A 56,825-nucleotide genomic window follows, 5' to 3' on the forward strand; every position below is an offset into this window, starting at 1 on the left:
TTACGGTTAATGTGGGTGATCGCGTATTTTTTAGTCTCGATTCTTCTTCACTTGATGCTGATGCTGAACGTATTTTAATGCGCCAAGCGGAATGGTTGCTTCATTATCCTTATTATTCTATTATGATCGAAGGTCATGCTGATGAGAGGGGAACACGTGAATATAACTTGGCACTTGGACAGCGCCGTGCTGTTGCTGTGCGAAACTATTTGGTATCTCTAGGTGTGTCTGAACAACGGATTCAAACAATTTCTTACGGAAAAGAAAGACCTGTAGCAGTATGTGATGATATTTCCTGTTGGAATCAAAATCGACGTGCTGTGACAACGTTGAGTGACATGAATAGTCATTAAAAAGAAGATTGTTTGTTTCAACTATTCAATGAGCTCTTAAGGGGAAAAAAGAATGTATCGTAAAATCAATTGGAAAACTATCTTTTATATGGCGGTTTTCATGGCTTGTTCTACTTCACTTGTTCAAAGTGCGGCACGAAGGGCTTCCGAATATCCTGCACATGATACGGATAAAGTTGATGAAGTTGATAAGGCATCTAGCGCGGAGGAAAAAGCCACTGACACTGCTGATAAGGCTATTGATGCAGTGAAGAAAGCACCTGAAGCAGCTGATAAAGCAGCATCTAGCGCGGAGGAAAAAGCCACTGACACTGCTGATAAGGCTGTCGATGCAGTGAAGAAAGCACCTGAAGCAGCTGATAAGGCAGCATCTAGCGCGGTGGAAAAAGCCACTGACACTGTTAATAAGGCTATCGATGCAGTGAAGAAAGCACCTGAAGCAGCTGATAAAGCAGCGTCTAGCGCGGTGGAAAAAGCCACTGACACTGTTAATAAGGCTATTGATGCAGTGAAGAAAGCACCTGAAGCAGCTGATAAAGCAGCGTCTAGCGCGGTGGAAAAAGCCACTGACACTGTTAATAAGGCTATTGATGCAGTGAAGAAAGCACCTGAAGCAGCTGATAAAGCAGCATCTAGCGCGGTGGAAAAAGCCACTGACACTGTTAATAAGGCTATTGATGCAGTGAAGAAAGCACCTGAAGCAGCTGATAAGGCAGCATCTAGCGTGGAGGAAAAAGCCACTGACACTGTTAATAAGGCTATCGATGCAGTGAAGAAAGCACCTGAAGCAGCTGATAAAGCAGCATCTAGCGTGGAGGAAAAAGCCACTGACACTGTTAATAAGGCTATTGATGCAGTGAAGAAAGCACCTGAAGCAGCTGATAAAGCAGCATCTAGCGCGGTGGAAAAAGCCACTGACACTGTTAATAAGGCTATTGATGCAGTGAAGAAAGCACCTGATGCAGCTGATAAAGCAGCATCTAGCGCGGTGGAAAAAGCCGCTAGTGTTGTGGAGCACCAAGGGATTATTTTAGAGAATCAACAGGCTTTATTTAAAGATTATGATTTAGATAAGCTTTTGCATAAGATACGAATGGTGCTTGAGCATAACAATCTAAAAAATGTTAACAAGCAATTTCATGGGCTTTTTGATAAAAAATCCCCGTCCGTTTATTCTTGTTCTTTTGAAAAGTCCGCTGTGGATGAAAAATCTCAGACTGTAAAAGAAGAGATGGAGCAGGAGCATAGTACAGGTGATCAGACAAAGGTTGCTGCTGTGGAAGCTAAGGTAGAGAGTCATGATCATGAAAACAGTCAGCATTTTGACAAAGCGCATGAAGTAAGTGCTCAAATTGAAGCACATCAGAGTGACAATCTTTCTTCTTCTAAAGCTTTGTATAAGGAAGGGTATGATTTTATTCGTTCTGCCAACTATGTTGATGCTGAAAAAAGCTTTTGCGCTTTTCAAAATCGTTACAAAAAAGATTCTTTGAGTGATGATGCTTTATTTTGGTTGGCTGAATCTTTGTTGGGACAAAAACGCTATCATGAAGCAGCACAAGTTTATCTTACCGCATGGTATGCAGATAAAAAGAAGCTCTATACCTCCGAGATTTTGCTGAAATTAGCAAGAAGTATGATCGCTCTTGAGCCAAATAAAAACGATTGTGCTCATTTTGTGAAAAAATCAAAACATCAAAAAACATTAGAGTCTATTTTTTGTAAACCTGCAAAATAAATAGCGAGGTCGTTTTCGGTGTGCGTTAGACTGGCAAGAAATCTCTTTAAAACATCGGATTTTATTCAGTGTCAAAAGTTGATTCTTGCCGTCTCAGGGGGAAGTGATTCTTTGGCTTTGATGTTTTTGGTCAAAGAGCATTTGGAAACTCTCTCAGTTCCTCCAGAAATGATTGTTGTCACGGTTGATCATCAATTGCGTAAAGAATCAACGCGTGAAGTAGAAACTGTTGCGAAAATTTGTCGAGTCCATCACATTAAACATATTGCTGTGCGGTGGGAAGGTGAAAAACCAAAGACGCATATTGCTTCCAGTGCTCGTGTTGCACGCTATGATCTCTTGGTTAAAGAAGCACAAAAACAAGGCGCATCAGTTATTATGACGGGCCATACACTCAATGATCAGGTTGAAACCTATCAAATGCGGTATCAACGTCTCCAAAAAAATAGAGGTGCGTTGCACGGTGAATTTGGTGCCGTGCGTGATGAGGTTTATTCCAATGGTTTTGCCGGTGTTTTGCGCGGTGAAGCCGAGGGTATATATGATGAGGATCATGCCAGAGAAACGGGAAAAAATATTGCCGAAAAAAACTATGGTCCCCTATATGAGCGTGGTTTATCCTGTATTCCGCGTGAGGCGTTGTTGCATAGAAAAGTGCGTTTGATTCGGCCGCTCCTTGGTGTAAAACGCCAAACATTACGGAATTATTTACGCTTACAAGGACAAACATGGATTGATGATCCAACCAATGAAGATCGCAATTTTGAACGTGTGCGCGTGCGTCAATCTCTTCATCCTGAAAAATTGGCTTATATTGCTCAAAAAATAAATGAAGCCGCATTGCAGCGTCGTCAACAAGCGAAAAATATTGCTGATTTGATCTTAGCGCTGGATATTACTGTTAAACATGGGCGTTGTTTCATAGCAAAGCCTGCGCTATTTTTACAGAAACATTCCAGTTTTCCTTTTGTGGTGGGGCTCTTTGCGGTGCTGATGGGAGGGGGATTTTATTTGCTTCCCAATCAAAAATTAAGCATGCTTGTTCAAAAACTTTGTCTCGATTCTCCAGAAAAGAAGCGTTTTACTTATGCGGGCTCTGTTATTGAATATAACAAGCACGGAATTTCTTTTTGGCGTGAAGGGAGAAATATGAAAGAGGCTATTGTTGAGCCAGATAAAACTTTTATATGGGATGGGCGCTATCAGATCACAAATCATGGATCTGAGGCTATAAAGATTGGAGCTGCAAATTTAGAACAGCTGAAATTTTTATTGAAAAATAGCGATTTTGAGCTTGAAAAGCCTCATTTTCCCTCTTTACAATCGCTGCTGATGATCTCAAATCACAAAGGGTATGATATTCCAGAGTTGATTTCTCAAGCAGTTGTTCATAAACATGTTATAATCAAGCGGATTATGGCACCTTTCGATTGGCTTTCTTCACGAGAAGATGCTGCTGTGGTAAATGTTGTGGAACCTTTTTTTAATATTGAGGTGAAAAGATAAAGGAAAATTACGCTAAAAGAAAATAAACAGCTTCTCATCCCTTGGCAAGGGGCTGACAAGGTTATATGTTAAGGGGAACTGTTTGAAATCTATATTTGATTAAGTGGGCTGAATATGAATTCCAATTACCGCTCTCTCCTCATTTGGGGAGTTATTGCCTTAATTTTGATTGTGTCGTTTTCTCTCTTTAATGGAGATAGTCAGCGTTCTGGTGGTGGAGAAGTCTCCTATTCTGAATTTTTGCAAAAAGTTGAGAATAATGAGTTGAAATCTGTGACCATTCAAGGTCAAAAATTAACAGGACAAACCATTGAACATAGAGCTATTTCAACCTATGCTCCTCGCGATCCAGGTTTGATACAAAAATTGGAAAGCAAAAACGTTAATGTTAAAGCTATTCCTGAAAGCTCTGGAAATAGCATTTTCCTCAATCTCCTCTTTTCCTTATTGCCTGTTATTATTATCGTGGGGGCGTGGATCTTTTTTATGCGGCAAATGCAAAATGGATCACGCGGTGCAATGGGATTTGGGAAATCAAAAGCGAGATTGCTTAATGAAGCGCAAGGACGTGTTACCTTTAAAGATGTTGCTGGCGTTGAAGAAGCAAAGCAAGATCTTCAAGAAATTGTTGAATTTTTACGTGAACCACAAAAATTTCAACGCTTAGGGGGGCGTATTCCACGCGGTGTTTTGCTTGTTGGTCCTCCAGGAACCGGTAAAACTTTGCTAGCACGTTCTGTGGCAGGTGAAGCCAATGTGCCATTCTTTACCATTTCAGGGTCTGATTTTGTTGAAATGTTTGTTGGTGTTGGGGCGAGCCGTGTGCGCGATATGTTCGAACAGGCTAAAAAAAATGCACCTTGTATTATCTTTATCGATGAAATCGATGCTGTTGGACGTCATCGGGGGGCTGGACTTGGTGGTGGAAACGATGAACGTGAACAGACCTTAAATCAGTTGCTTGTCGAAATGGATGGGTTTGAGCCTAATGAAAGTATTATTCTTATTGCCGCAACAAACCGTCCCGATGTGCTTGATCCCGCTTTGTTAAGACCAGGGCGTTTCGACCGACAAGTTGTTGTGCCAAACCCTGATGTTTCTGGGCGTGAACAAATCTTGAAAGTGCATGTGCGCAACGTGCCTTTAGCGCCTAACGTTGACTTAAAAATTTTGGCAAGGGGAACACCAGGATTTTCCGGTGCGGACCTGATGAATTTGGTAAATGAAGCTGCTCTTATGGCTGCGAGCCGTAATAAAAGAGTTGTCACGATGCAAGAATTCGAAGATGCCAAAGATAAGGTGATGATGGGGGCTGAACGTCGTTCAACCGCTATGACACAAGAGGAAAAAGAACTCACTGCTTATCACGAAGCAGGACATGCTATTGTGGCTCTTAATGTGCCGGTTGCTGATCCTGTCCACAAAGCAACAATCGTTCCAAGGGGTAGAGCATTGGGAATGGTGATGCAATTGCCTGAAGGCGACCGCTATTCCATGAGTTATCGGTGGATGATTTCTCGTTTGGCCATTATGATGGGTGGACGTGTGGCTGAAGAATTAAAGTTTGGAAAGGAAAATATCACATCCGGTGCTTCTTCTGATATTGAGCAAGCAACTAAATTGGCACGCGCAATGATCACACGGTGGGGATTTTCTGATCTGCTTGGAAATGTAGCTTATGGCGATAACCAAGATGAAGTCTTTTTGGGTCATTCTGTTGCGCGAACACAAAATGTCTCTGAAGAAACAGCGCGCATGATTGATATGGAAGTGCGTAAGCTTATTGATGATGCCTATAAAAATGCGACTAACATTTTGAAAACAAAAAGAAAAGAATGGTTTGCTTTGGCACAAGGTTTGTTGGAATATGAGACTTTAACGGGAGCTGAAATTAACGAAGTTATTGCAGGAAAGCCTCCTTCACGCACACAGAAAGATGAGAATGCTGCGCCACGGGGGTCTTCTGTTCCAAAAACTGGAAAAATGAAGACAGAGATAACAGTGGAAGATGAAAAAAACGCTGAAGCAATCTCTAAAACAGCGCCTCATAAAGCAGAGATCGATAAACTAGAGGCAGACAAAGCAGAGGAAGCTGTTAGGAAAAAAACAGCAAAATCCGGTAATGTTGAGCCTAAGGAGGCTCCGTCTAAAGAACGGCAGTCGGGTGAGACTGAGAAAAAAGCACAAAGCACAAAAGGTACCGCAAAATCAGTCAACCGCTCTAAAAGTAATGCTGAAAAGAAGCCCAGTACTGCGGGAGATGATAAAGAAAAATAAGAACTGTTTAATAACGCTTGAGTAACGATGTTTTAGGAAAACTTCTAAATTCTTTGAGAAAGGCGCAAGCAAAGCTTGCGCCTTTAATGTAGTATTTGCAAAAATATGGAAGCAAAAAATTAAGCAAAGCTGTTGTATGATGATAGTTTTAGCAGGCTACAAGGCGAGGTGGTATTTTCTTTACGGATTTAGCAAGGTTTGAGGCTGGGCGATAGATTTCCTTGCGGATTTGGTAAGGTTTGAGGTTAGGTGCTGGGGTTTTTTACGGATTTAGCAAATGTGTGAGATTATCCTTTGGTTGTGTTCAGGAGATGTGTAAAGCATTTTGAGGAGATAATATTGCTTTTATGTATGAGGGTGTGAACATAATTGGTTGAGAGGGGTTTAGATGTGTAGATGATGAATAGGATTTTTGATTGTCTAAATGCATGAAGGTTTAGATCAATGATCTGATGTTATATGGGGAGGGGGACTATTGTACCAAGGGGGCTTGTTAGGGTTTTAAAGAAAAGCCAAGGGAAGAATTATATATTAAAGGAAAGAGGCATGGTGCAAAAATATTTTGGTACAGATGGAATTCGGGGGAAAGCCAATTCATTTCCTATGACACCCGATTTTGCCATGAAGGTGGGGATGGCTGTAGGGGTTTTATTCCGCTCACAACATCAATCACGTCGTGTGGTGATTGGCAAGGATACACGATTATCTGGCTATATGTTGGAGAATGCTTTGGTTTCAGGGTTGACTGCTGCGGGGATGGAAGCTTTTTTATTGGGGCCAGTGCCAACACCTGCTGTTGCAATGCTTTGCCGCTCTTTGCGAGCGGATCTTGGGGTGATGATTTCTGCTTCTCATAATCCGTTCTATGATAATGGAATTAAACTTTTTGGTCCTGATGGTTTTAAACTTTCAGATGATATGGAAGCGAAAATTGAACAATTGATCGATACAGATCTTTCAAAGTCTTTAGCAAGTTCTGCCGAAATTGGTTATGCAAAACGGGTTGAGGGGGATATTTATCGTTATATTGAATATGCCAAACGAACTTTGCCGCGTGATGTTCGCTTAGATGCTTTGCGTATTGTTGTGGATTGTGCCAATGGGGCTGCTTATAAAGCTGCTCCCCGTGCTTTATGGGAATTGGGGGCTGAGGTTTTTGCTATTCATGATGAGCCCAATGGTACCAATATTAATCAAAAATGTGGATCAACCGATTTAAGCTCTTTAAAACGAAAAGTGCATGAAGTGCGTGCTGATGTGGGGATTGCTCTTGATGGAGATGGAGATCGTGTTCTCATTGTTGATGAAAAAGCACAAACGGTTGATGGAGATCAGTTGATTGCTGTAATTGCTGAAAATTGGCATAAAATGGGACGATTACGGTGCAATGGTGTTGTCACAACGATTATGTCAAATCTTGGACTGGAGCGTTTCTTGAACAGTAAAGGGTTGCACCTTGTAAGGACAAATGTTGGAGATCGTTATGTTGTCGATGCCATGCGCCAAAAGGGATATAATGTTGGTGGTGAGGCTTCTGGGCATATTGTGCTTAGTGATTTTGGTACAACGGGTGATGGCTTGGTGGCTGCATTGCAGATTTTAGCCTGTATGAAGGAAAGTCAAAGCCCTATGAGCCAATTGTGTAAACGGTTTGAACCTGTACCGCAAATTTTAAAAAATGTAACGATTAAAAATAAAAATGTACTGAAAAAAAATCCAGTCAAAGCGGCCATTGATCAAGCAGAGAAGCGGTTGGGAAAAGAGGCTCGGCTGGTGATCCGCGCTTCTGGAACTGAGCCGGTTATCCGCCTTATGGCTGAAGGCGATGCACGAGAAGTATTGGACACGGTCGTGACAGAGTTGGTGGATGTTATTATTCATCATGATGTACGCATGGGTACTGCACTTGAGGAATCTTGAATTTTTTGAGAAAATTATCAGATCATCTTTTGATAAAGGTCTTATTGTAATGCGGGATGTTGGCAATTACAAAAGGTATGGTAGCTATGTTAGTGATGTAATAACGGTAATTGATACTCTATTTACTAATCAATTAAATAAAAAAGAGAAAAATAGAGTTCTCATAAATATAACGCGTAGAGTGTTCTATAGTTCGTAAGATATTTAAAATATACCTTTTTTTGATTTTCCTTTTTCTTTTGCTTATTCGTAAACTAGTTATTATTTTAACAGAGTTTATAGCAGGGGGGAGTTTATTAGTGTTATTCATTCTTTTTGCTGGATATACAGCGGGGGCAGATCCTTATGAACATCAAACAGCAATGGGCCATTGGTTATATCGTCGTTATGTTTCTAAGTTCAGCTGCCAATTGGGGATATGATGCGCTCCTATTACGTTTAGCTCCCCTAATTATAAACTTATACTTTTCCGATAATGAGTAGAATAATTAGAAAGAAATGAGAATGATCAATTTTTTTCACGACAGTTCTAATATTTATAAAGTAAAAAAAGCCCTGTGATGTAAAAATTATGAACATTTTTTGTATCTTGGAGGGTTACACTCTATATTAATTTATGCTTTTAAGATTTAAACATAAAAGGATTGAAGCCTGCTATAATACTGGTACGACTAAAGGGTTTAGCACCGCCCATGCTCAAAAATTGAAGCGTATTCTGGGTGTCTTTGAAGTTGCTATATCGCTAAATGATTTAAATTTTTCGTCTTTTTGACTACCTTTACTAAAGGGCGGTCTCGAAGGTTATTGGTCAATTACTGTAAATGGAAACTGTCGTGTAATATTTCGCTTCGATAGCATAGATGTCGAAATGGTCGATTATCTAGATTATCATTAAAAAGGAGATCCAAACAATGATGAAGAATCTTTCATATCTCGATGAATTATTGTGTGAAGATGTGATCAAAGAGCTTGGTTTATCCGTTAATGAAGCAGCAGAGCGGCTTGGTATTCTCGAGTGGCACTTTCTCTAGAGTTTTAAATGGAAAAGCCGCTATGAGTGCTAATCTTGCTATTAGGCTTGAAATGTCTGGTGTAAGCACAGCACGTGCTTGGCTTGCTATGCAAACAAATTATGATCTATCAAAAAAAATCCTTAACAACAGTCTCATGATCAAGATTGCATAAAAGAGTTTCAAATGGCAGTTAAGTTTTTGCAACAGAGACGTATACAAGAGCTAAATCATGCGTATGAGCGTACAAAATCAAAAGATGTGAACACGGTAAGATAAGGATAAAATCTTGTTTCTGTAGTCTGTTTGGCTATAATAAATATAAGCAAAGGAGGGTTTTATATGTTGAGTGAAGAGGAAATTAAGCTGCGTCGCCTCGATGCTGAAAATGCATTGGCAAGCCAACGTTTAGAGGGATTAGAGCCAGATCCGCTGGTTGTTGCTCAAGTAGAGCGTTATATTATAGGTGAGCTTGAAATAAGTGATATCATCAAAGATTATATGGAGCGGGTAAAACGTGGGGAAGTATAAGGGAAGCGGTGATCCTTATACTGATCTTGAAACTGGTGTGATGTATAATCGGCTTGGTATTAAAGACAAAGCCACACTGCAACGTGTAGAATCTACGATTTCTTATGTAAAATCTTTCGAATTTGTACATACTCCTATTCGTGGTGAGTTTGATCTGAATTACATGAAAGAGATCCATAGAAGACTGTTTGGTGACATATATGAATGGGCGGGACAAGTTCGTTTAGTGGATATTGCCAAAGGCAATAGTATGTTTGCTAGTTATAATCAGATTGAAAGTTATGCACCGAAGATTACACAAAAGCTTGCAAAAGAACAGTATTTGTGTGGTCTTGGCGCTTATGACTTTAGCCAAAGGGCTGGGTATTACATGGGCGAGTTGAATGCGTTGCATCCGTTTCGAGAGGGGAATGGGCGTACTCAGCGTGAATTTATGGTGCAACTGGCTCGTGAAGCTGGTTATCATATCAACTGGAAGGGTATTGAGCGACAAGAAATGACACGTGCGTCAATTGAAGCACATTTTGGTAATTCAGAATATCTGTCTGCACTCATCTATAAGAACCTTACCAAGTTTACAGAAAATAAAAGGGATGATGTTTCTCAAGGTATTGGCAAAAATATTGCTTTTGGCGTTGATCTTAATAAAGAGTGCTTGGAACAACAAAAAGAGAAGATTGAAACTCCTTGGGATAGAGAAAAGACAAGTTTTGCTAAACGTCAAAAAGAAGAACTTGAACAATTACAAAATGATTTGAATGTTGTTGCAAAAGCAACAGAACGAGAGCCATACCTTGCGGCTTATATAGATAACTCTAATCTAGAACAGAAAGCGCTAAGCGCTCTTAGGAATGAAAAATCTTATGTTAATATGTTTAAGGAGTTAAACAGTCGTTTAGCATTTATTTATAGAGATCCACAAGAGGCTGCGCTTAGGATTGAGCAAACAATTTTAGCAGGTAAAGGCGATAAACTCTCTGATATTTTGGATAGGGCACCTGATAGAGCAGGCGAACTGCGTGGATCAGATCGTTTTATCGATAAATTGAAGGCTACAGGAAAAGAACGAAAAGAAGCGCTTTATCATGTTCCTCTTGCTGTTTCTACTATGAGAGCGCTTCAATCCTTTTATAAGAATTCTTATGAGACACATATGGATAGGGTTACACGGGAGCGTGAACAGTTAAAAGTAGAGGTTCCGTCGCTTTCACAAGAAGCAGTGACTTTTATGAAAAATGTTGAAGCTGGTTGTGATAGTTATTTAAAGATACCAGAGCAGGTTAATAAAGAGTTTTTAAAGCTACAAAGTGCTTTAGATAAACGTTTTGGACATGATGCCATTCATAAATATGGTTTTGATTTATCAAAAGCAATCCCCAAAGAACAGTCTTATAATAAAGAACGCATAAAAGAGTTTCAAATGGCGGTTAAATTTTTGCAACAGAGACAACAGGAGAAAATCAACGCAATAGCGCGTGCAAGATCAAGAGATGTGATACGGTGAGGGCAAGGATAAGCCTTATGCTGTATAAGCCCTATTAAGCCATACGGTAAAAGAGAGGTAATCAAAGGAGGTTTAATGTGGGGGTGACAAAAGATGTTATACGATCCCGCATAGATAAGACGTTAAAAAAATCCGGTGAAATATTAGCAAGCTTAGGACTTACGGTGTCTGATTTTATCCGTATTGTTTTGACAAAAGTTGTTTATGAAAAGGGATTGCCGTTTGATATGTATATTCCTAATGCGGAAACGCTTAAAACTTTTGAGAAAAGTGATAAGGGTTAAGAGATATGTATTGCTAAAGATAAGTAAGATTTGTTTCGTCATTTGGATATTTGATATTTTTGATCATTCACTTCAAATTAGCTTTTAATTTACATCATTATCGTTATGGGGTTCATATATTGAATGATGTACGCAAACAGTGATTGAAATGGCAGCTTATTGAATTTCTGCAAAAGAAGAAAGCCTATCGCCTGAAAAATTATTTGATATTGTTTCTTTTATTGCTACTCATTCAGATGCTGGTGATCTTGTGGAAGGTACGAGAGGAAGCTAGGGAATGTCAGGTTTAAAAGCATAAGGGTAAAAGAGGGGGGATATAGGGTTATATCCTTTTGGGGTGGTCAAAATATTCCGGTGTTGATCGAAGATGTGTACAGTCAATCATCTTGAGGCAATTTGGCAAAATCAGAGAGGAATGCATTGAAGAAAAATTTAACTGCGCTTCTCGATGAATATCGAAAAAAATAATAATGGATAAGGCAAATAAAGCAGGACCTCGTATATTAAAAGGTGTTTGTGAAGCTTTTGTCTGAAGCTAAAGGTGAAACTGATACTAAATTTTGTATCGATATTCCTGCAAATATTGATGTCAAAAAAAATCAGAAAAGATATTGGGTTATAGATATCATTTTCGGCACGTTGTGGTTTTTCTGTGGGGCGCATTCGTGATTGGGAATGGAGGTGATATTTTTACTTCTTTTTGCTTTTTGCTTTCGATTATTGAAAATGAATCTGAAGCTATGGTGGTAATTTAGCACGCGATGATATCCGCGGCTTATAATCGTGTTTTTAAGAAAGCTCTATTGGTATAAAAGGGGTGTGAGGGTTGCGTTTTTTAAAAAGCATCACGGCGTTTGAAAGGATCGTAATAGATTTCTGTTACACGAAATTTTCCTTCGAGGCGTTTGCATTGGATGATGACATCAATCATCGAGATTAATAAGCCGCGGATATCATCGCGTGCTAAATTACCACCACCGTCACTTTCTTTGACTAAAAGGGTCATTTGTTCGAAGGCTGCAAGTGCTGTTGAGGCGTGGACGGTGGTAATGGAGCCGGGGTGACCAGAGTTGACATTACGGATGTAGTAAAAGGCTGTACCATCACGCAGCTCTTGTAGAAGGATTCTGTCGGGGCGCATGCGTAAGCCAGATTCAAGCAGTTCTTTTGCACCTGCTTTTGCTAAGCCTTGGTTATCTTTTGAATAAAAGAGCTGCACTTTGTTGGCGTGCGGAACGACAAGTTCTGGGGTGTCTTCAATGGTGAGAATTCGTTCATAGTCAGGGATTTTTGCAATCAAAGCTTTGGAGAGGGTTGTTTTCCCGGAACCGGTTTTGCCCGATATTAAGATATTTTGTTGTGTAATAACGGCTTTTTCTAAAAAGGTGCAAAAGTCTTTGGCGATAAAGAGATCTGTTAGCTCTTTGTCTGTATCAGAGAGTTCGGATAACCGTTCTGTCATTTGTTGCGTGGGTGTGAAACTGGTGTTTTGAGCGACAGAAAACAGATTGTTTTCATGTAAACTTTCAAGAGAAAAAGTGCGTGATGAAGGTTTACGAATGGTCATGCTAATGGTATTGGCTGCAACAGCTGGAGGCATAACAATTTGTATGCGTTCGTTGTTTGGCAGTGTTGCGGAGAGAACGGGGTTTTCTACACTGATTTTTTGTGTTGTGTAGGCAGCAACAACTTTCGCAATCCCTTCTAGTTCGCTGTAGGTTAGTTCTTTTAAGATGTGGGTTTGCCAACCGTTGGGACCCTCAACGATTACTTCGCCGGGGCGATTGACAACAATTTCAAATAAATTTTCATCATTGAGGAAATCATCTAAGATCTTTAATTTTGTTAAGACGATGGAGGCGCGTTCTGCATTTTTTGCTGATGGCATAATGTGACTTTATTGAACTTGAGAATGAAAAAAGGAATAGCCGGGAGTAGAGCGGTTTCTTTTGCTCTTTACGACTAGTTTATAGACAGAGGAAAAATCGAGATCTTTTGCTACGAAAATGTTGACCAGTTCGCCTTGAAATTTTTCTAAGGTAGGAGGGATATTGATTTGATTTTCAAGGGCAATACTGGCGGCATCTTTTCCAGTGTTGTTTGCGCCTTCAAAACCGCCGCCTCCAGAGTTGTTTGAACCTTCTTTATTGGAATTGCCTACTATTTTATTTGTTAAAACTGTTGTGGCACCATCAATAACGGTCAACAAAAGGGAAGAGCCAAAGCGTTCCCACCAATGGGTGTTGATGTTGCCATCAAACCCGGCTCTGCCTAAACTGTCGGTTGCGGGTGAGGCAAGGTCGATGATGACACCGGTTGGGGTTTTTGCTCTTGTCCAGAGTACAAAGAGGCGAGATTGACCTTGTTTTATCCCTCCGCGGTATTCGCCAATCACTTGGGTTCCTTTATCAAGCAAAACAACGCGCCCATTGTCAGAGAGGATATCACGGTTGATGATGCAGCTTGCAAAGCCTGGTTGCTCACTGTTTAATGCGGTTTCTAAGATACAGGGGATAGAGGTTCCCATGGCGATGATAAAGTTTCTATTGCCGATGAGTTTTGCTTTTGCTTTTGCTTCTTCTGTTTTGGTAGGCTTTAATAGGGTCGCAAAATTTTGTGTGTCTTGAAGGGCAGGAGAATTTTGCGCATTTGCGAGATTTTCAAGGGCATGGAGTTTGTCAAAGGGGTTGAGAGTCGTGTTGACAATGTCTTTTAATTGAGATTGAGAACCTTTGGCAAAAGCTAAAACAGGGGCGCGTCTTGCGGCATCAAGTAATGGGTCATCTTTTTTGGGTTCTTGTGCGAGTGGTTGTGGGGGTGGTAAGGTTATTGGTGCTATGTTTGCACGCGGGTCAGAGGGCGCGAGCTCTAAAGGGGCGAGGGAATTGTGAAAGTTTTGTGCTTGTTTTTTATGAGCTTTTGCGGTGTCTTTTTGTTCTGTGGGGGTGGATAAGATGTTCCAGAGCACATAGCCGCAGATTCCTATACAGGCAATTGCGACAACTATTTTTTTGCCGGCGGTTTTGGCGCTATTGTTTTTGCCATCCCCAATAGATCCTCGATCTTCGATGATTGGTTTATCACTCATGTGTTGTCCCCTTCAATTCCCGCTTATTTAAAGATCTGATGCAATTTTACGTTCAACAGATGGTGAGGTTGTTCCGGTATTTGGATTTGTGCCTTTTGGTTGATAGGCTTCGTTAAAGACGCATAGGACGTTTTTTCCCTGTCTTAGGGTGAAGCGTGCGCTAATGGCATGGACAATCACCATGTTGCCTCTTGTGGTTTTGGGAACCAGCGATTCTGTACCGTCATTGCTGACAATGTAAATGGCAGGGATTTCTTGGTTGTCGGGAAATGTAAATGTTGTTGTTTTGCCATTGTCATAAACGGAGGCGGGTTCGAGCGTGCTTGATCCTTGAGCGGTGTAAGCCCAATTGCGTGGTCCGTAGGTTTCAGAAGCGTTGAAGACATTATCAATACGCTGGGCTTGTTGTTTTTCTTGTCGCATAAGGGCTGCGAGTCTTCTTTGTTCTGCTTCTTCTTGTGGGTAGCGAAATTTCACAAGGAAATATGTTTCTTGTCCAGATGAAATTTCCCCATCTTTGACCATGAGTTCAAATTGATAGGAGCGCTTTGAGCCATCAAGCTTTGTGGTGACGACTTGGAGATTGGTAATGGGTTGGACTTCTCGGGCTTTAAGGAAAAGAATATTGCCAGCGGGAGCGACTTCCCATGCAACGCTGTTGCCAATTGCCACATGGGCAATTTCTTCATTGGGAGAAAATTCTATTTGTACCGATGAGCGTATAGAGCCAATAATTTTTGTGACATTATAGGCATCATAGTTGATAAAGCGAATGCGGCTATCGCTTGGCGCACGGGTGGGAAAAATACTGGCATGGCTCAAGGCTATAGGAGAAAGGGTAATAGCGATGTTAAGAATGAGAAAAAGAATTTTTTTTGTCATGATCAGTTGACCACTTCCGGATCGGTTCTATATTCACTAACAATAAACCCTAGAGGATTTATCAAACGGTTTTGGACAGAGATAGGGGCATTGATGTATTCAAAGGTGAGTGTTGCAACCCAGTGGGTGATGAATTCTCTGTTGTTTTCATTGTTATGAATGGTTCTGTAGTAACGCACTTGGGCAACATCGTCATTGATAAAGGAGATTGATTTTATTGTTATTGTAACAGCGGCGTTTTTATAGAGAATTTGAGGACTTTGGGGATTTCTTGCTCCATACCAGCTGGCAAATCTTTCCTGTTCTTCAGAAGAAGAGAGGAGGGATACTGTTTGGAAGTTGTGTTGTGTTTCTTCTGTGGTGAAGCCTTCACGGGAGCGGACATATTTTGCAGCAAAGTAGCGTGTGATTGCTTCGTCGACATTGGTGGGACCTTCTTTTAAGGCTTCCACAACTTCAACAATGCCGGTTGAATTGTCCACACGGATGACAAAAGGTTCCACGGTTTTAAGGGGTGTGAGGGTGATGACCGCGAGAGAAGACATTATTGCAACAGCAACCGCGATGCCGGCAATGGCAAGCGAGACGCGGGTGGTGCGGCGTGAGGCGAGCATGCGATCTTGATCAAACGAGCGCGCTTCAGCAATGTATTGTTCTATGTCTTTTTCTTTCATGCTTTTTGCCCGCAATTTTTGTAAGATTTGATTTCTTCATCCGTTAATTTTTGTGCCAGAAGCGTTTCCAGCTTCCCTTCTTTTAGGGGTGAAGGGGTGTTGTTACTGATGATAATGGGCGTGGGCGTGGGTTTTTTCCCTTCCCAATTCCACATTGATCTGTTGAGTGGACGTTTAGAATATCCATCACACTTTGGGAGTGACTTCAGTGTGTTTGGTGAGGATACACAGCCACTGAGAAAGAGAAATGGTAAGATGACCCCAATTTTTTTTAACACTATCCTAGTGTCCTTTCCTAAACTTTTTATTCAATATTTGTTTGAAAAAATTTTCTAACTGGTTACTGCCTTTCATAATCGTTTTTATTACGTCTGCTCCTAATTTTGTTGCTCCTGTAAGGGAGGCTCCCCCAGAGGCTAAAGCGGAAGCAATGCCAGGTAAATGGAAGAAAAGGTAAATACCACAGATGCCGACAACTAAGAATTGAATTAAAGAAATCATGATATCGTCGAGACCTCTTGAAAAAATGTTTATCGAAATATTGACATACAAACCACCAAGCAACACGACTAATACCTGAAGTATGATGAAGTTTACTGTTTGATTTAACCATGCTTCTGTAAACCTTCTTGTTGATGAAAACATATAGAGGCTTATGAAAAGAGGCCCTATTGATATGACAAGAAATAAACCCAGTTTCGCCACTAATGAGACGATAAAACCAATGATACAAAAAAAGGCAGCAATTCCTAAGCAGATAAGACCAGCAATCCATGCGGCAAGAAATTTACCCATTGACAATATTCCAGCTTTGTCTGCTGCATCAAAAACGTGTGCAGCAGCTTGGTTCATCATACTGTCCCATACATTTTTATCCGAGTGTGCTGCACCTTGTGTGACATTTGAAATGGCATTCGGCAGATCATTGAAAAATATATCCCTGACCCACGTATTGTAGTAAGCGGCATTTGTGGCGAGTGCAACAATGATGCCAAGTTTGAAAGTTGTCGCTATAAACTCCCACAGAGGCATGGAAGAACGCCCATAGATGATATTGTATCCCATAAATATAATGTAGATTGTACAAGATAGCTTAAGCGGAGCACCTAAACTTGATGAAAGACTTTTAATGGAGTTATCCATTACCTCTGCAAGGGGATCCATCAACATATTGTCTATTTCGGTAAATACACCGTTGGTTTCTATTGCCATTTAGATGCTCCGCTATTTGTTGTGTATTTTATAATTTAATTGTTATTTTGTTGTTGTTCAGCGCGCTCTTTTGCTTCTTGTTCGGCTTTTGCGCGTTCTTTTGCTTCTAGTTCAGCTCTTCTTCTTGCAAGTTTAGCCTTCATTTCAGCTCTAGTTTTTTCAAATGCTTCATGAAGGCTTTCTTGAGCTTTACGAGCTCTTTCTTCAGCTTTTGCTTCATATTCCTTTTCAAGTTCAAGTTGTGCTAATCTTAGGGTTTCACAATTTTTTGCAGTTCCTGCTAATCCACATTTAGCAATCCACTCTTCCATCAACGTTGGATTTTTTTTAAATTCTGCGACGCTATAAGTTTTTTCACAACCAGCTGTGATGAGCCCTGTGCAAAGTAGCAATGTTGTTATGAGAACTTTATTCATCAATATTTCCCCTTTTTCCTTTCAGTTTTACAAGTTTTGAGCACATTTTTTAAATTCTGCTATGTTCTGGTTTTTTATAACCAGTGATGATAAATCTAGGGCAGCGACATAATCTTGCCATAAATATATTATAAAGTGCACAAAGCTCTTTAAGTTGAGCAGCTAAAGCGCAATAGCGATGTGTAATGGTGCTATCCATTGTCTTTGTAATGGGATTCATCAACATATCATCTATGTCAGTAAATACGCCTTTGGTTACTATTGCCATTTAGATGCTCCGTTATTTATCGTGTCTTAATGGTTATTTTGTTGTTGTTCAGCTTCTCTTTTAGCGCGTTCTCTTGCTTCTCGTTTAGCTCTCATTTTTTCAATCCAAGCGTCTTGTTCAGCTTTCAATTTTTCCATTGATTTGCGATTTTCTTCTTCAATTTTACGACTTCTTTCTGCTGCTTTTGCTTCATACTCTTTCTGAAGTTCTAAAAATGCTAACCGCATGTTTTCACAATTTTTTGAAGTTCCTGCAAATCCACATTTCGCATCCCATTCTAGGCGTAAATTTTTATCTTTTTTAAATTCTGCGACGCTGTAAGTTTTTTCACATCCAGCTGTGATGAGCCCTGTGCAAAGCAGCAATGTTGTTATGAGAACTTTATTCATCAATATTTCCCCTTTTTCCTTTCAGTTTTACAAGTTTTGAGCACAATTTTTAAATTATGCTAGGTTATCGGTTTTTTATAACCAGTGATGATAAATCTAGGGCACAGACATAATGTTGCCATAAATCTATTGTATAGCCTGTAAGGTTCTTTAAGTTGAGCAGCTAAAGCGCAATAGATGCTATCCATTGTTTTTGTAAGGGGCTCCATCAACATATTGTCGATATAAGAAAATATGCCTTTGCTTTCTACTGCCATTGAGATGCTCCGCTATTCGTTGTGTATTTTTATAATTTAATTGTTATTTTGTTGTTGTTCAGCGCGCTCTTTCGCTCTTTGTTCTTCTAGTATTTTTTTAGTCTCAGCCTCCATTTTTTCAAGTTTAGCCTTCATTTTAGCTTTAAATTCTTCATCTCTTTTGCGATTTTCTTCTTCAACTTTTGCCTGACGTTCTTTCTCAAGTTCAGCGCCTGCTACTCTTAGGTTTTCACAATTTTTTGAAGTTCCTATCCCTCCACATCTCGTGACCCATTCATCAAATAATTTTGGATTTTTTTTAAATTCTGCGACGCTATAGGTTTTTTCACAACCAGCAGCCATAAGCCCTGTGCAAAGTAGCAATGTTGTTATGAGAACTTTATTCATCAATATTTCCCCTTTTTCCTTTCAGTTTTACAAGTTTTGAGCACAATCTTTAAATTCTGCTTGTGTTATCGGTTTTTTATAACCAGTGATGATAAATCTAGGGCAGCGACATAATCTCGCCATAAATCTATTGTATAGCCTGTAAGGTTCTTTAAGTTGAGCAGCTAAAGCGCAATAGCGATGTGTAATGGCTTTATCCATTGTTCCTGTAGGGGGCTCCATCAATCCGTTGTCTATCTTGGTAAATATATCATACGCTGCCATTGTCTTTCCTCCGCTCCTTATCATATGGGGTTCGTGTTCCATACGGAGTCAAATTTTTATGATTTAATTACTGTCCTCTTTCTTTTCAGATTGTTCTTTCATTTTTTGTTTATCGTCATTTTTACGATATTTATTTAGATAGTTATCAAAATTTTCTTGACGTACTTCTTCTATTGCTTTTTCTAAATTTTTACAATTTTGTGAATCTCCTGTCCATCCACACTTACGTCTCCATTCATCGCGTAAATTTTTATCTTTTTTAAATTCAGCGACGCTATGGGTTTTTTCACATCCAGCTGTGATGAGCCCTGTGCAAAGTAGCAATGTTGTTATGAGAACTTTATTCATGATTAATGACTGTCCTGTTGTTGTTTAGCTTTAGCGCGCTCTTCTGCTTTACGTTCTTCTTCAGCGCGCTCTTTTGCTTTTTGTTCAGCTCGGAATTTTTCATTCTCAGCTCTCATTTTTTCAATCCAAGCTTTTTGTTCAGCTTTAAATTTTTCATCTAGTTTACGGTTTTCTTCTTCAGCTTTTTTCCGACGTTCCTTTTCAAGTTCTAAAGCTGCTACTCTTAGGTTTTCACAATTTTTTGAAGTTCCTGACCATCCACATCTTGCTCCCCATTCTTCCATCAATTTTTCATTTTTTTTAAATTCTGCGACGCTATAGGTTTTTTCACATCCAGCTGTGATGAGCCCTGTGCAAAGTAGCAATGTTGTTATGAGAACTTTATTCATTATTTATTGTCCTGTTTCTTTTCAGATTCTTGTTTATCGTCATTTGTCGAGCCAAAGCCTCTCCATTTTTTACGGGTTTCAAATTCAGCTTGCTCTGCATTTTTACAATTTTTCGAATTCAAATCCCCTGACGTCAAACATTTCACTAATACTTCTTCCATCAGTTTTTTATTTTTTTTAAGTTCTTCTACGCTGTAGGTTTTTTCACAACCAGCCGTGATCAGCCCTGTGCAAAGTAGCAATGTTGTTATGATGATCTTGTTCATATTCAAGCCCCTCTTTTTTCTCGTTTATTGACCACGCAGTTTTTTGGCCAAAGCTCTGTATCGTGCACTAAATTCTTCCGCTTCACGTTTTTCTGCCGCTTTTTCTTCCGCTTGTTGAATCATCATGGCAGCTTGCATTTGGAGTATTTTTGTTTGGAGGTCTGCTTGTACCGCTGCTAATTGTGCTTGAATGCCTTGAATTTTACCCGCATCTTTAGTACTTCCAAGTTCGTCAAGGAGCTTGGTAATGTTTTTTTGTGTTTCACTGGCTTCTTCGTAGACGTCTTGGCCTTTTGCCGCTTCTCCTACTATGCGCTGTTCGGCTTTTTTCACTTCTTGTGCGTAAAAAGCATCTACTGCTTCTTTTGATCCTGCACCCCCCGCGGGCTCTTTGTATAAGAGTTCTTCTTGCCATTTTTGCGTGTTTTTGCTGCCGCCACCGCCACCACCGCCGCCACTGCCCATCGATTGTTGAAAGTGGTTAAAATCTGAAGGAAGGGCGCCACTGCTCCCTTGCTTGTTAAACATGTCTTTCAATACCGAGATGTCAGGCTTGACATTCAAGGAGTTATATAATTGTTTCGCTTGATCGAGTTGGCTCTTTAATTGCTCAAGCTGTTGTGCACCTTGTTGAACTTGCTGTTCTGCTTTTGCAACTTGTTCTGTCAATTTTTCGTATTGCTTTATATTTTCCAGCAGTATTTTATAATCAAAGGGGCCACCTCCAAATGCATTTGCTTGAGGTCCAAAAGAAATTGCGCAAAGAGCTGTTGCCAATAAAAGTTTTTTCATTGTTTTGACCTTTCTTGAAAAATAGGAAGCCATTTTTCTGGAGATTCACCAACTTCATCCATAATGGTCTCTAGGAGTTCAATATTCTTGGTGGTGCCGCTTAAAATGGCTATTTCATCATCAAAGCCCCGTAAATTCAGTTCTGCTACAACTGAACTTTGTCCTTGTTTGATGAGAAAACGCCGTGACTCACGGCTTAATTCTGATTGTATCAGGTTAAATTCTCTGTCCGATAATTTAAAACCTTCTACATAATCCCCATGATTGCCCTTTTGATTGGGAAAATAAATCTGTGTGGGGCATTGCTCTATAATGGTGTGAGCAATGGTCGAATTAATCGCATCTTTGGGAGATTGTGTCGCAAACAACATCAAACCATTTTGTTTACGAATAGTTTTCAGCCTGTCTTGCGCAAAGGCTTTAAAGGAATCATCCTCTAAGGCTTTCCAAAACTCATCAATGACAATGATAATACGACGTCCATCAATCAGAGACAAAATCCTATGAAAAAGATACATCATTAAAGGTGGACGAATTTCATCATTGTCTAAAAAATCCGTCATGTCATAACCAATAAATTTTGCATCAATGCCAATGTCGTCATCAGGATTGTCAAAAACCCACCCTAAAGCATTGCCTTTACACCATCTTTCTAAACGACCCGATATCCCCTCCCTATGCGTGGTGTCAAAAAACATTTGTAAGGCAGAGATCGTCCGTTGTTCTTTTGGCAACAAGGCAAGCTGCTCAACAGCCGCCGTAATGTCTTGTCTTTCTGATTCACTGATCTTTTGATCTTCAGATGAAACAAGCTTTATAATCCATTGGCGTAAAAAAACTCTATCTGCTGGATTGTTATAGTCTAAGCCTTTTAGCGGTGCTATGCCTGTCGGTTTACCATTCTTCAAGGGCATATAAGTGCCGCCACCCGCTCTGACAAAAAGTTCTGCACCCCGATCTTTGTCAAAAAAGACCATATTGGGATCATGCTTTTGAAGTTGTGCTAAAAGAAAATTGACAATAACCGTTTTCCCAGAACCAGAGGGACCACAAACAAACGTATTGCCTAAATCACCAAAGTGAAAGTTAAAATAAAACGGTGAACCAGCAGAGGTTTTCATCAAGGCTACCGCTGGTCCCCACACATTGCCATCTATTTTTCCAACCGGAAAAGAATGAAAAGGAGAAAGCGCTGCATAATTGCGGCTTGTTATTGCACCAGAGCGGGTGCGATAAGCATAATTGCCAGGCAATTGTGCCCACCAAGCCGCCGCTAACCCTAAATCTTCCCGCGCAATCACAGCCCCACCATCTGTAAGACGAGAACGCGCTTTGGCAAGATTATCCGCTAACTCTTGCGGCGTATCAGCAAAAACTGCCAATGATAAATGATGCTCCCCTAAAACAAAACGATTGGATTCAAGATCATCAAGCGCATCATCTAGCTCCATAATTTGTGAGCCCGCACGGTCTCCTGCATTGACCATTTGGTTTTGTTTGCGCCCCATAATCTGCTTGGCAATGTTTTTGCTCTTGAAAACAAAAGATTGGGTGAAAATAAACTCAAAGGGAAGCGTGAGCAAACCATCCGCCATGCCTACCCTGGTTTTTGCTGGATATTCTTTCCAACCAAACATGCCCGCAAACCGCTGTTCCGCCTCATAGCGTATTTCTATGATCTCTTTTCCAAAAATGAGACGGTCTGAATAAACAGTCGAAGCTATCGTCCCCCACGTGAGGGGGATACGTTCACGACGACCTCCCACCAATTGGTGGATAAACTCACTTTGCTGCGAATAAATATTACCTTCATGTTCATAAAGGCTCAGTCTTCTTGCACCATAGCGCTCTAAATTTTGAATAAGATCTGTTGTAATATCTTCAAGCTTGCGAATGGACTCTGCATCAACTTCTGTCTTTTCTTGCTTGGCTTTGCCTAAACGTTTGAAAAACTCCACTAATTTATCCGTTTGATCAACGTGTGGATTCCACAAAATCGAAAGATAAAGATCATTGCGATAAAGCTCCTGTGAAACCATCCGCTCGCGATATTTATCATCTAATTGCTTGGCAAATGCCGATCTGAAAGTCCCATCCGGATAAACGGTTTCACGCTTTCTGATAATATGGCTATAAAGCGCTATCCGTTCATCCGCTATGTTTTTAAACAGATTATTGAGCTGTTCGTGAAGCACATTCAGATCAATAATATCCGCTGTCTCAAAGTTAATGCCTTCAAGTTTAATAACGCTCATGAGAGCGCGTGAATCCAGCGCAATGATATGTTTATTGACATGGCGCACGTAAGGAATGATCGCCTCTGGCTGCTTTTCACGTTTGCGCTCTGTTCTATTCATTATAATTCCTCATAATTACGAATTAATCGTAATGGAGAAATACTTCCCCCACCCCATAGACTCGAATTTCTGGCAAAAATAGATGTCTTTTGCCATGTCAGAAGAATACGAAATTTATTATGGTCATGCTTTAGGATTTCCTTGAATATGAAATGCAGCATCACACCAAAGGTTAGAAGAAAAATATTGCCTGCCATAATGAACAATATCATCGTTCCTATCCCATTTAATCCCATAGCTTCCACCGTCACGCCTGCAATCATTGCAGGGCGCGTGCAAGCAAGAAATAACGTATCTTCTGTTAGCTTATCGTGCTCTTTCATGGCTTTGAAAGACAAAGTTTAATGGGAAAACATTGATACGATTTGCGTTGCACCCATAACAATGCCGATGCCAACACAAACAAAAAAAGCTTTACGCATTTCAACATAACCAGCAATCCATGCAAGCCCAATACCAGCAACCGCAATGGTTGCAATTGATGTTGCAATTTTTCCTGTTAAAGCTTCAATTATTTTATCAAGAGCAGTTTCAATTTTTCCGAAGCCGCCATCAGCAAATGCTGGTTCACTCAGTGCGATGAAGGCAATAAACAGCATCAATGCTGCTGTTAACCATTTCTTTTGTGTGTTGGATAGAGTAGTTTTTTGTAAGGTATGTTCATTAATGAACGAATTATTCATGTTTTTCATGAAAATTCCCCCGCTTTATGTTTAAGTTGATCATAAAATTAATATTCAAAATATTAATCAGGAATCATATAAATGAAAAAAATAAATTTTTCTATCGATAAATTAACAATATTTAATATTTTCTTAGTTAATGAACAAAAAATATAGTAATATTCAAAATGATAATTTTAAAATATCTTAGAGCAGCGCCTAAATATATTGTCTTAATTTATATTATTATTTTGGGAGGCTTTTATTTCAGTCAACATACTGAAAAACTTATGCAATATTCTTTTTTTAAAGTACCAGAAAAGACAATAGAAAACCTTGTTCAAAAGCCGAAGTCACAATTGATAGATTATGCAAACCAACAAGATGAAAACCAACAAAATGTGGCATTGCATCCAGAACCATTGTCATCACAATTTTATGAAGAAAATGTGCCGGTTTATTCAGGTGCTATACAGGTTACAAGTGGTGTGACCTTTAAAATGATTACGCTTGTGGATGATGGATGGAGAAAAAAGATTATCCGTGATATCCGCTTATATGGTGTGGAAAGCTGTGAAATGAGGCAATTTGCCTCACGCAACGGAGTTAAGTGGCCATGTGGTGCTTTTGTTACTGCTTGGCTTGTCTCAAAAACAATCGATAAAAATGTTACTTGTCGGCAAGCACGTGTCATTCAACAGGTTCATTATGCACAATGTTTTGTTGACGGAGTTGATCTGGCACGTTTGGGGCTTGCAGAAGGGTTGATGGTGCTAACAAAAGATCAGCATAATTTTCCATCTCCAGAAGACTATAAAACTCTACAATCTGCTGCTCAAAAAGCACAAAATGGCTTATGGTCGAGCAAATTTCAACAACCAGAAGATTGGCGAAGAGATCATGGGAGCTATAATCCCATTGACCATTATTGATAAAGCGTCTTTTCAAGCGCTATTTAAAAATCAAGGCAATATTCCACTACGAACTTTATCAGAAAAAAGTTAATCATAGTCCACACAGTCCTTGGTGGACAACTCTCCTCAGTAAAAATTGTTGTGTTTAAAGCTCGCGTATGCATATAGGTTGCTTACTACAGCGCTATGTAGGAGCGCGTTTCCTCGGCTATACGTCATTTCGTTTTGCTTTTTAAATGAAAGGCTTTCTGCCTCTCAAACTCTTAATAATCGCACCCCAATCATGACATCAGATCTGCGTTTAAATGAGAAGGCTAAAAGCCTTTGGGGGGAGAGGCAAGGGAACTCTGTAAAAGCACACCATGAGGCGCATGTGCCCTTGATCAATAGCCAAAAGGCTTGTCTTGTCCTTCTCATGCAGCTTTGAAATCATGATTAAAGAGAAAACTTATAGGGGGAATAAATAGCACTTTATAGGTATCATAGGTGTTAATCGAAAAAACTAGAAAGAAGATTGCAAACCCTTGTTTTATCGTGTTGAATATTTTTGCATCGCTTTGACCTTGACATGCTTTTTTTTAAGCTATCAGTCGTTTCAAATAGAGGGAAATATAATGGCAAAAAAATAAAAACCCAACGGCGTCAACAGAAGGGTTTCTAAAATGTCCGTACTACCTATACGGCGAATTAAATTCTACAGTAGTTCCTGAATTAATTTATCGTGATGCATTCTACAAAAGAAATTTTGTAGAATGAGGGTGTTTTTAACATTTTTTTTGCCTCTGTTATGAGGTTAAAATAATTATGGTTAACAAAATATCTGGAAGAAAGATAAATGCACATCATATAGAATTTAGAAAATTAGCAGAAACTGCTGAGATTGGTTCTGTAAGTCGTGGTCAATTGATTGGATTGGCTAGAAAATTAGAGAGAGCTGGTTTTATACGAGAGACAGAAGGTAAAGTTCCCTTGGCTTTATTGAATACAGCTTCGACATCTTCATTTGAAAAAGGTGGAGTTCCTATCGTTTTTAAAAGTAATAAACGACTGGCGTTTGAAATTAAACGGGGTGAAGAACGTGTTAGTCGATTGCTTTCACGTCTTTATGATTGTGGTCTTGTTGTCATGCGGGATTCTGGTAAATTTAAACGCTATTCAGTGCGAAGCCGTAGTCATGGAATTATAACAGTTTGCGGGTTTTAATAGGATTGATTTACGTATTCTTGTTGCTCGATACCATGAACTTAACAAAAAAGTTGACGAAGTCCTAGAGTCTCAGAACAAACAAAAGGATGCTTTGCATTGTTTTCAAGGCTTGGTGCGACAAATTAAAGCTTCTTACGCAGCAATTGAATCTATACCGTTTACATCATTGTTTTTTTCTAGAATGCAAAAAATCATTCATATTATTGGGCGACGAGCTAAAGCTTTGGTAGAAAAATTGCACAAAGCAATAGGTCTTTTGGAGTGGATTTTACAACGTTTTTTTTTGGTAAAAAACATCAAAAACAAAATACAGGCATTTCGCTGACGAAATACACATAGAATATACAACCTCTAACTATGATTGTAATTGTAACAAAGACGAGTGTTCAGATCACTCTGAACACACTCAAAATGCTAACATGACCTTTGGTCATGAAAAAAAGGCTTATGAAAAAATAGAGAAAGGCAGAAACGAACTATCCAGACCTTCAAAAAACACTACATTGCTTCCAATTAAACTAGGACTTCTAATTGAAGCATTGCCTCATGTTGCTATGTTCATGAAACATGGATTGCAATCTGAAAGAGATTTACTCGGATCCATGGAATTTTTAGCGAAAATGAAAGGGACTTCTTTTTAGGCACTTGAAGAAGCTAAAGAGACTATGAGAAAAGATGTGCTTTCTTTTATAGTAAAAGAAAGCACATTGGGGGGATTAGAGTGACAGTTTTACATATTTTACTTTGAAAAGCGGTCTTTTTTACCTTTTTTCCACAGAAAATAAGTTACAATTCCGAGAATGGGAACTCTCAATTTGGCAAAAGGGAAATGTTGACTGAGAGCTGCAAGGCTGGAAACGGTCGCATCTGTCATTAGTTTTTGGCGTTGTTCTTCTGTCTTTTTTTGTTGGTCATAGCGTTGATAAGCCTTGAGAATACGACTGATAATAAGACCTACTCCTGCAAGAGAAAGACAAATTAAAAACATGATACTAGCAGCGGCAAGAGGCTTCATAACAGAACATAACGCAATAAAAACGATGATACATAAAAAAAGCAAAGACATGAAGAATGAAATGCCAATAAACCCATAGCAAATTGCTTGAAGGCGTACTTTCTTGACAGTGCTTTTAAGCCCTCCGCCGACAAGATGGTTTAAAAGAGGAGTGATAAACTTATGCATTGCTTAACGACGCAGTAATTGAGAAAGAATAAAACCAACCCCTGCGGCAAACAAAACGCTTTTGCCAGGATTTTTGCGAACGCATTGATTCATGGTTTGTTCAAGATCACTGATTTTGTCTTTTGCTTGAGACATCATGTCTTCACCACTTTCTTTCGCTGAATGATATAGTTTTTCCGCTTTGTCTTTGGCGGCGTTAAATTTGTTTGCACCAAGATCTGTCAGGGTTGAGGTAATCCCTGAAATTTCAGTGCGTAACTTTTCTAATTGTCCTTGTAGGTCTTTTTCTTCTACGGCTGTTTTATTATGCTGTGTTGTTTTGTTCTGAGCCATGATATTCTTTCCCTCTCTTGATTCATTATATTCGTATTGGTGTGTTCATAGTGATCATTTGCATTGGAGTGAAAATTTTCACTGGTTGAGTAACGCCAAAAGTTTTTTTTGGTTCCTTTTATTTTGTCGAATTTAAGACTGTTTTTGATAAAATGAATCTTTCCTATATGATAGGCAATACCCGTAAAGGATCGCATCCGTTGAAAATTGTCTTATGCTTTTGCAGGAATTTAGCACCATTCTTCAGTTTCTTGTGGCGCAGTTTTTATAATAGTTTTTTAAAAGCGTGTTGAGGCTTATTTTTTAGGTTTGTGACAGATAAAAACACGGTTGTTGCGCTTTTGCGGCAGAAGTAATGTCATTTTTATGCTTTTGCAGAAGAACAAGAAAATAATATTGCTGTTCTTTACTCTCTATGTATTTGGGGGCTAAACGAGCTCTCCCATTATACTTTATATTTTTGGTAAGTGTAAGATATTGCGATAGCTCTTTTTTTTAATATAAGGTATATTTTTATTTTGGGATAGGTGGTACTTCAGTGCACTGGTTGTTAGAGATGTGCATATCCTTTTCTTCAAGAGTTTTATGATATTTTTGCTGCTTATTCTCTGCAAGTAAATATTTTGTTGGGTTTAAAAGAGCCGCTGAAATGAGAGAAGCTTTGCGATATAAGGGATTCATTCAACAGAAACGATGATAAATTATTCTTATAAATTAAAATATTATATGCAATACTTCTTGCGAGTCTATCATTTTGCCAAATTTATGTAATAAATTGATTGGCTAAGATCAACTTGTTGAATTGTTAGAGAAAAATTTCTTGAGTGATTTCTTTAGAATAAGAGAGAGCTTGTGGAATAAAACTATACTTGATTTATCAAGTTTTCTTTCTTAAGAGGAATGCGAAAATGACGTTAAAAGGGTAGTGGCATTGTGGAACAGTGATGCTATGTGGGGTGACGATTCAGCTCATAAAAAAGATAAGACCATAAGAATGTGAGATAGAAATGGAATCTGAAACAGTACCTTTAGATAATATGTCTGCTGTATTGACAGCGCATGATTTTTCTCCTTTTTCTATGTTTATGGCTGCTGATTGGGTGGTGAAAGCCGTTATCATTATTTTGTTACTTGCTTCTCTTATATCTTGGACAATTGCTTTTGTGAAAATTATTGAGATCACTTTGGCAAAACGAAGAGTACGTCATGAACTTCAATTGGTTCTTAATGCTCAGACTCTTACACGTTTGGCAGCTGGCTTGAAAGAAAGCAAAGGGGCTGGTGTGTTTTTTCTCAAAGAAGTCCTTAAAGAGGTGTATCTTTCTACACAACAGGTTCATTTTTCTGCTCCTGAAGGGATAAATAAAAGCTCTGAGGAAAGAACCAGTGAAAGGGAAAGTGCACAAACGCTTGAAGACATTCTCTTTTATGAGGAGAGCAATCAATATGAAGATGTTTCCCGCGATGTTCGCGATGTTAAGGCTCGCGATGTTCATGAAGGTTTAAAAGAAAGGGTTCATTCGCTTTTGTCACGCTGCTTGTTGGCTGCTACACGCCGTGTTGCATGTGGAAGCGCTGTTCTTGCAACCATTGGCGCAATTGCTCCCTTTGTTGGTCTTTTTGCGACTGTTTGGGGAATTATGAATTCTTTTATTGGGATTGCTCAGTCTCAAACAACGCGACTTGATGTGGTGGCGCCAGGAATTGCTGAAGCCTTATTCGCAACGGCTATTGGGCTTTTTGTAGCTATTCCCGCCGTTGTTATGTATAATAGCCTTATGCGTGCTTTGAATGGTTATCGCAATGATTTAGGCGATATCGCTGCGGCTCTTGAAAGGCTCTTGAGCCGTGAACTCGATAAACAAAGACAACAGAAAAGTCATAAAAAATGAAAGCAAGCCTGAATAATGATTGGGATACAGACGAAAGTGGGTTGCAAAGCGAAATCAATGTGACCCCTTTTATTGATGTTATGTTGGTGTTGCTTATTGTTTTTATGGTTGCTGCACCTTTGGCAACATCTGTCATTCCTGTTCAGCTTCCTTCTATAACTCAAACACCTTCAGTGGTTCAGTCTGATGAACCTCTTTATGTTACTTTGCAAAAAGATCGTTCTCTTTACATTGGTGATCATCTTGTAGAACAGGCAGCTTTAAGAGAAGCTTTGTTGAGGGAAACTACGCAAAATTTAGAGACAAAAATTTTAATCAAAGCCGATAGCGAAATTGATTATGGTGCTGTCATCGATTTATTAAATCAAATACGCATGGCTGGATATAATAAAATCGGTCTTGTAGGATTGCAAAACTCTACCAGTCTTACCTCAAGAGGTGTGATCAATAATAAAACCACAGGGGTAGCGGACGCTACTGTCGATGGAGCGGGTGGTAACGTTGTGGGGCATGTGGATGCCGTAACAACGGGCACTGCGGTAAATGCTAATATTTCAGAAGCTGCCTCTGACCAGTGATAAAAAACAGCCTTTGTTGCAGGAAGCAAAGCATATTACTCAAAGTCGTAGAGTGAAATTGATGAGGGTTTTGTCGTGGATTTATTAAACCAAATACGCATGGGTTTGATATTACGCAGGGGGTTCATATATTGAATCGGTTTTTTAAGATTAAGCTCTACTAATCTTGCCTCAAGAGGTGTGATCGAGAAAAACAGCTGGGGTGGTTGTTGTGTGTCTTAATACATCTTAAAGCCCTTTTTGCGACGGTGTTTATAAATGGTATGACGGTAAAGCCCCCCGTAAAATAATAAAAAATCTATTGAACCTCACTATCTTTATGCTTAACAAAAGAGCAAGTGAGCACCATTATAGTATTTATATTTTCTCCCAATGTTGTGACAGTGCTGAGTACAAGTATTCATTATAGGTATTTTTCCATTTTTTATCTACATTCTAGCTACGTTTGGAATGTGAGAGATATATTTTTTATTGATGTAATATAAATAGATTTGCAATGACAGAATCTTACAGTATTGGGATTTCTTATTTAAGTTATAAGATAATTAATTATTATAAATCAATATGATGTATAGATTGTAGACATTACAAACGGTATGTGGGCTCTCAATGGTTAATGCCAATGTTTTTGTTATGGGGGAGGGGTGTCTGGTGATAACGAAGTTTTGTATAGCGCAAGAAACGTAATTGAGAGATGATTGTTTAGAGGTTTCGTTTAGTAAAAAACTTTGAGAGCACATGCACACTCCTTCTACACTTTAAAAGCCCAAAGGACTTCCAGTGAAAGAGTGGTTGCGAGTGTTATATTTTGAGAGTAGCGATTTTTTCAGAGCTTCTTAAGTATGCCCCGTTGAACCAAAACCTCCTGTTCCACGGCTCCCGTTATGGCTTTGGGTATTTTGCTCTGGTTCAATGGCGCAAACATTGACTTGGGATACGGGAGCGATGACTGTTTAGGCAATGCGCATTCCCCGTTTAAATAGAAAAGTCTTCTTGTCCTAAATTGATAAGAAGGACTTTGACTTCACTTCCGGATAATCACACTCAATTGTTCCTGGAGTGTTGAGGCATGTGATGGTGTTTTAAGGCTAAGTCAGAGTGTGGATGGATGCGTGCTTCAAGCCCCACGTGATAAATGAAAAATGAGATCTGTTGGAATAAGTGCCCGCTGCCCAAGGGCAAGAACAAGCGTTTCTTCTTTACCAATTGCTGCTTGTAAATCCAAGACCCGCAGAACCAGCCGTTGCGTAGTGAAGAAGTTTCCTTGTCCCAAGCGCAAGACGCTGAAGGGATAAAGTCAGGGCATGTGAAGATTGAGAAGAGACAGAGGAAGAGTAAGGATGATTGTTTAGAGGTTCCGTTTAGTAAAAAACTTTGAGAGCATATGCGCACTCCTTCTACACTTTAAAAGCCCAAAGGACTTCCAGTGAAAGAGTGGTTGCGAGTGTTATATTTTGAGAGTAGCGATTTTTTCAGAGCTTCTTAAGTATGCCCCGTTGAACCAAAACCTCCTGTTCCACGGCTCTCGTTATGGCTTTGGGTATTTTGCTCTGGTTCAATGGCGCAAACATTGACTTGGGATACGGGAGCGATGACTGTTTGGGCAATGCGCATTCCCCGTTGGATAGAAAAGTTTTCTTGTCCTAAATTGATAAGAAGGACTTTGACTTCACCACGGTAATCACTATCAATTGTTCCTGGAGTGTTGAGGCATGTGATGCCGTGTTTTAAGGCTAAGCCAGAGCGTGGACGTATTTGTGCTTCAAGCCCACGTGATAAATGAAAAATGAGACCTGTTGGAATAAGTGCCCGCTGCCCAGGGGCAAGAACAAGCGTTTCTTCTTCTCCAATTGCTGCACGTAGATCAAGACCCGCAGAACCAGCCGTTGCGTAGTGAGGAAGTTCTAAACCTTGTCCGTGTGCAAGACGCTGAACGGATAAAGTCAGGGCATGTGAAGATTGAGAAGAGACAAGGTGATTGTTTAGAGGGGCGTTGGTTTCAGTGTGCGACATGATCAAGGTATTTCCAAAATATGAGGTCTAGAAAGAAATGGTACTTTAACAAAAGATATCCATAAAACCAAGTCGATAAAGGTTTGTTGATCTAGGTTGTCCCCAGAGCTTGCTGATCTAGAATATTCCAAAACGCCATCTGACACCATTAATAGTATTTTTCAATAATGACATCATCAATGATGGCTTATACCTAGGGACATGCGCTTATTTGAGATCTAAGTTATGTTTACAGATAAGATTTTTTAGATACTACCAATAAGAATACCCGTGGCAAAAACCAGAGCACCACCAATGATGACCTGTAAAGAGGCGCGCCAAAAGGGAGTTGACATGAATTTGTTTTGGATCCAGACGATTGCGCCTAGTTCGAAAAAAACAATGATAAATGCAATAACTGTCGCTACATAAAAAGAGTTGATCAAATAGGGAAGAGTATGGCCTAACCCCCCTAATGTTGTCATAATGCCGCTGGCAAGACCTCTTTTTAATGGCGAACCACGCCCTGATAATTTACCGTCATCGTGGGCTGCTTCTGTGAAACCCATCGAAAGTCCTGCACCAATAGAAGCTGAAAGCCCTATCAAAAAAGTTTGATGCGTGTCTCCTGTGGCAAAAGCTGCTGCAAAAATGGGGGCAAGGGTAGAGACAGAGCCATCCATTAATCCTGCAAGACCTGGTTGAATCCAAGTCAAAAGTGTTTGTCTTTGCGTTTTCGAAGGTTTTTTTACGGTGTTATTGGCCACTGTTGTTTTTTTAGAGGGATGGCTACTCTTGCTTTTTACAAGAGAAGTTCGGTCACATAATGAACCGATAGTGTTTGCACGATTATGGCAAGTAAGGCACAAAAGTTCCTTATAATTTTCAAGCTCTTGAAGCCCCATGGCGGTAAAAACCGCCGCTTCCTTAGAGGAATAAGGTTCTAGAGCTTTTGCATATTTTAAATAGAGCGCTGCATGCTGCTCTTTTACTTTGAGCGCTTGAAGCATCATTTTTTGTGCTGAACGAAAGAACAGAGCTTTACGTTGTACAAATGAAAAAAACGATCTCAACATTTTCTGTTCCTCTGCACTTTAGAATAATTCTAAAACATAAGAAAAATAAACCGAAAGTCAATCTAAAAGTTAAAAACTGAAAAATTGCAAAAAGGTTGCACTGAGAAAAAAGAGTGCTGGGAAGTCAAGAAAGCAAAGGAGATTTATCAAGAATAATGGTCACATGAAAGAAATGATTGCGTGAAAAAATTAAGAGACAATGTGCTTTATTTTGCTAAAGGGGCGTTCCAAAGAAGTGTTTCAATGTATTGATGCTCGAGAATGTAGGGAAAGAAATAGGCTTGGCGTCATCATTCATTTTATGCGTTCAAAAGACTGTAACAGCTCTTGGAATTTGAGATGTTTCTTTAAAAGAGACCTTTTTCAAGGGACAAAAGCCCATTTCGCGAAGGGACCCTGTGAAGAGTATAGAAGGGTAGAGCGACAAAATTTCCATGAAATAATATAAACTCTATTGAGTCTTCTTAATCTTTACGCTTCATAAAAGAGCAAGTCGGCATCATCATACACCTTAGCTCCCAGTGTTGCGACAGTCTTTAGCAAGGTTCATTATGGGTATGGCATTTTATTGTACAGTTTTACGCTACTCGATCCCACTTGTAGAGATGTAAGCCGGTATTCTTATGATATTTACGCGCATTTTAGCGTTGTTACAGCTTTTGCATTTAGGTAGATTTGTTAGCGTGTAACGAATTATCTTTTGTGCTGTAATTGCAGGGACAGATAAAGGTGGGAGTGCATAAATGAGAGAGATATTATCATATTAAATTGTTTGATCACACATAAAAATTTATGCTTTATGAAGGGGCATTTATCGCCTTGTAACTTGCCTGATATCTTGCATGAAAGCCCAAAATTCAGAAGGATTCTCTCACTTCAAAAGTTCTTATATTGAAGCAATTCAAATCATTTTCTTGTGTATCACAAGGAGGGGTGTGGTTGTGGGATTGTTAAAAAGTGTGATAAGTTGCAATGTGAGGGGAGTATAATCTCTGTGTCAGTGAAGGAGATTGCTCTTAGCATTTTGAAAATATGTTAAGTTTCGTAGAAAAAGCGGGGAATATATGGAAATTGATGAAAGTTTGAAATTTTGGCGGCTTTCTGAAAAACTAACAATACTGCAGGCAGCGCTTTTAGTAGTTGATTTAAATCCAGGAAAATGTCTGTTTGACAGTGAAATAAAACCAGAAAAAAGTCGTATTTACGAAGGAGGGCGGCAAATACCGTTTGATAAAACTGCTCATTTCCGAGGAGCTTATAATGCCATCGTTCAAGCGGGAAAAGAAGGGCAATTAAAGATGAAATTGTCGTATGATCCTTTTGGTTATATAGATGCAGATTCCTCATATGTTCTCGTTGAAGATTTAAAAGAATGGCTTTCATCGCGTGGTCTGTACCCTCCATTTTTTTTCCCTGAGGATGATTCTCGTGACGTTAAGGACCAAAAATATGCGTTTCAAGATCCAACGCATCCACGTTATGCTCCAAAGCTTGCAGCGGTTGTTGCTGCTTGGGAAGCGGTGAGTGAGGCTGAGGGCGGTAAAACTGTTAAAAGAACGCTTATAAAGTGGCTTAGTGACAATGCCATTCAGTACAAGTTGGTGGATGATAATAATTTACCAAGAGAGAAGCTCATTGAGGAATTAGCGGCTGTTGCGAATTGGGAACCTACCGGAGGGGCTCCTAAGACACCTGCCAGCTCTCTTTTATCAAAAGAAAAAAAATAAAAAGATCACTAAAATTGTGCTGCTTTTTTTGATAATTTTGAAGGTAATCTCTTTTTCTGGGGGAGATTTTTACTTTTCTTCCCTAGATTATAAGTAATTGTTTTTCAATAAAAATAATTTTTATAGTGTTCCTCTGACTGTTCAGGCGGGGGAAAATAGACATTTTGGGGCAGTAAAATTTACCCTGTAGTTTTCGTAATTTACCTCTCTATTTTTGTTTGATTTTTTTGGTCATTTTGCAATCCATTATAAATTGAAATGAGAATGCAACATGAGAAAAATATTTTCTTTTTTTACGGTGCGTGGAAGTGCAAAAAATCCTCAAGTAAGTGCACCGATAAATACACCGATATTGGAGCAGCCTGTTGCGGATGAGGTGGTGCGTAGATCGTTTAGAGTAGGTCTATTATCGTGTTGGTTAAAGTTTGAACTTATCGTTGTTATGGAAAAGGTCAAAACTGAGCGCCATGTGCGCTCTCCATAAAGAAATCTTGTCATCTATGAGCGAGTGAGGATTTCTCTTGAAAAATTTGCACAATAGTAAAACTGCTTACCAAAACCTGTTCTGTGGTGCAACAAAAAGGATGTCATAAATGATTATCTCATCATAAATATGCTCTAAGAATAACCCGTGCGTGGCGAAAGTCTATGGCGTAGTCGCTATAGATTTTTGCTCCGTGTGATGATCAATACTCTTGTTTATCTCTTGTCAATGCAAGTGCCCATGAAAGTGATGGATGTCTATTGCTCCACTCTGATGCTTGGTTGTTCATGTTTAGAAACGACAAGTGTATTAAATGCGATAGGGCTGATAGAAAGGAGAACGCATCCTGTAAAAAATAGGTGTGTCTTTAAAATAAAGCTGATAAACGAAATTATTTTTTTATCTACCTTTTATACGGCGAGAAAAAAGGCATTCAAAGCGCAAGCATTAGCAATTTAGCAGTAAATCCCCAAATAGCTTAACATATATCGTTTTTCGGAGAAGAGGAAGAAAAGTCTATCTGCAAAAGCTATGTTAGGTCGTGTGACCGGTGAAATAATGTGGTTAGGGCAATAAACAATTGTTATTGGTGAAGAGATAGAAATCGGTTGGGTGTTGATTTCTGTTTTACTACAGAATTTTCTTTGTTATTTCGTAAAAACACTATTTTGCGGTATGGTGATGTAAGCTCTGTGTTTAGCGTTATCGTTATCAATCGGTTATCATATGGTAAGTAAACTAATATTATTCAGATTATATAAGCATTATTAGCTCTCTTTACAGAAACAGATGCGTTCAAAGATGAATGGAGTATTCTGTGTAGTCTTAAAGCGTTTGAATCATTAAATGCTCTTTACTATTTTTTTCTTTTCAAAAATGCTGGCTTTTTCATCCGCTTCATCCGTATTGAGGGACGTAAATAAACAAGTTGTGAGGTCGAATATCTTTTGGTAAATTGAGCGATTGAACACTTCAAGAGCGCGAAGAACAAGGGATTATTTGTTATGCCAAATTATGAAAAATTTTTTTCAATCTTGGAAAGATATTCCCATTGCGGCAAATCATATAAAGTTTAAGCAACGGCAGCACGGTTTTTTGTGCAATGAAATGATAAATATGTACAACATCTCGGTAATCTCCGTGGGAAACTTTACCAGATCAATAGTACGGATAGTGTCTTCTGCTTACCCCAAATCGCAGATATTTCAAAACAACAACGGTGGAGAATGAATGTTGGATATGTTCTAGGGAAGGTTGCAAAAAATGGCTAAAAAGTTCTCAAAAAAAACACCAAAAATGACGAAAGGAGCGGTTTCCCACTCCTTCGTTCCTATCTCCCCTTTCGGGGAAGCGGTCACCATTACTGATGCCGTGTATGCTGATATAGATACACTTATTTTTCTCAAAAGTCAACACTGTAAATGCGGTAAATATTTGAGCATCAGAGCTACAACTTTATGAAAATCTTCGCAGGATAATCTTGGAACGGTACGTGAGCAACTTAAACGACTTACAGAAACTGTTGTGACATAATTGCAGATAATCCATGCTTTTTTATTCTCTATGGGAGATTGTATTGGATACGCGGCGGGATTATTGGGTTGTGATTTCGTTGAAAAAGGTAAAACTGTCACATTTCCATATAATTTTGCATTCTTAGAAAGCACTAAAACAGGCCGCTTTTTCCAAAATTCAGGGAGTATCGAATCATGAGGAAAATCGCACCAAAAAACTTGTCTGATGCGTGGTGCCGATTTGATTCGTGGTTTTATGTGAGGTGGTTTTTTGTAAGGAGCATTTAAATCCGTTTCTCTTATATGCTCGCGCCATGCATTATGATCATGTTCCATCATAACACATGGTTCTTCAAGTTTGGTTATATCTAAGGAAATAGGTGATAGGGTAGAAGGTGCTGTGTTCTTATCTTCAGCCATAGCAGACCATTTATATTTATCGGTCCCCTCACTTATTATTTTACGGCTTTTCTATCATGGGTTTTTATCAAAATGTTTCTCATAAGTACAGAGAGGTGAAACCATAAAATGGATATATCTGCTTATTTTTGTCTTTTGCGTACAACGCTAGAGGAGGGATGTTGGTGACTAGTTGGTGTTGGTGGGTTGGTTTGGCGGTGGGTGGTTTTGGGGGATGATTGGTAACTGGAGGGTGTTGGTTAGGGGGAAGCGATTGGAGAGAACGAGTGCACGCGGTCTCGTTTCTATTTTATGGTTAGAGTTTTTTATTGCTTGAAAGGAGCCCTTTTGAGGCAACATAAAAACTGATAAGCATGTAAAATAGGCTTGAGACGACATTCCAACCGGCAAATGAAAGAAAAAGAAAGCGTGCGGATGCTTCGGAACAAGAAGGGGGATGAATGTTGTTTAATTGGTTAAGTAGCTGGTTAATGTCTGAGGTTTTTCTCACTGCGCTTAAACCACAACTGAGGGGAGCTGCCCAAAAGCCATATTCAACACCTGCATGATAAATGGCTAAAACAAGGCTTATACACATTAAGACAAAAACACATAAAAATAAAAGTTGTATCCAAACAGACATGCGAAAAAACCATGCCCCAAAACCTGCTAAGAGCAAAAAGGGTATGGCACCATAATAGGGAAAACGCTCTATGAGGCATAAATCGCAAGGAAGGTATCCCCCAAAATATTCAAAACCAAGGGCAAGACCTATGGTAGCGGACAAGCAAAAAGCGAGAAAAAAAGCCCATAAACTTTGTTCTTTTCTGCTGGGTTCAAGATGAAAGTGCTTGTATAAAAGTGGGTGAGAAGACAAAACGCACGCCATTAAGTCTGTTCCTTATAAAAGCTTTTTGTTTAAAAAAGCTATGAAAATCCCATAAATTAAAACGAGACTAACACAACCAATGAGAATAATCCATTTGAAATTCTGTACTAGAAAATTCATTGCTTTTTGCCCAAAATGTTTAATCAGCCACGCGAGAAGATAAAAACGAGCACCTCTAGAAAAAATACAAATAAGAATGAAAAGTTCAAGACGTACACTCATTACACCGGCCAAAATTGTGACAATTTTGATGGGGGGAAGATGAAAAAAACCTGATGTTATCAGTAAAATGACTAGAAATTGCAGGGTTGCACTATTTTTCAGAGATTCAAAACTTTCAACCTTACCGTAAATTTCTAAAATGGGTTTGGCAAGAGTATCATAGGCAAAATGTCCGATAAACCAACCGGCAATGCCTCCTAATACAGAACAGATAGTCGCAATTAAAGCATAGCGATAAACCCGCTTTTGATGGATAAGCAGCATCGGAATATATAAAACATCTATGGGAATTGGAAAAACAGAACTTTCAATAAAGGCAATGAAACCAAGCCAGTGTGGTGCTGTACGCCGATTTGCTAAAGAAATCGTCCAAAGCTTTAATTTGTTTAATATCATGAGGCTTTCTATAAATTTAAGAGGTAAAGACTTTACTATAAATCCGGTAGAGAAATCCAACAAAGAAAATATTTCATAAAACAGATAAGAAAATGATATGAATTCTTAAAAAATGAGAAGTCTGCTGTTGACGAATCTGTGCTTCTTCATATAGTGCAAAGGAATAATCGACAAGTCTGTATTTTAAGTCCTGTCTTTTGTAGCAATGTGCGGGTGTGGTGGAACTGGTAGACGCGCCAGACTCAAAATCTGGTTCCGAGAGGAGTGTCGGTTCGAGTCCGACCACCCGCACCATTTCTAATATTTTCCTTTATCCTGTTATGGCGCATCATGTTGATTTATAAAACATGTGGGATTGGTAAAACATGAAATTGATAAACAGTGTTCAATGTTTTGCATGTTGAATGAAAAACCTCGAATACCGTAAGATTCTCTCATTTTAAGTCTGTTTATAGTAAATTGACCAAAATCATGTCTCTTGTACATTGCAAGCTGGATGGGCTATTGTGGCATGAAATTTTACAAAAAATGAATAAAAATGCCTCTTAATAAACCGTTTCAAGGGCATCATTGGGGGTAGGAGTGTATGATGGATGGTGCCAGCTTGTACTTTTATCTTGCACTTTTATGAAGTGTAAAGATGGTGCTCTATAGATTTTATATGCTTGTGGGCGTTGTTGCGAAATGGGCTTGAGAGTTTTGAGAGATGTTTCTTTAAAACACGCATGTGAATTAGCAACCCAAGTGTCTTGGACTTGAGAGTGTCTGGGATTTGAGTGTGTTTGGGACTTGAGAGTGTCTGGGACTTGAGAGTGTTTTGTTTGGAGCGTTGTCGTATGACATGAGGGCCGTGATCCCAAAAAGATCCGTGAGAAACACCAGCATGAGGTAATGCGTAATCTCCTTTCTTTAAAAGATAGAGCTTTAGAGGCTTTGAAAGTCGTAAAACCGAAGTAAAAAGAAATAGTAAGGTTGGAAATTGGTTTTTGCCTTGACAATTTCATATGCTCCCCAAATGAAGCTGTCTCCCCGTTACCGAAATTACATAAACAGAGAACCGCAATATCTTCTCTCTACTCTGGTATACAATAGCTGTAAACACTGTCATTTGAAGTGTGGTCATATAGGGTCTTTAAACTTCTTTGAAACGTTACAGTATTTTTTTCAGTGTGTGTTGGATATTCTTAAGAGTGTTTGTTTTGCTTTAGGTTTAAGGGCATTTCATGGGGAGGCGCAAAGAGGAGCCCGCCCCAAGAGCCCCCAAGAGCCCCCAAGAGCCCCCAAGAGCCCCCAAGAGTCCCCGAGAGTCGTTGTGTTCTTACAAACGGATATGATTTTAGAAATGGGTTTTTAGAATCTTGATCCTGTGAGAGTGGGGAGGACAAGTCAACATCATCCTATAAAACTGCAATTGATGTACAATATACATAGTTATTTTAAAGAAATATCTCTTAATAACTGCTCTCATTTATTTTACGATGGCGCCCAGTGGTATGATGGTAAAGCTTTTATATTCCAAATGTATTACATGAAAGGGGGAGAGAGGATAGGAGCTTGCTTTAAAAGAGGGAGAGGCTTTATTGTTTCATGATTATTTATTTACAGTTTAGTCCTAGCTTTTAGAATCTACGTCTTTTTAGGGGGGAAAGGGGCATAAAAAAACCCCGTTTTTAACAGGGTTTTTTAAGAGTTCGATTTTTTTTATAGAACTTAGAATTTATAAGCGATACCAAAGCGAAAATCATGCGTTTGAGAAGAGATTTTAAGGTCATCGTTTGCAAATTTCTTTTTCAAAAAATCTGAATAACGATATTCTGTACGCATGATGATATTATCTGTCATTGCAAGATCAAAACCACCACCAACAGTGTAACCAAACATTGTTTCTGTCTTATCTAACACATCGCCAGAAGCAAAAACTGTCGAATCTTCTTGCGATTTTGATAAAAGTGACATGATATATTGCATTTGTGTATAGGCTACACCCCCTGCAATATAAGGCATAAGGCGATGGGAAGCAAAACCAATACGCGCACGCGCAGCACCAGACCATTTTTCTTTCAGTGTTACACTGCTGACAACAATGTCACCATAGTTGGGGATTGTTTCATCCTGAGCTGCAGGTTTTATGATAGGAATCCCAGCTTCTTTAAAGGCAATGTTAATAGAGTCTAATTCATTTAGAATTTTCTTTCCATTGTCTGTTTGGGTGCTTTTCCTCCCAGACCAGACTATGTCCGTATCAAAACCGAAAACAAGGTTATCTCCCAGATCAATATTAGAACCTGCATACAAACCTGCTCTCAATCCTGATGGTTTCGGTGATAAGTTTCTATCAACCCAAGCCCATTTTCCGTCCCTGGCTTCTTGTGCGTAATCTAGAGTATTTTTACTGGAAAAATATCCAATTTGTCCTCCAACATAAAAACCAGACCAAGAAAAAGGTGCAGAAACAGTAACCGGTGAGATACGTGACGATGAATCATTTTGCAATGAAACCTTCGGTTTTGATTGCTCAAAGATTACCGTATCTGCTGCTTGCGCTGTTGAAGTGGTAATAAAAGTGAAAATAGATAGTGCGATTAAATATTTTGTTTTCATAAAAACGTCCCCAATTTATTTCAGACACAAATCGTATTATATATAAATTGGTTAAAAAAATCTATAGTTAATATCATTATGAAAACTAAAATACGCATAAAATCTATAATTGACCATATTAAAGCGTTTTTAAAACTTTTTTCGTGCTATTATCCGGCGTTTTTCAGGGTTTTTATATATTTCTTCAGTGTTTTCTGTGTTTTATAAAAAATTATAGCATAATAAATAAGCTTTTGATTTGTTTAAAGAACAACTATTTTATATATATTAAAAACACCTTTTGTTGCTCAGTGTTAAATGTATTGTCTATAATGATTGATATCATTGTGCTTAATATTCAATTGATATTAAAAAAATACATATTGGCACTATCATATTCTTTGCTCGTTTCTGATATTGCGTAGCTTTGTATTGCGATAGCCTTTTGAGCACTTGAGAGGATGAGCGACTTTATTTCTTTTTTTATCTATATGCCACTTTTTCTTATAACAATCCAAGCGAATAGTTTTGATTGATTGAATGGAATACGAAAAATAAGAAGGAGCAAAGTGCGAGAATTTAATGTTTTATGAGGTTTCTCATGCACCATGTAAACGATAGATGATCCTTTTCGTTTACCTAAGCCGGAATGTGGATGAGAGCCTAAAAACTTAAAGTCGTTGGCAATTTTAAAGAGATTAGCGCGTGCACTCAGATTTTTGTGGAAATGGGTGAGAGCGTCATGAGGGGTGAATGCCTCAAATTTCTTGCGGGTTGTCAAGGATATTTCCGTCAGAGAGCTGATTGTTTCAGCAAAGAGCAAAACCTTTCAGTACATTGAGTTTTTTCCAACAGCTGTTCCTCTATTGAGTACTTCTATCTTTACGCTTTATAAAGGAGACATCTCTTAATGCTTCCAAACCCATTTCACGACGGTGGCTCGTGAATGGTATAACGATAAAGCCATTGAGTACTTCTATCTTTACGCTTTATAAAGAAGCAAGACGGCACGATCATTATATTTGCCAGCTCGTGGGTGTTGTGACAGCCCCTTGGCACTTGAGGCGGTTCATTAGAGGCGTTTTTAGTCCTTTCTTATCTTATACAATTTCTATCCACACATTCATATCGCCACACCTTCACTTCACTTGGGATGTGCAAGTGAGTGATTTTGATTGATTCAACATAGGACAGATTTAAAATGGGAAAATTCTACGGTATTCAGGATTCTCATTCAATATGGATAATGCTAGATTATCATTATAAATAAACACATTATCTCATTGAGACAAGAGTAGAAATGTGGACCAGATCCTAAAATGAACGCCGTGGGGAATCGTTATCGGTCATCATCGGGGTGCTTACACCCCGATTTTTTGACAGAAAGATTTGTTTTAAGATGTTTGCATCTTTTTAGTGGGTTGTTTATTGGGGAGCAATCATCTTTTTGGGATCAACCAGCCGGTCATAATCAGCTCCAGAAACGCCAGCTTTTAATGCTTCTGCGCGCAAAGTTGTATCATTTTTATGCGCTGCTTTGGCAATTTCAGCAGCTTTTTCATAGCCAATTTCTGGTGCAAGAGCTGTGACTAACATGAGTGAGCGCTCCATGAGCGAGTGAATATGAACGCGATTGGCCCGTAATCCTTGAATGCAATGCATATCAAAAGAACGCATGCAATCACCAAGAAGGGTAATGGATTGTAAAACGTTATAGCCAACAACAGGTTTATAAACGTTGAGTTCAAAATGTCCTTGGCTTGCGGCAAAGGTTACGCTGGTGTGATTACCAAAAACTTGGCATGCGACCATGGTTAAGGCTTCACATTGCGTGGGGTTGACTTTGCCAGGCATAATAGAAGATCCGGGTTCATTTTCGGGAAGACTGAGTTCCCCTAAACCGGAACGTGGTCCTGAGCCTAAAAACCGGATGTCATTGGCAATTTTAAACAGATCAGCAGCAAGAGCATTCAAGCTCCCGTGGAAATGCGCAAGGGCTCCATGATGGGCGAGTGCTTCAAATTTATTGCTGGCGGTTTGAAATGTTATTCCTGTGAAAGCGCTCACTGTTTGCGCAAAAGCAATGTCAAAACCTTTTGGCGCATTTAGTCCTGTGCCAACAGCTGTGCCACCTTGAGCAAGCATGTGGACATCGGTTAGAGCATTTTCAATGCGCTGAAGATTGGCTTCTAATGCGGCACGATAGCCTGAAAATTCTTGCCCTAAGGTTAAAGGCGTTGCATCTTGAGTATGGGTGCGGCCGATTTTAATGATGTCTGCAAATTCTTGCTCTTTTTGTTTTAATGTAGCAATAAGAGCTTCAAGGATTGGCAGTAAGTGTTGGCGTGTTTGCAACGTGGTGGCAATGTGAAGCGCTGTGGGAAAGGAGTCGTTCGATGATTGACTCATATTGACATGGTCATTGGGGTGAACTGGTTTTTTGCTTCCAAGTTTTCCTCCCAAAATCTTACTGGCACGATTAGCAATGACTTCATTGACATTCATATTGCTTTGTGTGCCAGAACCTGTTTGCCAGACGGAGAGTGGAAAATGCGTATCAAAATCGCCGGCAAGCACTTCATCGGCGGCTGCAATAATTGCTTTTCCAATATTTTCTGGTAGTTTTCCTTTGTCCATATTTACAACAGCTGCAGCCTTTTTAATAAGGGCTAAGGCATAGATGATGGCAAGAGGCTGCTTTTCACTACCAATATTAAAATTATGCAGAGAACGTTCAGTTTGTGCGCCCCAATAACGATCTTGACGTACCGAAATCGTTCCAAAGCTATCCGTTTCCTGACGTGTTTCAACCATGATAAGATCCTTTTTTGTTCACGGGTTCTTAAAAAAGCTAAATAACGCGAAAGTGCAACAAGAGGCAAGACTTTGAAGCTTCATTTAGAGAAATTATTTTATGGCTATTCTTGACATTAAGAGATGCCGATTTTATATCTAACACATACTAGCACTCTCAAGCGATGAGTGCTAGCAAGAACTTTTAAGATTAATGCAATTATGTTCAGTTTTAAGGATTTAAAACATGGCTAATATACAATTCCGCCCACTTCACGACCGTGTCGTTGTCCGTCGGGTTGAATCTGAAAATAAAACGGCTGGTGGGATTATCATCCCTGATACAGCAAAAGAAAAACCTCAAGAAGGCGAAGTGATTGCTGTTGGTAATGGCGCTCTCGATGATAACGGAAAGCGTGTGCCTTTAGAAGTCAAGACAGGAGACCGTATCCTCTTTGGAAAATGGTCTGGAACTGAAGTCAAGATTAATGGGGAAGACCTCCTCATCATGAAAGAATCTGACATTATGGGAATTATGGGCTAATTAAAGCGCTTAATTTTTCATTGTGTACTATTTTGAAAAAACTCCAAGGAGAAATTAAATGGCTGCTAAAGAAGTCAAATTTGGCCGTGAAGCGCGTGAGCGTTTGTTGCGCGGTGTCGACATCCTTGCTAATGCTGTTAAGGTGACACTCGGCCCTAAAGGTCGTAATGTGGTGATTGATAAATCATTCGGTGCGCCTCGCATCACAAAAGATGGTGTATCCGTTGCAAAGGAAATTGAACTTGAAGATAAGTTCGAAAACATGGGTGCACAAATGTTGCGTGAAGTTGCTTCTAAAACCAATGATATCGCTGGTGATGGAACAACAACAGCTACTGTTTTAGGACAAGCTATTGTGCAAGAAGGTGTTAAAGCTGTTGCTGCGGGCATGAACCCAATGGATCTTAAACGCGGGATTGATGCTGCTGTAGATGAAGTGGTGGCAAACCTCTTCAAAAAAGCAAAAAAAATCCAAACTTCAGCAGAAATTGCACAAGTAGGAACCATTTCTGCTAATGGCGCTGCTGAAATCGGTAAAATGATCGCTGATGCTATGGAAAAGGTTGGCAATGAAGGCGTTATTACCGTGGAAGAAGCTAAAACTGCTGAAACGGAATTAGAAGTCGTTGAAGGAATGCAGTTTGACCGTGGATATCTTTCCCCTTATTTTGTCACAAATGCTGAGAAAATGGTCGCTGATCTTGATGATCCTTACATTCTCATTCACGAAAAGAAATTGTCTAATTTGCAATCTCTTCTTCCTGTGCTTGAAGCTGTTGTGCAATCTGGAAAACCACTTCTCATTATCGCTGAAGATGTGGAAGGTGAAGCTTTGGCAACGCTCGTGGTTAACAAGTTGCGTGGTGGTTTGAAAATTGCTGCTGTAAAAGCACCTGGATTTGGTGATCGCCGTAAAGCAATGTTAGAGGATATCGCAATCTTGACATCCGGACAGGTTATTTCTGAGGATGTGGGCATTAAACTTGAAAATGTCACTTTGGATATGCTTGGACGTGCAAAGAAAGTGAATATTTCTAAAGAAAACACCACCATTATTGATGGTGCTGGACAAAAGTCTGAAATTACTGCTCGCGTCAATCAAATCAAGGCTCAGATTGAAGAAACAACTTCTGACTATGACCGTGAAAAATTGCAAGAAAGACTTGCTAAACTCGCTGGTGGTGTTGCTGTTATCCGTGTTGGTGGTGCAACAGAAGTTGAAGTGAAAGAAAAGAAAGACCGCGTTGATGATGCCTTGAATGCAACACGTGCTGCTGTTGAAGAAGGTATTGTTGCTGGTGGTGGTACCGCATTGTTGCGTGCAGCAAATGCGTTGACCGTTAAAGGAAGCAATCCTGACCAAGAAGCTGGTATTCATATCGTTCGTCGTGCTCTTCAAGCGCCAGCACGTCAAATCGCAACCAATGCCGGTGAAGAAGCCGCTATTATTGTGGGCAAAGTGCTGGAAAATAATGCTGACACTTATGGTTACAATACTGCAACCGGTGAATTTGGTGATTTGATTGCTTTGGGAATTGTTGATCCAGTGAAAGTTGTGCGTTCTGCTCTCCAGAATGCGGCTTCAATTGCTAGCCTGCTGATTACAACAGAAGCAATGGTTGCTGAAGTTCCAAAGAAAGATACACCAATGCCTCCAATGCCTGGTGGCGGAATGGGTGGAATGGGCGGAATGGATTTCTAAGCTCTTATTCCATAGAAGTAATAAAGAAACGGGCCTTCTGTGCCCGTTTTTTTTAATGCTTTTTCACGTTTTGCAACCGGTGAATTTGGTGATTTGATTGCTTTCAAGAATTGTTGATCCAGTGAAAGTTTTTGCGTTCTGCTCTCCAGAATGCGGCTTCAATTGCTAGCCTGCTGATTACAACAGAAGCAATGGTTGCTGAAGTTCCAAAGAAAGATACACCAATGCCTCCAATGCCTGGTGGCGGAATGGGTGGAATGGGCGGAATGGATTTCTAAGCTCTTATTCCATAGAAGTAATAAAGAAACGGGCCTTCTGTGCCCGTTTTTTTAATGCTTTTTTACGTTTCGTACAGTTCTTCCTTTTATGATAGTGATCTTATAGCATTTTGTTATTTTTCATTGGTTGATATATCGCCATTGTGAATAGATCTCTCTCTTTATTCATGACTTTTTCTCTTGCATTTATGAGATGTTTTTATTGTGCGGGGATCGTGGTTTTCTTTGAAAATATTTTATTGATAAAAATACAACTTTTTGATTTATAGTCATTTCTTTCTTATACAGTTCTATTTTTTCATTTTAAGTTTATGCATGCACCATTAAAAAAATCCTGTGTTTGCGCTTTCGTGTTTGCGCTTTAGAAGGGCGAATGGTTTTTATGAACCAACGCAAGAGTTCGTACCCATTGAAAGTTGAAGAGAGAAAGTTGGACAGAGCATGTTGGGTCTTGTTTGTTTTTTTATGAATAAGATGCTGGTGTTTAAGCTTTTGTATGAAAACAAAATTTAAGGTTTGCTCTGTTAAAGGGCTTTTGTATACTGGGACAAGCATATCTCTGTTTGGTTAATCTCTGCAATAGAAAGACAGCCTCATTGAGAAAGAATGTAAAGGTATATAAGCACGCGTCTTGTCATCATCTTTTTGCTTTATGACTTTTAAAGGTATTTATAGTAATATCTTATTAAATAATGAAGATGATGCCTCAAACTTTTGTTGCTTGCGTATCTTTTTTTTGTGAAATCCCTCACGTAAAATAGAAAAGCCGCAAATATATTTGTCTCCAAATATATATTTTTGCATATTGACGTGTTTTTAAGAGACATCTTGCTTGTCACACCGATTTCGCAATGGATTTGTGAATGGTATAAGGGCAAAGTTCTCATGAAGTACATAAAACTATAGGGCACGATCATCTTTATGCTTAATAAAAGAATACGCGAACGTTATCATACATGTTTTCAGCTCTCAATGTTATGACAAGCCGTTAGTTCGTGAGACGGTGAGGCGTGCCTTGCTTGTATAGTTTTGACCCATACACTGTAATGTGCAAGCGACATGGTTTGGATTGTTTTAAAAGAAACAGGTTTGGAAATGGGAGAATCCCACGATATGCAGGGTTTTAATTCAAGTTGAAGAGTGCTTAATGATAGTTATAAATCAATGTGATGTGATTTTACGGTTTTCAAGAGCATTGCATTCTTGCAAATTATTGCAAATAATGACAGTCGTCGTGTTGTTTCACGTTTTTAATGGATTTTAATGGCAAAAATTTTAATGGAGAAACACTTTTATTGATCAGAATTATTCATTGTTTTGTATGTTGAATAAGAGATTTTTATTGCGGTGGATTTTTTCATTTCAATTCTCTTTTATGTTGAAATACTCTCAAGCATTTTCTTATACCTCACAAGTGGAGGGAGCTAGGGTAAAATACTTAAAGAAAATAAAAATGCCTCTCATGAATATTTTCAAATAGTCAGTTTTTTATAAACAGAGTTTTTATAAATGGGGGTTTTTATAAATATTGGGATTGGTAATGCGTAGGGTGGTGTCTGATTGCTCTTTTTTTAAAGTGTAAAGAAAGGGGATTTTAGGCAAGTTAATACTTTTTGCGTTGTTTACTTATGCAATTATTAAAAAAATATCTCTAAATATTTTTAAATTTTTTCGCGATGGTATCTTCCCGATGGGATTTGTGAAGAGTATAAAATATTTTTTATTATCAATAGGTTATTTAAAAATGTACGTTGGTATGATCATTTTCTTATGTTAGCAAAGTTGTTGACTTATGCGTTTGTTAAAAATCTTTCTTCATGCTTCTAAATTCATTTCATGAAAGCGTTTGTGAAGAGTGTGGAAAAATTTCCCATGAGACGTGAAAAATCATCAATAAAATCTCCGTGTTTTCAAAAAATAACGAATGGCTTTTTATATTTTTAAAAAAAGATTTAACACGTCTCATGTTTTTTATTTATTTTAGAGCTGAATATTCGATTTTTGTGTAAAAATATTTGCCAATGCATCCACGATACGTGAAAAATCAAGCGCTAATAAGAAAATGATGAATATAATCCACTTCGTATAGCGTGACATTATTTTTACACTTTTATAAGTCGTGATGATTTCTTGTAGGATTTCTTTTTCCTTTTCTGTAAGCTCTGTTTGTTTTTCTGTTTTTTTTCTAGCCATGTTTCCACCCACACAAGCCTTCCCCTTGTTTGTTATGCTTTAAAATATCTCTTGCGAGATTTGAGCTGATGATATTGAGATCTTTTTTGTCTAAATAAATGGGCATCCAACCAACGCAAGAAAAAGGCTCATTTATTGTTTTTATCGCGCAACCAGTGAGTAAGAGCAGCGCGTACATCAGGATCACTTTTTTGATTAATTTCATTTTCCACCTCTAGCCGTGTTGTTGATGACTTTAGTGTTTTTTCTATTTGCTTTTGTTGTTCAATCTTTTTTCCAAGAGTGAAAACTTTTGCTAAAGCGATAAAAAAAGCGGTCAGAGCCGCTCCTGTTATCATTAGATTTTTTTTCATCCACCACATTATAAGCGCTGCTCCCGAAACCGTTTTGCCACAAAGAAGATGCCAGCACAGGCGGCTAAAACCATAATGGCTGCCAATGCCCATTGGATGGGACCATTGCCTGCCAATAAGCCTCCAAGTCCAGAAAAAGAACCAATAATCGGTGTAAGCGCTTCTGCTTTGAAAAATCCCATTGGTTCTTGCGTTTCTACGGTTTGGTAGTTGGGAGAGACATAAGCCCCTTTTGCCCATAGTCCTGCTTCGGCTGCACGACGGTGCACTAAACCGTGAAGACGCTTTCCTCCTGCTTTGGTCCACTTTTGTAATTCAGCAGGGACGGCTTCATATTCGCCGTTATTGAGTTTTTTGAGCAGGGTCGAATTACAAAAAGCTGATGTTCCTATATTATAGCAAAACGATACGAGCGCGGCGAATTGTTCATCCGTTAAGGAAACCGTCACATTTTTTTCAACGGTATTTTCAAATTGTCTTAAATCTTGAGAAAGAACTTCTTCTGCTTGTTTTTCAGTAATGATCATGCCCTTGTGAACGAACGGTTCGCCAGCAGCGCTGGTATGTCCATAGCCAATTGTCCATACCCCGATGGCATCCTTATAGGCGTTCAAACGCAATCCTTCCCATTGTTTAATGAGTGCAAGCCCTGCTGATGATATTTTTCTCATTTGCTTCTCCATAAAATAAAGCCTCACGTTAACGTGAGGCTGGTCGACATATTAAAAATGAAAATTTTCACTCTGCAAAAACAGACAAGACGTGAAAATCTAATGAAATCAAAAGGTTAGTTGTGTCGTCTTAAGGGGTGGGATAATGGTTGGCCAAGTGGGATAATGGTTGGCCAAGTGGGATAATGGTTTGGCTGGTGTTTTCCGTTGAGAGATGTTGTTGGTTTTGAGACTTGGTGCTGGTTTGTTGATAGGGTCTTATTGGTGCTGGTCTTATTGGTGTTGGTGAGGTTGGCGATTGTGTTGATGTACGCAATGGTATTACGGCGGCATTACGGCGGGCATTACGGTTGTGTTAGCGGTGGCATGAGAGGTGAGGTTGGAGGGATGACATATATGTTGGTGAATGGAATTCTTAGAAGGCACTGTTGGCGCGGCAGGGGTTGGGAGGGGTGCATAATGATTTGTGTTAGCATTGGTGTTGGTGATTGCGGTTGTTTTGGCGGTGGTTGTGAGGGGGGAGAGATGGGGAGAACAGATGGTGTTGATTGTGAGGGACAAGAGAGCGGCTGTTTGCGGTTGTTTTGGCAGGTGGTACTGATGTGGAGGCGCTTGAGATAAAAGCGGACAACTCTTAGAAAAAAGCTACAGGAGGAGGCGGGTGCTTTTACTTAACATCTAAAATCATAAAATATTTTATGCATTCAGCCTTCTGTCTATTCAAATATGGATCATTGTTAAGAAGAGCTTTGGAATTTTGATACAATTTTAAAATCGACAGATTTTGATAGAACAGTTCTGTTTTGCCTTTTGTCTTTAAGAGGTCACGTTGCTTGTTGTTTGCATCTTTATCTGCTTACAAAGGGAAAAGAAGATTTGCTAACAGCAATTTGCACCTCACCGTCAAGCAGCAGAGCCTCGTTCTCTATGGGTATGAAAAAAACCTCAATTACATCATCAAAGATTTGTATTCAGTGAGCCTTTTTTGGTGGGAGGAAACGGAAACAGTTTTTCCTTCTGTTGTTCTTAAGTTTTTTTCATATCTCTCTCTCAGAGTTTCACCTTTTTTGTTTACTGTTTCATGTTCAGCATCCGGATTGGTTTTTAAATATTGTTCTAGACGTTTTCTTCCTTGCGCATGTTTGTATAAACTGATGGGAAGATAGGAATCTAACTTTTCAGCAGATAAAGATGAATTGGGTTCACATAATACACCCTTAACATTATCTTTGTGCAATCTTGCTAATTTATCAGATTCAAGATGAAGCTTTTTGGCGAGGCTTAAGCTGAACATCCCACATTCAGAAGAGCTTCGCTGAATATCCATTTCTGCCGTGGTAAAAGAATAAGGAGGCAGTTGAAGACATTGAAGGGTTTGATTTATTTTTATCCCTAGTTTGCAAGCAGTGATATTCTGAAATGTTGTAGGTTCAAGCATAATCAAAGAGATTTTGTCATCAACTTTTTGATAATCAAGGACTGCAAAGTGGATTTTGCTTCCCGAATTTACTATAAATCGAGCAGATTTTGCGTCGCTCTCAACCACTTCTTTTAGTGCGTGCGAAAACTCTTCTGCTGTAAGAGCCAATTTGAGATTCATTTCTGGATATTTGCTGTTTGCTTTTTCTACGAGAGCCGGCATCAATCTAATATCTATATTTTCATAATAAGAGTTAATCCAACGGCCGGTGACGAGATCATCCTCTAAGTCTGTAATAATAGCTTTCAACTTTTCCTGACTCAAGGTGCTCTCTTCTTTTTGAGGAGCGTTGAGTTGTTCTAAACGGGCAATAAGGCTTTCTAAGGATTCATTTTCGATGTTACTTTCTGCTATTTGTGAGGCATGAGCGGCAGTATCTTTTGAATCTTGTGGCTTCATAATATGAACCTCCGTGGTTATAATCGGGAGGCAGTATTATTTTCTTATATTTTGACCAAATGATGTTTTGAAAAAGAACCTTTATCTCTTGAAGATTAAGGAAAAAATCATTTTTCGGCTGCTTTATAAGAAAGTGCGGGCAGGTCTTTTCAAAACTTGCGTGTTTTATGTTTGTTCAAAGTCTTAAAATACGGGCTTTAAAATGGGCTGCTTTTAATAGAATACGATTGTTTTGCCTTTTGTTTGAAGAGCTAATTGCTCACTTTTTGCATTGTTACTTCTTTCAAAGGGAAAAAAAGATTGGCTGACAGCAATTTATGCTTAATCGTAAAGCCGCGAAGCTTCATTCTTTGTGGATGTGGAATACGGATATGGCTAAAACACTCATTACATCATCAGAGATTTGTATTCCGTCGCTCTTTTTCTGTGTTGTGAAACAGAAACAGTTTTTCCTTCTGCTGAACTTAAGCTTTTTTCAAATCTCTCTCTCAGAGTTTCACCTTTTTTGTTTACTTTTTCATGTGCTGCTTCTGGGTTGGCTTTTAGATATTCCCCAAGACGTCTTCTCCCTTGTGTGTGTGTTTATAAAAAGTGGTTGGAAGATATGGATCTAATTTTTCAGCAGATAAAGGCGTATCTGGTTCACATAACACACCCTTAATATTATCTTTGTGCAGTCGTTCTAATTTTTGAGCTTCGGAATAAAGCTTTTTGGCGAGGCTTAAGCTGAACATTCCACATTCAGAGGAACTACGTTGAATGTCCATTTCTGCCATGGCAAAAGAACAGTTAGACAATTCATGCGCTTTAATGGCCAGTTGTGTCCTTAATGCTAGCACCGCTGATCTCATATTGTTAAGTGTTGTAGGTTCAAAAAATATCACGGACGTTTTGTCATCGATGGTTTGATGATCAATCACTGAAAAATGAATTCCTCTATCCTTTGTGTGAATGATAAATCTGGAAGATTGAATGCCGTTTTTGATGGCTTCTTTTAGGCAAGGGCAAAGTCGTGAGATGATGCTACCAATTGAAGACGCATTTCAGGATATTTACGATTTGCTTGTTCTACCAAGGCTGGCATCAGTGTAAGATCTATGCTTGCATAATCAGCTGTAAACCAACGTCCAGTTGAGATGTCATCTTCTAAACGGGCAATGATATTTTTTAATTCCTCACGATTGAATGGGATATTTCTTTTTCGCTGCTGAGTTGTTCTAAATGTGCAGCAAAAGTGTCTAATGATGCATTTGCACGTGCCCCTTCTGGTGCATTTGCCATTCCTAGTGTTTGTGAGGAATGAGGGAGAGAAGAAACTTGTGGCTTCATGATATTAGCCTCCATATTAATAATCAATGGACAACATTATTTTCTTCAATTTTGATTTTCTTCAATTTTGGCTAAACAATGTTTTGAAAAACAAGCCTTTGCATTTTGAAAGATGAGGCGATGAAAGCATATTGTTGCCGTTTTCATATTTTTATGCGTGTATTGCTCATCATTGCTGTGATGTATGATATTGGTATTTTATGGGGGGATTATTAGGGCGTTCTATTGGGAGCCCGTGAATACGGCTTGTTTTGAAAATCTCAAAATTATAGAGTTGTTGGTGATGCAAATTGGATGATGCAGAAGAAAACAGTCAGAGAAAGACGAAAAATACTTTCAAACCGTAAAGTTTTAAACATTGTCGCGAAACACACTGTTTATAACAGTCTATAATAACTCAAACATTTAATGATGAAATCTGGACGCAGAAAACCCCTTACCGCACCTGTCATTAAATACGATTTTTCATATTCTGTCAACAGCAAAACGACGATTTTTCCTTTTTTATTGTGGCAAAAAATCTACAGAAAAAAGCTCATTCATTAACTATGCAGCAAAATGTGTTGTTTTAATGGGAAAGTTTTTGATGTGGCAAAAAACATTTTCTCCTTTGAGAAAAGAAGGGGGCAAGGTGAAGGGAGAGGAGAGAATTGTGGTTTTGAAATCCGTGGTATTTTATTGATGGAATTGGGAAGGCGATGGTTGGAAGATGTTACGGGGGCAAAGCTTTAGGTATTGCGCAGGGGGTGTTCCGAGGGGGATGACGAGGTGGGGGGCTCGTGGGTGGTTAGAGGGCGTGATGGCTCTTTGAATGGCTATAGGGGGCTCTAAAGGTTTCTGTATAAAGATGTATTGATTACCATAAATGCATTTCCTCCTTTGAGAAAAGGAGGGAGCAAGGTGAAGGGAGAGGAGAGAATTGTGGTTTTGAAATCCGTGGTATTTTATTGATGGAATTGGGAAGGTGATGGTTGGAAGATGTTACGGAGGCAAAGCGTAGGTGTTGGCGATTGGGGCTGTGCTGGCTGTCCTATTAGCGGTGGCGTGATGAGTGGATGGTTACCGGTACAGTTGTTGATGAGGGAGGAGATTGTTGGTGGGGGCTTTTTCTTTCGTTTAAGGGATGATGCTTTTAATTTTGTAAAAAAATCAATGGGGCGTTTTAATAATAAGCTGTTGATTTATAATGATGTTTTAGTCGGTATTGATCTTGAATGAGAAATCCAGATTATGCTGCAGTCAAAGCCATGTCTCTTGTTCGTCATAAGATCAGGAAAGCCGTATAGAATTGTACAAGAAAAGACGCACAATGACTATAATGAATTGTCTCAAGAGCTAAGGATGTCGCGATATTGGGGAAAAGTGGATGATGAGGGCTGTTTGTTACAATGGGAGGTGATGGAGAGGGGGGGTGATGGGGAAAATGTTGCTGTCTGGAGAGGGGAGACAATATTTATTTTGCCTATGCCGTGAAATATGCTGTGAATTATTGTCCTTTGAGGCATGGGTAGGTATATAGTTTGAGGTATGGTGATAAGTCTATTTGACAGGTTGAAGCGTTTTTTAAAGGGCGTGGTGGATATTTTAAAGCTTGTTTGTTGTGTGCTTTAAGCTCGTCAATCCCATGAAATTCTATGAAAGGCAAGTTCGGTGGATCTCAAGTGTAACTTGCCAAGAAGGATTATTTCTTTACAACGGAGCTGGTTACAAAGAGGCATGTTACAAAGGAGGTTTTGTAATCTTTATCCTGTGAGGAAGAGAAAACGATGGGTGTTTTTAGCCAATGCTCTTTTTGCTAGAACAGTCAAAATGTTTATAAAGGGCATCAAGAATAATACGCAACGAACCAACAAGATTAGGCAGCGGTTGATCTTCTATAACAAGATATTGTAATGCCGCATGAAAGTTGTGTTGACGATGCAAATATTGCGCTTCTTTAATCGCTTCTTGCATATCTTCATAGCAATTCGTTGCTCTTTGAATCCATTGCTTTTTTGTTTTCTCATCTGATGCGCTGTGCGTAAAACCATCATAATAGCCGTTTGGTAAGCCTTTTGCACATAAATAGTCGTTTCTGATTTGCAAGTATCGTTGCGCCGTGTCATATTGCTCTTTACTGATGCCTGATGAATCCCCTTTATAGCCAAGCAAACAAAGACGCCCAATATAGGTTCCGACAAGCGGATTTTTTGCTTCTTCAAGGCTTAACCCAAAGTGTTTTGCACGCATTTCAATCGCAGATTGAAGCGCAGATTCGCTGGGGCTTTTGGCACGTGAAATACGGCCATTGGGCTCTCTGAGTTTGCCTGTTATTCTCGGTCTACCGCGTTTTTTACGTATTTTCATGAACTTAACCATTTAAATGAAAAATAAACTGTCTGTTGATGGGGGACAGTGATGTAAAAAGCACTTTGAGCAAATACTGGGGAGCAAATACTGAGGGGAGCAAATATTGGTGGAATATGAGCCGTTGCAGATCAAAGGAGAAACGGATACTAAAGGCGTCTTTCAGCACAAAGAACAGCAACGGTGTGGGGAGAAAAAATCATCTTTAAGGTGTTTCTTGCCATTTTTATCTTATCCCTATCAGTCTTATTTCTCGCTCCTATCATGCTTATTTTTTCATGGATAGCGGATTATTTGCTCTCTAAAGATTTCTCAACTGCTCTGGAACAGTTGAAAAGAAACTTTTGTCACATGTGAATAAATAAACAAGAATGATGTTTTATGGGTATGGCGTCGTCTTTCTAATAGGAAGTCTTTTCTAATAGGATTATTTGCCTTCTTTCTCATGAGCGCTTTGAGGAAACTTTTCAGTTTCATCTTTGAAAAGTCATTGTTTTTATTATTCGTGGATTTTTATCATCCGTTGAGCTTTGTTATTGAGAGGCATATTGAGGTTTTCTTATTGGGCGCTGTACCAAGATGTCTGATGTAGATTAAGCTGCGAAATATACATTTATCCTTTATAGAGGACTTTATCTTTTTTTTGAGCGGCACAGAGCTTAAAAAATAAACTTTTCAATGTGCTTATAATAGCATAAGATCCTTATCTTTTCAAATAAAATATGGTTCATTAGTTCAAAATAACAAAATAAACTGTGGAGGATCAAGCAATTTAGGATCATCTTTTATGGAGGATATTTTTGTCTTTGCTGTTTTAATGGATTTCATCATAAAAAGGGAGGTGGTCACTTAAAATGGTTAAATGACGGGATGCAATATCCAAAGAAGCTTTATAAGTGGCAGGTAGCTTGATAAAAGAGGCGTTTATTAAGAGATGCTTTTATAAAGGTGGGGGCTATGAGGTGTAAGACATTTCTTTTTTAATTTTAAAATAGGGGCTTTTTGAATCAAGAAATTTTAAAATGAGAATTGAAAAATTGCAAAGCTGTTGTGGGCGCATTTTAGATAATCGGTTGTTTGGTTTGTGGGGCGTGCTTATTGCTTCACGCTTTTGTTTATCGCGTTCTTGTTTCTCACATTCTGGGGGCACATCTCTTACGTCATACACAATGCCTCAAACGGAATATACTTATTGCGGCATATTCACGCGCTTGTTTTTAAGAGACATCTTTTACATGTGCTCGAGCCCATTTCACGATGGTGGCTCAAGAAGGGTATCATGGTAAAGCTTTCATGATAATATAAAAGCCCATGACAATATAACTTTATTGAGGATCATCATTTTTAGGATTCATAAAAGCGTAAGCTGGTATCATCGCATACTTTGCCAATCCCAATATGTATTACAAGCTCTTGGCATTTGAGACGGTTTATAAGAGGCATTTTCATTGTACAATTTCACTCCGCATGGCTCCTCCACTTTTTACGTACAAGCAAATAAATTTGATTGATTCAACAGGGGATAGATTTGAAATGAGAGAATCTTATAGCATTTAGGATGTGTTGATGATCAAGATA

Annotated in this window: 56 protein-coding genes, 1 tRNA gene and 5 pseudogenes (1 of these 62 cut by a window edge); 26 read left to right on the plus strand and 36 right to left on the minus strand. The window is 39.1% G+C overall.

What is annotated here, in order from left to right:
- The 11 genes and pseudogenes from pal to ACFIJ8_RS04700 form a co-directional block, all read left to right on the plus strand.
- Positions 1-353: the 3' portion of a peptidoglycan-associated lipoprotein Pal gene (pal, locus tag ACFIJ8_RS04650; RefSeq protein WP_375639098.1), read on the plus strand. The gene continues 169 nt to the left of window position 1, outside the view; only the last 353 of its 522 coding nucleotides appear in the window; the start codon falls outside the window, past its left edge; it ends in the stop codon at positions 351-353.
- Between the two features lie 52 nt (positions 354-405).
- Complete coding sequence (locus ACFIJ8_RS04655) at positions 406-2,091, plus strand: tol-pal system protein (protein ID WP_375639099.1); 1,686 nt, start codon at positions 406-408, stop codon at positions 2,089-2,091.
- A gap of 18 nt (positions 2,092-2,109) precedes the next feature.
- On the plus strand, positions 2,110-3,597 hold the full coding sequence (tilS, locus tag ACFIJ8_RS04660) for a tRNA lysidine(34) synthetase TilS (RefSeq protein ID WP_375629704.1): 1,488 nt from the start codon (positions 2,110-2,112) through the stop codon (positions 3,595-3,597).
- Between the two features lie 114 nt (positions 3,598-3,711).
- Positions 3,712-5,874, plus strand: a complete 2,163-nt coding sequence (ftsH, locus tag ACFIJ8_RS04665) for an ATP-dependent zinc metalloprotease FtsH (RefSeq protein WP_375639100.1) — start codon at positions 3,712-3,714, stop codon at positions 5,872-5,874.
- Positions 5,875-6,420: 546 nt separating this feature from the next.
- Positions 6,421-7,794, plus strand: coding sequence for a phosphoglucosamine mutase (gene glmM, locus ACFIJ8_RS04670; RefSeq protein ID WP_375629698.1), 1,374 nt, complete (start codon positions 6,421-6,423; stop codon positions 7,792-7,794).
- 299 nt (positions 7,795-8,093) lie between these two features.
- A complete protein-coding gene (locus tag ACFIJ8_RS04675) occupies positions 8,094-8,216 on the plus strand; it encodes a hypothetical protein (protein ID WP_375629695.1) in 123 nt (40 codons plus the stop codon).
- Between the two features lie 365 nt (positions 8,217-8,581).
- Positions 8,582-8,689, plus strand: a pseudogene (locus ACFIJ8_RS04680) (type II toxin-antitoxin system RelE/ParE family toxin); the annotation flags it as partial.
- A 16-nt stretch (positions 8,690-8,705) separates the two neighbouring features.
- Positions 8,706-8,979 (plus strand): annotated as a pseudogene (locus ACFIJ8_RS04685) (HigA family addiction module antitoxin).
- Between the two features lie 167 nt (positions 8,980-9,146).
- On the plus strand, positions 9,147-9,335 hold the full coding sequence (locus ACFIJ8_RS04690) for an antitoxin VbhA family protein (RefSeq protein ID WP_273787705.1): 189 nt from the start codon (positions 9,147-9,149) through the stop codon (positions 9,333-9,335).
- A complete protein-coding gene (gene vbhT, locus ACFIJ8_RS04695) occupies positions 9,322-10,839 on the plus strand; it encodes a type II toxin-antitoxin system protein adenylyltransferase VbhT (RefSeq protein ID WP_375639101.1) in 1,518 nt (505 codons plus the stop codon). Before ACFIJ8_RS04690 ends, vbhT begins: the two co-directional genes overlap by 14 nt.
- Positions 10,840-10,916: 77 nt before the next feature.
- The gene (locus tag ACFIJ8_RS04700) at positions 10,917-11,123 is read left to right on the plus strand and encodes a type II toxin-antitoxin system RelB/DinJ family antitoxin (RefSeq protein WP_375639102.1); all 207 of its coding nucleotides are present in this window, start codon (positions 10,917-10,919) and stop codon (positions 11,121-11,123) included.
- An 835-nt stretch (positions 11,124-11,958) separates the two neighbouring features.
- Here ACFIJ8_RS04700 and virB11 read toward each other — a convergent pair.
- The 18 genes from virB11 to ACFIJ8_RS04790 all read right to left on the minus strand — a co-directional run bounded on the left by virB11 (position 11,959) and on the right by ACFIJ8_RS04790 (position 23,804).
- On the minus strand, positions 11,959-13,011 hold the full coding sequence (gene virB11, locus ACFIJ8_RS04705) for a P-type DNA transfer ATPase VirB11 (protein WP_273787708.1): 1,053 nt from the start codon (positions 13,009-13,011) through the stop codon (positions 11,959-11,961).
- 9 nt (positions 13,012-13,020) lie between these two features.
- A complete protein-coding gene (gene virB10 / locus ACFIJ8_RS04710) occupies positions 13,021-14,211 on the minus strand; it encodes a type IV secretion system protein VirB10 (RefSeq protein ID WP_273787709.1) in 1,191 nt (396 codons plus the stop codon).
- A 27-nt stretch (positions 14,212-14,238) separates the two neighbouring features.
- Positions 14,239-15,093, minus strand: coding sequence for a P-type conjugative transfer protein VirB9 (virB9, locus tag ACFIJ8_RS04715; RefSeq protein WP_375639103.1), 855 nt, complete (start codon positions 15,091-15,093; stop codon positions 14,239-14,241).
- 2 nt (positions 15,094-15,095) lie between these two features.
- On the minus strand, positions 15,096-15,767 hold the full coding sequence (locus ACFIJ8_RS04720; RefSeq protein ID WP_273787711.1) for a virB8 family protein: 672 nt from the start codon (positions 15,765-15,767) through the stop codon (positions 15,096-15,098).
- Complete coding sequence (locus tag ACFIJ8_RS04725; RefSeq protein WP_375639169.1) at positions 15,764-16,048, minus strand: type IV secretion protein VblB7; 285 nt, start codon at positions 16,046-16,048, stop codon at positions 15,764-15,766. Before ACFIJ8_RS04725 ends, ACFIJ8_RS04720 begins: the two co-directional genes overlap by 4 nt.
- A 1-nt stretch (position 16,049) precedes the next feature.
- Positions 16,050-16,979, minus strand: a complete 930-nt coding sequence (locus tag ACFIJ8_RS04730; protein ID WP_375639104.1) for a type IV secretion system protein — start codon at positions 16,977-16,979, stop codon at positions 16,050-16,052.
- 35 nt (positions 16,980-17,014) lie between these two features.
- A complete protein-coding gene (locus tag ACFIJ8_RS04735; protein WP_375639105.1) occupies positions 17,015-17,395 on the minus strand; it encodes an EexN family lipoprotein in 381 nt (126 codons plus the stop codon).
- A gap of 49 nt (positions 17,396-17,444) precedes the next feature.
- Entirely contained in the window at positions 17,445-17,663 is a 219-nt protein-coding gene (locus ACFIJ8_RS04740; RefSeq protein ID WP_375639106.1) for a hypothetical protein, read from the minus strand.
- A 26-nt stretch (positions 17,664-17,689) separates the two neighbouring features.
- Entirely contained in the window at positions 17,690-18,052 is a 363-nt protein-coding gene (locus ACFIJ8_RS04745) for an EexN family lipoprotein (protein WP_375639107.1), read from the minus strand.
- Between the two features lie 293 nt (positions 18,053-18,345).
- Positions 18,346-18,696, minus strand: a complete 351-nt coding sequence (locus tag ACFIJ8_RS04750) for an EexN family lipoprotein (RefSeq protein ID WP_375639108.1) — start codon at positions 18,694-18,696, stop codon at positions 18,346-18,348.
- A gap of 27 nt (positions 18,697-18,723) precedes the next feature.
- Positions 18,724-18,960, minus strand: coding sequence for a hypothetical protein (locus ACFIJ8_RS04755; RefSeq protein WP_375639109.1), 237 nt, complete (start codon positions 18,958-18,960; stop codon positions 18,724-18,726).
- Positions 18,961-19,023: 63 nt separating this feature from the next.
- Positions 19,024-19,308, minus strand: a complete 285-nt coding sequence (locus ACFIJ8_RS04760; protein ID WP_375639110.1) for an EexN family lipoprotein — start codon at positions 19,306-19,308, stop codon at positions 19,024-19,026.
- A 2-nt stretch (positions 19,309-19,310) separates the two neighbouring features.
- The gene (locus ACFIJ8_RS04765; RefSeq protein ID WP_273787720.1) at positions 19,311-19,697 is read right to left on the minus strand and encodes an EexN family lipoprotein; all 387 of its coding nucleotides are present in this window, start codon (positions 19,695-19,697) and stop codon (positions 19,311-19,313) included.
- A complete protein-coding gene (locus ACFIJ8_RS04770) occupies positions 19,697-19,963 on the minus strand; it encodes an EexN family lipoprotein (RefSeq protein WP_273787721.1) in 267 nt (88 codons plus the stop codon). The genes ACFIJ8_RS04765 and ACFIJ8_RS04770 overlap by 1 nt, the downstream gene beginning before the upstream one ends.
- 24 nt (positions 19,964-19,987) lie before the next feature.
- Entirely contained in the window at positions 19,988-20,755 is a 768-nt protein-coding gene (locus tag ACFIJ8_RS04775; RefSeq protein WP_375628760.1) for a type IV secretion system protein, read from the minus strand.
- A complete protein-coding gene (locus ACFIJ8_RS04780) occupies positions 20,752-23,112 on the minus strand; it encodes a VirB4 family type IV secretion/conjugal transfer ATPase (protein ID WP_375628762.1) in 2,361 nt (786 codons plus the stop codon). The genes ACFIJ8_RS04775 and ACFIJ8_RS04780 overlap by 4 nt, the downstream gene beginning before the upstream one ends.
- Positions 23,112-23,435 (minus strand): type IV secretion system protein VirB3, encoded by a 324-nt coding sequence (locus ACFIJ8_RS04785; RefSeq protein WP_375617900.1) that lies wholly within the window; start codon positions 23,433-23,435, stop codon positions 23,112-23,114. Before ACFIJ8_RS04785 ends, ACFIJ8_RS04780 begins: the two co-directional genes overlap by 1 nt.
- 18 nt (positions 23,436-23,453) lie before the next feature.
- On the minus strand, positions 23,454-23,804 hold the full coding sequence (locus ACFIJ8_RS04790; protein WP_375639111.1) for a TrbC/VirB2 family protein: 351 nt from the start codon (positions 23,802-23,804) through the stop codon (positions 23,454-23,456).
- Positions 23,805-23,962: 158 nt separating this feature from the next.
- On the opposite strand from ACFIJ8_RS04790, the gene ACFIJ8_RS04795 reads away from it, so the two are divergent.
- Complete coding sequence (locus ACFIJ8_RS04795; protein ID WP_375639112.1) at positions 23,963-24,706, plus strand: nuclease; 744 nt, start codon at positions 23,963-23,965, stop codon at positions 24,704-24,706.
- A 786-nt stretch (positions 24,707-25,492) separates the two neighbouring features.
- The gene (locus ACFIJ8_RS04800) at positions 25,493-25,891 is read left to right on the plus strand and encodes a helix-turn-helix domain-containing protein (RefSeq protein ID WP_375639113.1); all 399 of its coding nucleotides are present in this window, start codon (positions 25,493-25,495) and stop codon (positions 25,889-25,891) included.
- A gap of 742 nt (positions 25,892-26,633) precedes the next feature.
- Here ACFIJ8_RS04800 and ACFIJ8_RS04805 read toward each other — a convergent pair.
- Together ACFIJ8_RS04805 and ACFIJ8_RS04810 are read right to left on the minus strand one after the other, a co-directional pair.
- Positions 26,634-27,077, minus strand: coding sequence for a hypothetical protein (locus ACFIJ8_RS04805; protein ID WP_375639114.1), 444 nt, complete (start codon positions 27,075-27,077; stop codon positions 26,634-26,636).
- Positions 27,078-27,080: 3 nt separating this feature from the next.
- Positions 27,081-27,410 carry a YqjD family protein gene (locus tag ACFIJ8_RS04810; protein WP_273787730.1) on the minus strand — a complete coding sequence of 110 codons (330 nt, stop codon included), beginning with the start codon at positions 27,408-27,410 and terminating at the stop codon, positions 27,081-27,083.
- A 1,007-nt stretch (positions 27,411-28,417) separates the two neighbouring features.
- Here ACFIJ8_RS04810 and ACFIJ8_RS04815 point away from each other — a divergent pair.
- Positions 28,418-29,302 (plus strand): MotA/TolQ/ExbB proton channel family protein, encoded by an 885-nt coding sequence (locus ACFIJ8_RS04815; protein ID WP_375628775.1) that lies wholly within the window; start codon positions 28,418-28,420, stop codon positions 29,300-29,302.
- Positions 29,299-29,880, plus strand: coding sequence for a biopolymer transporter ExbD (locus ACFIJ8_RS04820; protein WP_375628777.1), 582 nt, complete (start codon positions 29,299-29,301; stop codon positions 29,878-29,880). The genes ACFIJ8_RS04815 and ACFIJ8_RS04820 overlap by 4 nt, the downstream gene beginning before the upstream one ends.
- Positions 29,881-30,716: 836 nt before the next feature.
- On the opposite strand, the pseudogene dut (ACFIJ8_RS04825) reads toward ACFIJ8_RS04820, so the two are convergent.
- The 3 genes and pseudogenes from dut (ACFIJ8_RS04825) to ACFIJ8_RS04835 all read right to left on the minus strand — a co-directional run bounded on the left by dut (ACFIJ8_RS04825) (position 30,717) and on the right by ACFIJ8_RS04835 (position 32,948).
- Positions 30,717-31,181: pseudogene (gene dut / locus ACFIJ8_RS04825) on the minus strand (dUTP diphosphatase).
- Between the two features lie 181 nt (positions 31,182-31,362).
- On the minus strand, positions 31,363-31,893 hold the full coding sequence (gene dut, locus ACFIJ8_RS04830) for a dUTP diphosphatase (protein ID WP_375639115.1): 531 nt from the start codon (positions 31,891-31,893) through the stop codon (positions 31,363-31,365).
- 245 nt (positions 31,894-32,138) lie between these two features.
- Positions 32,139-32,948 carry a VIT1/CCC1 transporter family protein gene (locus ACFIJ8_RS04835; protein WP_273788648.1) on the minus strand — a complete coding sequence of 270 codons (810 nt, stop codon included), beginning with the start codon at positions 32,946-32,948 and terminating at the stop codon, positions 32,139-32,141.
- A gap of 1,064 nt (positions 32,949-34,012) precedes the next feature.
- Here ACFIJ8_RS04835 and ACFIJ8_RS04840 point away from each other — a divergent pair.
- Entirely contained in the window at positions 34,013-34,675 is a 663-nt protein-coding gene (locus tag ACFIJ8_RS04840) for a hypothetical protein (protein WP_375639116.1), read from the plus strand.
- A gap of 271 nt (positions 34,676-34,946) precedes the next feature.
- Complete coding sequence (locus tag ACFIJ8_RS04845) at positions 34,947-35,159, plus strand: hypothetical protein (RefSeq protein WP_375639117.1); 213 nt, start codon at positions 34,947-34,949, stop codon at positions 35,157-35,159.
- 1,409 nt (positions 35,160-36,568) lie between these two features.
- On the opposite strand, the gene ACFIJ8_RS04850 is transcribed toward ACFIJ8_RS04845, so the two are convergent.
- Positions 36,569-37,093: a type II toxin-antitoxin system PemK/MazF family toxin gene (locus tag ACFIJ8_RS04850; RefSeq protein WP_273788651.1), complete on the minus strand. Its 525-nt coding sequence runs from the start codon at positions 37,091-37,093 to the stop codon at positions 36,569-36,571.
- A 172-nt stretch (positions 37,094-37,265) separates the two neighbouring features.
- On the opposite strand from ACFIJ8_RS04850, the gene ACFIJ8_RS04855 reads away from it, so the two are divergent.
- Positions 37,266-37,409, plus strand: a complete 144-nt coding sequence (locus tag ACFIJ8_RS04855) for a hypothetical protein (RefSeq protein WP_273788652.1) — start codon at positions 37,266-37,268, stop codon at positions 37,407-37,409.
- On the opposite strand, the gene ACFIJ8_RS04860 is transcribed toward ACFIJ8_RS04855, so the two are convergent.
- Together ACFIJ8_RS04860 and ACFIJ8_RS04865 are read right to left on the minus strand one after the other, a co-directional pair.
- The gene (locus ACFIJ8_RS04860) at positions 37,389-37,961 is read right to left on the minus strand and encodes a disulfide bond formation protein B (protein WP_273788653.1); all 573 of its coding nucleotides are present in this window, start codon (positions 37,959-37,961) and stop codon (positions 37,389-37,391) included. The genes ACFIJ8_RS04855 and ACFIJ8_RS04860 overlap by 21 nt on opposite strands.
- Before the next feature lie 12 nt (positions 37,962-37,973).
- On the minus strand, positions 37,974-38,579 hold the full coding sequence (locus tag ACFIJ8_RS04865) for a YqaA family protein (RefSeq protein ID WP_015856907.1): 606 nt from the start codon (positions 38,577-38,579) through the stop codon (positions 37,974-37,976).
- Between the two features lie 209 nt (positions 38,580-38,788).
- Here ACFIJ8_RS04865 and ACFIJ8_RS04870 point away from each other — a divergent pair.
- Positions 38,789-38,873, plus strand: a tRNA-Leu gene (locus tag ACFIJ8_RS04870).
- 1,416 nt (positions 38,874-40,289) lie between these two features.
- Here the strand turns inward: ACFIJ8_RS04870 and ACFIJ8_RS04875 are convergent.
- The 3 genes and pseudogenes from ACFIJ8_RS04875 to fumC form a co-directional block, all read right to left on the minus strand.
- Positions 40,290-41,180 carry an outer membrane protein gene (locus ACFIJ8_RS04875; RefSeq protein WP_273788654.1) on the minus strand — a complete coding sequence of 297 codons (891 nt, stop codon included), beginning with the start codon at positions 41,178-41,180 and terminating at the stop codon, positions 40,290-40,292.
- 592 nt (positions 41,181-41,772) lie between these two features.
- A pseudogene (locus tag ACFIJ8_RS04880) lies at positions 41,773-41,976 on the minus strand (lyase family protein); the annotation flags it as partial.
- 608 nt (positions 41,977-42,584) lie between these two features.
- A complete protein-coding gene (gene fumC, locus ACFIJ8_RS04885) occupies positions 42,585-43,973 on the minus strand; it encodes a class II fumarate hydratase (RefSeq protein WP_375628785.1) in 1,389 nt (462 codons plus the stop codon).
- A gap of 226 nt (positions 43,974-44,199) precedes the next feature.
- On the opposite strand from fumC, the gene groES reads away from it, so the two are divergent.
- The 3 genes from groES (at position 44,200) to ACFIJ8_RS04900 (ending at position 46,476) form a co-directional block, all read left to right on the plus strand.
- Positions 44,200-44,496, plus strand: coding sequence for a co-chaperone GroES (gene groES / locus ACFIJ8_RS04890; protein WP_005774667.1), 297 nt, complete (start codon positions 44,200-44,202; stop codon positions 44,494-44,496).
- A 58-nt stretch (positions 44,497-44,554) separates the two neighbouring features.
- A complete protein-coding gene (gene groL / locus ACFIJ8_RS04895; RefSeq protein ID WP_015856904.1) occupies positions 44,555-46,198 on the plus strand; it encodes a chaperonin GroEL in 1,644 nt (547 codons plus the stop codon).
- 131 nt (positions 46,199-46,329) lie between these two features.
- The gene (locus ACFIJ8_RS04900; protein WP_375639171.1) at positions 46,330-46,476 is read left to right on the plus strand and encodes a hypothetical protein; all 147 of its coding nucleotides are present in this window, start codon (positions 46,330-46,332) and stop codon (positions 46,474-46,476) included.
- Positions 46,477-48,456: 1,980 nt separating this feature from the next.
- Here the strand turns inward: ACFIJ8_RS04900 and ACFIJ8_RS04905 are convergent.
- The 4 genes from ACFIJ8_RS04905 to ACFIJ8_RS04920 are packed head-to-tail and all read right to left on the minus strand — an operon-like array spanning position 48,457 to position 49,693.
- Positions 48,457-48,669 (minus strand): hypothetical protein, encoded by a 213-nt coding sequence (locus ACFIJ8_RS04905; protein WP_273788508.1) that lies wholly within the window; start codon positions 48,667-48,669, stop codon positions 48,457-48,459.
- A complete protein-coding gene (locus ACFIJ8_RS04910) occupies positions 48,662-48,874 on the minus strand; it encodes a hypothetical protein (protein ID WP_273788509.1) in 213 nt (70 codons plus the stop codon). The genes ACFIJ8_RS04905 and ACFIJ8_RS04910 overlap by 8 nt, the downstream gene beginning before the upstream one ends.
- A complete protein-coding gene (locus ACFIJ8_RS04915; RefSeq protein WP_273788536.1) occupies positions 48,798-49,034 on the minus strand; it encodes a hypothetical protein in 237 nt (78 codons plus the stop codon). Before ACFIJ8_RS04915 ends, ACFIJ8_RS04910 begins: the two co-directional genes overlap by 77 nt.
- Positions 49,031-49,693 carry a lysozyme gene (locus tag ACFIJ8_RS04920; RefSeq protein WP_273788510.1) on the minus strand — a complete coding sequence of 221 codons (663 nt, stop codon included), beginning with the start codon at positions 49,691-49,693 and terminating at the stop codon, positions 49,031-49,033. The genes ACFIJ8_RS04915 and ACFIJ8_RS04920 overlap by 4 nt, the downstream gene beginning before the upstream one ends.
- A 207-nt stretch (positions 49,694-49,900) precedes the next feature.
- Here ACFIJ8_RS04920 and ACFIJ8_RS04925 point away from each other — a divergent pair, with 207 nt between their 5' ends.
- Entirely contained in the window at positions 49,901-50,314 is a 414-nt protein-coding gene (locus ACFIJ8_RS04925) for a hypothetical protein (protein ID WP_375639118.1), read from the plus strand.
- 328 nt (positions 50,315-50,642) lie between these two features.
- Here the strand turns inward: ACFIJ8_RS04925 and ACFIJ8_RS04930 are convergent, their stop codons facing one another.
- A complete protein-coding gene (locus ACFIJ8_RS04930) occupies positions 50,643-51,572 on the minus strand; it encodes a YopJ/AvrA family T3SS effector serine/threonine acetyltransferase (protein ID WP_375639119.1) in 930 nt (309 codons plus the stop codon).
- A gap of 387 nt (positions 51,573-51,959) precedes the next feature.
- Positions 51,960-52,901, minus strand: a pseudogene (locus ACFIJ8_RS04935) (YopJ/AvrA family T3SS effector serine/threonine acetyltransferase).
- 588 nt (positions 52,902-53,489) lie between these two features.
- Between ACFIJ8_RS04935 and ACFIJ8_RS04940 the strand changes: the two are divergent.
- The 3 genes from ACFIJ8_RS04940 (at position 53,490) to ACFIJ8_RS04950 (ending at position 54,374) form a co-directional block, all read left to right on the plus strand.
- Complete coding sequence (locus tag ACFIJ8_RS04940; protein ID WP_375639120.1) at positions 53,490-53,633, plus strand: hypothetical protein; 144 nt, start codon at positions 53,490-53,492, stop codon at positions 53,631-53,633.
- 246 nt (positions 53,634-53,879) lie between these two features.
- Entirely contained in the window at positions 53,880-54,119 is a 240-nt protein-coding gene (locus ACFIJ8_RS04945) for a hypothetical protein (RefSeq protein WP_375639121.1), read from the plus strand.
- Positions 54,120-54,242: 123 nt separating this feature from the next.
- Positions 54,243-54,374, plus strand: a complete 132-nt coding sequence (locus tag ACFIJ8_RS04950; protein WP_375628801.1) for a hypothetical protein — start codon at positions 54,243-54,245, stop codon at positions 54,372-54,374.
- 303 nt (positions 54,375-54,677) lie between these two features.
- Here the strand turns inward: ACFIJ8_RS04950 and ACFIJ8_RS04955 are convergent, their stop codons facing one another.
- Positions 54,678-55,247 carry a hypothetical protein gene (locus ACFIJ8_RS04955; RefSeq protein WP_375628803.1) on the minus strand — a complete coding sequence of 190 codons (570 nt, stop codon included), beginning with the start codon at positions 55,245-55,247 and terminating at the stop codon, positions 54,678-54,680.
- Positions 55,248-56,825: the final 1,578 nt, after the last annotated feature.

The organism is Bartonella sp. MF74HXZ (assembly GCF_042194445.1).
Classification (GTDB): Bacteria; Pseudomonadota; Alphaproteobacteria; order Rhizobiales; family Rhizobiaceae; genus Bartonella; species Bartonella grahamii.

What these genes read in the sequence shown, in the direction of transcription:
- ACFIJ8_RS04655 (WP_375639099.1), top strand. Translation starts at nt 406, where the DNA reads ATGTATCGTAAAATCAATTGGAAAACTATCTTTTATATGGCGGTTTTC.
- ftsH (WP_375639100.1), top strand. Translation starts at nt 3,712, where the DNA reads ATGAATTCCAATTACCGCTCTCTCCTCATTTGGGGAGTTATTGCCTTA.
- glmM (WP_375629698.1), top strand. Translation starts at nt 6,421, where the DNA reads ATGGTGCAAAAATATTTTGGTACAGATGGAATTCGGGGGAAAGCCAAT.
- ACFIJ8_RS04690 (WP_273787705.1), top strand. Translation starts at nt 9,147, where the DNA reads ATGTTGAGTGAAGAGGAAATTAAGCTGCGTCGCCTCGATGCTGAAAAT.
- virB11 (WP_273787708.1), bottom strand. Translation starts at nt 13,011, where the DNA reads ATGCCATCAGCAAAAAATGCAGAACGCGCCTCCATCGTCTTAACAAAA.
- virB10 (WP_273787709.1), bottom strand. Translation starts at nt 14,211, where the DNA reads ATGAGTGATAAACCAATCATCGAAGATCGAGGATCTATTGGGGATGGC.
- virB9 (WP_375639103.1), bottom strand. Translation starts at nt 15,093, where the DNA reads ATGACAAAAAAAATTCTTTTTCTCATTCTTAACATCGCTATTACCCTT.
- ACFIJ8_RS04720 (WP_273787711.1), bottom strand. Translation starts at nt 15,767, where the DNA reads ATGAAAGAAAAAGACATAGAACAATACATTGCTGAAGCGCGCTCGTTT.
- ACFIJ8_RS04730 (WP_375639104.1), bottom strand. Translation starts at nt 16,979, where the DNA reads ATGGCAATAGAAACCAACGGTGTATTTACCGAAATAGACAATATGTTG.
- ACFIJ8_RS04735 (WP_375639105.1), bottom strand. Translation starts at nt 17,395, where the DNA reads ATGAATAAAGTTCTCATAACAACATTGCTACTTTGCACAGGGCTCATC.
- ACFIJ8_RS04740 (WP_375639106.1), bottom strand. Translation starts at nt 17,663, where the DNA reads ATGGCAATAGTAACCAAAGGCGTATTTACTGACATAGATGATATGTTG.
- ACFIJ8_RS04745 (WP_375639107.1), bottom strand. Translation starts at nt 18,052, where the DNA reads ATGAATAAAGTTCTCATAACAACATTGCTGCTTTGCACAGGGCTCATC.
- ACFIJ8_RS04750 (WP_375639108.1), bottom strand. Translation starts at nt 18,696, where the DNA reads ATGAATAAAGTTCTCATAACAACATTGCTACTTTGCACAGGGCTTATG.
- ACFIJ8_RS04755 (WP_375639109.1), bottom strand. Translation starts at nt 18,960, where the DNA reads ATGGCAGCGTATGATATATTTACCAAGATAGACAACGGATTGATGGAG.
- ACFIJ8_RS04760 (WP_375639110.1), bottom strand. Translation starts at nt 19,308, where the DNA reads ATGAATAAAGTTCTCATAACAACATTGCTACTTTGCACAGGGCTCATC.
- ACFIJ8_RS04765 (WP_273787720.1), bottom strand. Translation starts at nt 19,697, where the DNA reads ATGAATAAAGTTCTCATAACAACATTGCTACTTTGCACAGGGCTCATC.
- ACFIJ8_RS04770 (WP_273787721.1), bottom strand. Translation starts at nt 19,963, where the DNA reads ATGAACAAGATCATCATAACAACATTGCTACTTTGCACAGGGCTGATC.
- ACFIJ8_RS04775 (WP_375628760.1), bottom strand. Translation starts at nt 20,755, where the DNA reads ATGAAAAAACTTTTATTGGCAACAGCTCTTTGCGCAATTTCTTTTGGA.
- ACFIJ8_RS04780 (WP_375628762.1), bottom strand. Translation starts at nt 23,112, where the DNA reads ATGAATAGAACAGAGCGCAAACGTGAAAAGCAGCCAGAGGCGATCATT.
- ACFIJ8_RS04785 (WP_375617900.1), bottom strand. Translation starts at nt 23,435, where the DNA reads ATGAAAGAGCACGATAAGCTAACAGAAGATACGTTATTTCTTGCTTGC.
- ACFIJ8_RS04790 (WP_375639111.1), bottom strand. Translation starts at nt 23,804, where the DNA reads ATGAAAAACATGAATAATTCGTTCATTAATGAACATACCTTACAAAAA.
- ACFIJ8_RS04795 (WP_375639112.1), top strand. Translation starts at nt 23,963, where the DNA reads ATGATAATTTTAAAATATCTTAGAGCAGCGCCTAAATATATTGTCTTA.
- ACFIJ8_RS04800 (WP_375639113.1), top strand. Translation starts at nt 25,493, where the DNA reads ATGGTTAACAAAATATCTGGAAGAAAGATAAATGCACATCATATAGAA.
- ACFIJ8_RS04805 (WP_375639114.1), bottom strand. Translation starts at nt 27,077, where the DNA reads ATGCATAAGTTTATCACTCCTCTTTTAAACCATCTTGTCGGCGGAGGG.
- ACFIJ8_RS04810 (WP_273787730.1), bottom strand. Translation starts at nt 27,410, where the DNA reads ATGGCTCAGAACAAAACAACACAGCATAATAAAACAGCCGTAGAAGAA.
- ACFIJ8_RS04815 (WP_375628775.1), top strand. Translation starts at nt 28,418, where the DNA reads ATGGAATCTGAAACAGTACCTTTAGATAATATGTCTGCTGTATTGACA.
- ACFIJ8_RS04820 (WP_375628777.1), top strand. Translation starts at nt 29,299, where the DNA reads ATGAAAGCAAGCCTGAATAATGATTGGGATACAGACGAAAGTGGGTTG.
- dut (WP_375639115.1), bottom strand. Translation starts at nt 31,893, where the DNA reads ATGTCGCACACTGAAACCAACGCCCCTCTAAACAATCACCTTGTCTCT.
- ACFIJ8_RS04835 (WP_273788648.1), bottom strand. Translation starts at nt 32,948, where the DNA reads ATGTTGAGATCGTTTTTTTCATTTGTACAACGTAAAGCTCTGTTCTTT.
- ACFIJ8_RS04840 (WP_375639116.1), top strand. Translation starts at nt 34,013, where the DNA reads ATGGAAATTGATGAAAGTTTGAAATTTTGGCGGCTTTCTGAAAAACTA.
- ACFIJ8_RS04845 (WP_375639117.1), top strand. Translation starts at nt 34,947, where the DNA reads ATGAGAAAAATATTTTCTTTTTTTACGGTGCGTGGAAGTGCAAAAAAT.
- ACFIJ8_RS04850 (WP_273788651.1), bottom strand. Translation starts at nt 37,093, where the DNA reads ATGGCTGAAGATAAGAACACAGCACCTTCTACCCTATCACCTATTTCC.
- ACFIJ8_RS04860 (WP_273788653.1), bottom strand. Translation starts at nt 37,961, where the DNA reads ATGGCGTGCGTTTTGTCTTCTCACCCACTTTTATACAAGCACTTTCAT.
- ACFIJ8_RS04865 (WP_015856907.1), bottom strand. Translation starts at nt 38,579, where the DNA reads ATGATATTAAACAAATTAAAGCTTTGGACGATTTCTTTAGCAAATCGG.
- ACFIJ8_RS04875 (WP_273788654.1), bottom strand. Translation starts at nt 41,180, where the DNA reads ATGAAAACAAAATATTTAATCGCACTATCTATTTTCACTTTTATTACC.
- fumC (WP_375628785.1), bottom strand. Translation starts at nt 43,973, where the DNA reads ATGGTTGAAACACGTCAGGAAACGGATAGCTTTGGAACGATTTCGGTA.
- groES (WP_005774667.1), top strand. Translation starts at nt 44,200, where the DNA reads ATGGCTAATATACAATTCCGCCCACTTCACGACCGTGTCGTTGTCCGT.
- groL (WP_015856904.1), top strand. Translation starts at nt 44,555, where the DNA reads ATGGCTGCTAAAGAAGTCAAATTTGGCCGTGAAGCGCGTGAGCGTTTG.
- ACFIJ8_RS04905 (WP_273788508.1), bottom strand. Translation starts at nt 48,669, where the DNA reads ATGGCTAGAAAAAAAACAGAAAAACAAACAGAGCTTACAGAAAAGGAA.
- ACFIJ8_RS04910 (WP_273788509.1), bottom strand. Translation starts at nt 48,874, where the DNA reads ATGAAATTAATCAAAAAAGTGATCCTGATGTACGCGCTGCTCTTACTC.
- ACFIJ8_RS04920 (WP_273788510.1), bottom strand. Translation starts at nt 49,693, where the DNA reads ATGAGAAAAATATCATCAGCAGGGCTTGCACTCATTAAACAATGGGAA.
- ACFIJ8_RS04930 (WP_375639119.1), bottom strand. Translation starts at nt 51,572, where the DNA reads ATGAAGCCACAAGATTCAAAAGATACTGCCGCTCATGCCTCACAAATA.
- ACFIJ8_RS04945 (WP_375639121.1), top strand. Translation starts at nt 53,880, where the DNA reads ATGTTACGGAGGCAAAGCGTAGGTGTTGGCGATTGGGGCTGTGCTGGC.
- ACFIJ8_RS04950 (WP_375628801.1), top strand. Translation starts at nt 54,243, where the DNA reads ATGTCGCGATATTGGGGAAAAGTGGATGATGAGGGCTGTTTGTTACAA.
- ACFIJ8_RS04955 (WP_375628803.1), bottom strand. Translation starts at nt 55,247, where the DNA reads ATGAAAATACGTAAAAAACGCGGTAGACCGAGAATAACAGGCAAACTC.